Below are 49,679 nucleotides of genomic sequence, written 5' to 3'. Positions count from 1 at the left end.
GTATGGGGGCACGCCTCTTACCTGAAATACCCGAACCCCCCCCCGGAATACATTGCAGCTTTCTGGGATGTGGTGAACTGGAATGAGGTTGAAAAGCAATATGACCTTGCTATAAAATAAAAATGATAGTGGTTAGTGATCATAATAAATATAATGACCGTATTGATTATAGATTACTAACCACTTCTTTTAGAAAATGAGCTTCGGCACAAAATGCAAAGCGGCAACGGCTATAAAGATCAGGGAGCCTATGAACAGGCATAACAACCCCTCCTGGTACTTTCTCCGGAACAGGAACACTACGCTACAGCTTACCAGCAGTATATAGCCCAGGCCATACAGGGTTTCCCACCAGCTCCAGCTTGTGGGTGATTGTAAAAATGCACGGGCCGCCGGCAGCTGCACATAAGGCAGCAGCGTGGTCTTATACACGCCGGCCAGTACTATAGCCGCTAATCCCAGCCCTAATCCCAGCCCTGTTAATAATAACAGCACCACATGCCAGGCACGCAGGCGCTGCCGCCCCGCGCTGATCCGGTACACCTGCCAGGCAGCCAGGAAGGAGAGTGGTACCATGTAAAGTGACGATGGGCATAACAACAGCAGCACCCAGAAAAAAAGCCACATCCATACCTTAAATTCTTTCAGATCCAGGGGCTCACCGGTGTTATAAATAGAACGGCGTTTTGCATAAAAGTAACAGAGCAGGAGCAAGACTGCCGGAAAACAGCCAGGCAGCAATACCATATAATAAACAAGGTTGCTTTGCGGCCAGGGATTTGCCAGCAACCCTGCCACAAAATGTGCGTACTGTTGTACTACCAGCCATCCATATACGATGCCGGTATAGCTGAGCCATACGGCAGCCGGTATAAGTGCAAACAGCAGCCACAATACCAGCTGTGCCGGTTTAACACAGGTTTTACCCTTGCTGGTTATCCAGTAACCCAGTAATAACAGCAGGGCCAGTATAATGGCCGCCGGGCCTTTCACCAATACAGCCAGCCCCATGCATATGCCGCTTAAGATAACCAGGCGCAGAGGTTTTACGGTATAGGCTATACGATATATGAAATAGATGCTCAGGAAGAATAGATAATTGAACAGCGGGTCCGGCAGGGCAGATCTGAAGAACAGGAATGGCAGCCAGCAGCCGGCATAGATCAGCGCCCACCAGGTTCCCAGCCTGTCATCCGCGTGTTTTTTACCAATGGCATAAAAAGTAAGTAAGGTAATAATACCAATAAGGGCATTGGGAAGGCGCAGGGCAAAGGGGGTATTGCCTAGAAAATATACGCTGCCGGATTGCAGCCAGCCCCATAAAGGAAATGGAGCAAAACTACCGTTACCCGGCTCGGTAACCGGGGCTGTTGCAGCATTATAAAGTGCTAATGGATCCTGCAGTGGCACACTTCCCAAAAAGGGAATGAATAGTAGTCCTGCTGCTATGGCAATCAGAAGGTACTTCATCCGGGTAAGTTAAGTGGTTATTGGTAAAACAGTTAAATCGCTTATTGGTTGTCCGTTATGAGGTTAACGGTAAGATAGCAGATTTATTTAAATCCGTCCCAATAAACTATTCAACTAACAGTACCTGTTACCGTTACTTACCCGGCAATAGTTATCCCAGGGAGGCTTCTGCCAGTAAGGCTGCCTCCGCTGCTTTGGGACAAAGCACGGGCGTTTTGGTCAGGTTCTTAAACTCAAAAAGGCTGTATACCACAAAGCTGCAGCTGGCGCCAATAATGCTGCCAATATAAATATCAGCAAAGAAATGCTGCGCCAGGTAAATACGGGAATAGGCTGCAATTAAAGCCAGGGATACAAATAAAAGGCCGCGGAGCTTATTATTATCGATCAGCGCCAGAAAGCTGAACAAGGCAAAAGCACCTGCAGAGTGGCCGGAAGGAAAGCTGTTATTATAATGCACAGATACCCATTTTACCACATGCACAAAAGAAGCATTCTGGAAATATAATAAGGGCCGGGGTGCTTCTATAGCATGTTTGGCTATTTGCACAATAAGCGCTACCGTTAGTATGCTTACCAGGCCAATTAAGAACAGCTTGTACTTGCGGGCTATTAACATGCACAGCAGCACTACTGCAAAAGAACAGCCATCTCCCAGATAAGTGATCCCCGTCATCAGCACATCGGCAACGGAATTGTGGGTTTGATTAATACCCATAAAAAGCTCCTCCGGTGAGAAGATACTTTGCATTAATCCGCCTGCCAATACCCATAAGAGCAGCGGAAGAAAGAAGTAGGTATTCTTTCTGAACAGTGTAACGAACGTTTTCAAGGTGTGCGTTTTTTATGTTGTAGGTTGTTGTTCTCGCTTACGTTCTCTAATTCTTTGTATGAACTTCTTGACTATTTCAAAAGCTCTAAAATAAAATTCTTTGTTGAATAATTGTGAATCATTCATGGCCTTGTAGATCAGGAATGCCGCAATGGGCAACAGCACAATATTCGATAGCCACATACCCCCAAAGGTGGTCAGCACATCTTTACGCGCCATTTTCTCGCCCACCATGAAGAAGATGTTAAATATAACAAAAAATATCACTGCAAATACCAGGGGAGTTCCCAAACCGCCTTTGCGGATAATGGAGCCCAGGGGGGCGCCTATCAGGAACATCACCACACAGGCGGCCGCCAGGGTGAACTTGCGCTGCCATTCCACCTTATGCAGGATCATAATGGTATTTTTATCACCATATTCCTTGGCTGGCGCTTCCAGGTTACTTTGCGTTTCACGCAGGGCCTGTTCCGCACGGTCTAATACATAACGGTAATTCTTCTTCGGTATTATATCCTTAAACTGCTGTACGCCCAGGGAAGGGGCGGAGGGCAGCCAGGCGCTGTCTTTCCATTTATAAAAAGGATAGCGGGAGGTTACGTATGCGCTCACAGTTTTGCTTACATTGGCCGCTTCCCGGTTCAGGGAATCAATCGCTTTATCCAGCTGCCGTATGTTCAGCATTTGCTGGTTAGAGGCAAACAGGCCCATATCCAGGCGGCTAAAAGTAAAGGAGCTAAGGTCAAATGCTTTTTTATATTCTTTAAAACCCATGCGGATCAGCTCACCGGGTGTGTTGGAGCCACGCAGGTTACGTTCCTCATACCGCCAGCCATCGTTCAGTACAAAGTACAGGAAACGTTTGTTGCTGGAAAGCTCCATGGTGCCTTTGTTAGCCAGTATCAGCTTATCAGCCGCAGCACCGCCGCCACCGTTTGACTGATCAAAGATCATTACCTGGTGAATGGTCCTGTTATCTTTTTCCTTGCGCGCTACTTTGATTGTATAGCCGGGAATATCACCGTAAAACACGCCTGCCTTAATATTAAAGGCCGGCTTGGAATTGGTAATATCGTATAACAGTGATTTTGCGCGCAGGTTAGCAACCGGTATCACGTAGTTGGCAAACAAAAAAGCAAGTACGCCAATAACAATACAAACAAACAGTAACGGACGTATGAAACGCAGCAGGGAAATACCGGATGATTTTAAGGCCACCAGCTCAAAGCTCTCGCCCAGGTTGCCAAAGGTCATTATAGAAGAAAGCAATACTGCCAGTGGCAGGGCCAGGGTAATTAAGCTGGCGCTGGTATAGGAAATAAGCTCCAGTATTACCGGAAGGTCCAGCCCTTTGCCCACCAGGTCGTCAATGTATTTCCAGAGGAACTGCATCAGCAATACGAACCAGGTAACAAAAAAAGTGGCTATAAAGGGCCCCAGAAATGTTTTAATAATGAGCTTATCGAGTTTTTTCACTTCGTAATAATAGTTATTATTTACGATTTTTACCATGTTATCAGGCCGCAAAAAATTGCCGGAGCAACAGGCGCCTGATCCTGTATGAGCCGCAAATTTACTTCGATTTTCCGTAGCAGCGGCCACGCGGGTATGATGATAGCGTTAATTATATGAGAAATTTTTTGCTTACACCAGCGGAGCGGCAGGTAGCTTTTGACGCCGCCTGGATCTACCATAAGAACAGTGTGATAACCAAGGTAATGGAGCTGTTTGGCGCAGTACACCGGGAGCTGGAAAAACAGGTGCCTGCAGCTGCCTTCCCGGTGCCCTGCCTGCAGCAGGGTGGTAAAATATCAAAGGGAGAGCGGTATAAAGAGCTGCCCTATGTAATACTGGATTACCCGCGTTACTTTAGCCAGGAGGCGGTATTGGCCTTCCGTACCATGTTCTGGTGGGGGCATTATTTCAGCTGCACCTTACACCTGGCCGGTACGGTGAAAATACATTATGTGTCCGCGTTAAAAGCCGGTTACGGAACGCTGGTAGCACAGGGCTTCCAGGTATATGTACAGAACGATCCCTGGATGCACGATTTTGAAAATGGAAATTACCGGGCAGTAGCCGCTTTTACGCCACAGGAGTGGGATGCGTGGGTTGAACAAAAAGATTTTATAAAGCTGGCCAAACCGTTTGCACTGGAAATTTGGGAAAAAATAATCCCTGAAGCAGTAGCCTGTTATACAACCTTACTGGCAATAATAAATGGGTAATGAAGGTAGTGAGTGACTGGTAAATAAGGGGTATTACAAAGTCAATTACTAGCTACCGTAACGGGTATTAATTCCCGATACGGTGAAAAAGGTCCTTTACCTGGTAGTCCCAAAGCTGGCTCTGGTCGGCTATTTCCTTCTTCTCTGCAAAGTCTTTCACTACCAGTATCGTTTCATTGGTAACTTCTGATATCTGGATACGGAATTCAAAAAATTCTCCGTTAGGGGCATGTAACCAATGCAAACGAATAAATTCTTCTTCCTCCTGCTCCAGCACTTCGGCTTCTTCAGTAGCGCCATTCCAGGAAAATGAGAAAACATTATCCCTGAAATCTACTTTATCGGCAAACCACTCCTGCAAACCAGCGGGGGTGGAAAGGAATTCGTATAAGATACTGGGTGAGCACCGTACCGGGTATTCCAACTCATATTGCACTTTCTTAGACATCGCTCAATGTAATTAGTAAATCAATATCATCCGGCTGCAATTATAGAAAAATATTTATTCTGTCAAAATAATTTGCTGTTTTTTTTTAATCAATTCCGGCATTTATTTGATGGTTTATAAATTTTATTATTATTAAAATAATATTTAATATATTTATGTTGATTAAGAGTCTATTAGACACTTTTTCCAATTGGATCACGTTGTAACACCTACCATCAGACAGAAATAAATAATCAATCGATTTTGCTTGAAAACGGTTTAACAACTAAACATTTTTTTTGGGTGGTGTCTAAAAAAACTTATTTTTGTCTGGTATTCGTCAAAAATTAACTTTTTATTAATAACCTGTAACTGTTCCGACTCTATGTCAATGCGCCAACTCAAGATCACGAAGTCGATTACGAACAGGGAGTCACAATCCCTGGAGAAGTACTTGCAGGAAATTGGAAAAGTAGATCTGATTACGCCGGAGGAAGAAGTGAACCTGGCCATCCGAATCAAGCAGGGTGACCAGCGGGCACTGGAAAAACTGACCAAAGCCAATTTACGCTTTGTGGTTTCCGTGGCTAAGCAGTATCAGAACCAGGGCCTGTCGCTCAGTGATCTCATTAATGAAGGTAATCTGGGCCTCATAAAAGCGGCCCAGCGTTTTGATGAAACCAGAGGTTTCAAATTCATTTCGTATGCCGTATGGTGGATCCGTCAATCCATTCTGCAGGCATTGGCAGAGCAGTCCCGTATTGTACGCCTGCCTTTGAACAAAGTGGGTTTAAGCAATAAGATCAGTAAAGCATATTCCCAGCTGGAGCAGGAATTTGAGAGAGAACCCTCTCCCGACGAACTGGCTACCATCCTGGAAATTAATACAGAAGAGGTAGAGGCCACCTTAGGTGTAGCTGCCCGCCACGTATCTATGGACGCTCCGTTCATTGATGGTGAGGACAACTCCCTGCTGGATGTGCTGGAAAACCCGAATGCAGTAAGCGCCGATGAAGAGCTGGATCACCATGATTCACTGCGCCGGGAAATAGAACGTTCCCTGTCTACCTTAACCGACCGTCAGAAAGATGTGATCATGCTGTACTTCGGCATAGCCGTTGAACATCCCATGTCACTGGAAGATATTGGTGAAAAATTTGGTCTTACCCGCGAACGCGTGCGCCAGATCAAGGATAAAGCCATCACAAAACTGCGTACAACCTCTCGAAGCAAGCTGCTCCGGAACTATTTAGGTAGCTGAGTTTGCTAAATGGTTTTAGTGGTGCAGTAAAGCGTTGCTGGTATTTTTGTAATCTATGCTAGTTTTGTAATCAGACCGTAAAAACATAATTTCGCAAAAAAAATGGTGAATATGTTAGCATATTCACCATTTTTTTTTGCCGTTACGGAAAGCCCGGCCGCAGATTGCGGTCCGGCAATCACGAACGATTAACGTAACTTTGATCCGTAAAAACAACTAATAGATCTACTAATGTTTGAATCATTATCAGAAAGGCTGGATTCCGCGTTCAAACTCTTGAAAGGAGAGGGCCGTATCTCTGAAATCAACGTAGCCAGCACCGTGAAGGAAATACGCCGTGCGCTGGTGGATGCGGACGTGAACTATAAGATAGCCAAAGACTTTACCGACCGGGTAAAGGATAAGGCGCAGGGGGAAAAGGTGCTTACCGCCATCTCTCCCGGGCAGCTGATGGTAAAGATCGTGAAGGATGAGCTGGCTGAACTGATGGGGGGCGAAGCGGCAGAGCTGGAGCTCAAAGCCAATCCCACCATTATACTCATAGCCGGTTTGCAGGGTTCGGGTAAAACCACCTTCTCCGGCAAGCTGGCCAACTTCCTGAAAACCAAGAAGGGTAAGAAACCTTTGCTGGTGGCGGCGGATATTTACCGCCCGGCGGCTATTGACCAGCTAAAAGTGCTGGGCGGGCAGATAGAAGTGCCCGTGTACAGCGAGCCGGAAAATAAGAATGCCGTGCAGATAGCTGAAAACGCTATTAAGGAAGCCAAACAGAACGGACATAACGTAATTATTATAGATACTGCCGGCCGTTTGGCCGTGGATGAGGCTATGATGACCGAAGTGGCTGACATCCGCAAAGCGGTGCAGCCACAGGAGATCCTGTTCGTAGTGGATTCCATGACCGGCCAGGATGCGGTGAACACCGCTAAGGCCTTTAACGACCGCCTTGACTTCAGCGGTGTAGTGCTTACCAAGCTGGATGGCGATACCCGCGGTGGTGCGGCCTTAACCATCAAGTACACGGTGGAAAAGCCCATCAAGTTCGTGAGCATGGGCGAAAAGCTGGATACGCTGGATGTGTTTTACCCCGAGCGTATGGCGCAGCGTATCCTGGGCATGGGTGATATTACCACCCTGGTAGAAAGGGCGCAGGCGCAGTTCAATGAAGAACAGGCTAAAAAGCTGGAAAAGAAGATCCGTCAGAACCAGTTTGATTTTGATGACTTCCGGGAGCAGCTGCAGCAGATCAAGAAAATGGGTAACCTGAAAGACCTGATGGGTATGATACCCGGGGTAGGTAAGGCTATCAAGGATATTGACATCAGTGACGATGCCTTTAAAGGCATTGAAGCCATGATAGGCTCCATGACCCCGCAGGAGCGGGGTAACCCGGATCTGATTGACGGCAGCCGCCGTAAGCGCATTGCCAAAGGCGCCGGTAAAGAGATCCAGGATGTGAACCAGTTCATGAAGCAGTTTGAGCAAATGCGGCAAATGATGAAGATGATGAATAAAATGGGTGCAGGAGGCAAAGGACTAAAAGCGCTGGGAAGATAGTTTTAGCGTTCGTGGTCCATAGCCAATGGTCCATAGCCTATAGTATGGATGCTGGTTTTCAGGCATATGCAATGGACTATGGACCGTGAACTATGAGCCCGGCGGGAAATTATTTTGAGATTCACAATTATTCTGTTATTTTTGCACCCCTATATATTTTTTTTATAACTCGCAAAAAAATAACTCGATTTATTTATGCCAGTAAAGATCAGATTACAACGTCATGGCGCGAAGAAAAGACCTTTCTATTTTATTGTAGTAGCCGATGCGCGCGCGCCCAGAGATGGTAAATTCATCCAGAAGATCGGTACTTACAATCCCTTAACCGTTCCGGCATCTATTAACATTGATACCGAAAAAGCACTGCGCTGGTTACAAAAAGGTGCCCAGCCCACTGATACGGTAAGGAGAATTCTTTCTTTCAAAGGTGTGCTGTATTTGAAACACCTGTTGAGAGGGGTTAAATTAGGTCTGTTTGATGAGCCTACTGCTTACAAGAAATTTGAGCAATGGCAGGCAGAACATGAGCAGAAAGTAGCGGCCCGCCGCGATTCCCACAAGAAAGCACGTGCTATTACACCCATCGTTAAGAGGGTAGAAGATGCACCGGCTGAAGGTGGTAACGCAGAAGCATAAGCTATTTGCTTGATCATACTTAAAAGGGAAATATTTGTCCGCAAATATTTCCTTTTTTTATTTTGAACCGCTTCCCAAATATGAATAATTACTTCAGCATAGGCAGACTGGTAGCCGCTTTTGGCCTGCAGGGTGAGTTAATACTCCGGCATAGCCTGGGTAAAAGAACCGCTCTTAAAGGGGTAGAGGTGCTTTTCCTGGAACAGCGGAAGAATAGCTTTATCCCTTATTTTTTGCAAAAGGCCAGCATTAAAGATCATGAGCATGCCTTTGTAAAGCTGGAAGGGATTGACAGTAAAGAGGCTGCGCAAAAGCTGGTGCAAACGCCGGTATATATGCAGGAAACGGATTTTAAGCAACAGACCGCTGCCGCTGCGCCTTTGTCCCTGCTGGGTTTTACCGTGCACGATGCTGCGCAGGGCGTATTGGGCGTTATTGAAGAAGTGATTGAAATGCCCATGCAGGTGCTGGCCAAAGTGACCATTCAGGGTAAGGAAGCCCTGCTGCCGCTTAACGAGCAGTCGCTGGTAAAAATTGATAAAAAGAACCAGGTAGTACACCTGCAGCTGCCGGATGGCCTGCTGGATATTTACTTGGGGTAGTTCATGGTCCATGGACCCAAAACTTAACTCATGCGCATCGACATTATCACCGTACAACCGGGCCTGCTGGAAAGCCCCTTTTCCCATTCCATCCTGAAACGGGCGCAGGCAAAGGGGCTGCTGGAAATACAGGTGCATAACCTGCGGGATTACTCTACCTTCAAACATAACCAGGTGGACGACTACCAGTTTGGGGGCGGCGCCGGTATGGTAATGATGATGGAGCCGGTGGTCAACGCTATTGAGCTGTTACAGGCCAAAACCACCTATGATGAGGTGATTTACCTGACCCCGGATGGCGCTACCCTGAACCAGTCTATGGCTAATCAATTGTCGTTAAAAGGTAACCTGCTGTTATTATGCGGCCATTACAAAGGCATCGACGAGCGGATCCGGGAACACTTCATTACCATGGAGATCTCCATTGGCGATTATGTGCTGTCCGGCGGGGAGCTGGCAGCTGCCGTGCTGGTAGATGCTATTGGCCGCCTGATACCCGGGGTGCTGAATGATGAAACTTCCGCCCTTTTCGACTCATTCCAGGACCATTTGCTGGCGCCGCCGGTTTATACCCGGCCGGAGGAGTTCCGGGGCTGGAAGGTGCCGGAGGTGCTGCTCAGCGGCGACCACCGTAAAATTGAGGACTGGCGGCATACGCAGGCGCTGGAACGCACGCAACAGCGCCGCCCGGATCTTTTGAAATAGGCTATTAGCTGTTGGCTTTTAGCTTTTAGCAGTTGGCTATTAGCTGATTGTCCCGGAGCTAGCAGCTAACTGCTAAAAGCTAATAGCTGCCAGTTAGCCTCTGTCAATATTTTTCCGCAATAATTTGGAACTTCTCATTTGTATACTTACCTTTGCCGTCCCATAAATAATTGTAAAGATGAACGCTATTTCTTTTGTTCACGAGCAACTGACAGGAAAAAAAGAATTTCCGAAATTTAAAGCCGGTGACAATGTTACCGTTAACTATAAAATCGTGGAAGGTACCAAGGAAAGGATCCAGTCCTTTAAAGGGGATGTGATGAAGATCCAGGGTACTGGTTTTACTGCTTCTTTTACCGTGCGTAAGATCTCTGATGGTATAGGTGTTGAAAGGGTTTTCCCCCTGTTCTCTCCTAACATTGATTCCATCCTGTTGCATAAAGTAGGTAAGGTAAGAAGGGCAAAACTGTATTACCTGCGTCAACGCGCTGGTAAAGCAGCCCGTATCAAAGAAAAAAGGGTTTAGTACACAATACAGGGAAATTAGTGAAAACGGGAACCGTTCCTGACGGTTTCCGTTTTCTATTTTTATGAACCCTATTGCTCAGAATGCTTGCCCGGCGCGAGGTTAAAATCTACTTAAACTAATAGCCTGCGTCAGAAAATACCAATTATAAGGTCTATCTTTGTACACTGAACTTTTAAAACTGAGAAAATGACTGCCGTTATTGTAAAATCACCACTTTTACTGTTCCAAGATCTTGGTATGACTGAATTACTGTTAATAGCACTGGTTGTATTATTACTGTTTGGTGGAAGAAAAATTCCCGAATTAATGCGTGGTCTTGGTAAAGGTATCCGTGAGTTTAATGATGCCAAGAATAATGTGCGTCAGGAAATAGAGGATGGTATGAAAGAACAGCCTTCCACGTCTGACGTTAAGAAGTAATTCCCGTTACGCCGCCCGGCTACCGGAAATTGTTACGGAGCTTTATGTTAAATTGCCGGAATAGATCAGCCTATTTGCCAATTTAACCATATCACCAATTTAACATTAAAGAATTTAACTGGTTTAGCATTGTCTGAATTCAGCAGTATATCGTCTTTTCACAAAGCCTTATACGCCGGCAGCACTACCTGTACGGAGGTGGTACGCTATTACCTGCAGCGCATAGCCCAATCTTCACATCTGAATGCCTTCCTGGAAGTATATGAAAAGGAAGCCCTTGAAAAAGCCGCTGAGCTGGACGCCCGCATCCGTAAAGGAGAGCCGGTAGGCCCGCTGGCAGGGGTAGTGGTAGGCAATAAGGATGTGATCTGCTACAAAGGGCATAAAGTAAGCGCCGCTTCCCGCATTTTAGAAGGATTTACCTCTTTGTATTCCGCTACCGCAGTTGAAAGATTGCTGGCAGCGGATGCTATTATTATAGGCAGCCTGAACTGCGATGAGTTTGCCATGGGATCTACCAATGAAAACTCATCTTACGGGCCGGTGCTGAATGCGCTGGATAACACCCGGGTGCCTGGCGGTTCTTCCGGCGGCTCTGCAGTAGCCGTGCAGGCTGGTTTATGCCAGGTGAGCCTGGGTAGCGATACCGGCGGTTCCGTACGGCAGCCGGCCGATTTTTGCGGTATAGTAGGGTTAAAGCCCACCTATGGCCGCGTTTCCCGTTACGGGTTGATTGCGTATGCTTCTTCTTTTGACCAGATAGGAGTTTTTGGCAGGAATATTGCAGATGTGGCTTCGGTTTTACAAGTTATTGCCGGGCCCGATGAGTATGACAGTACAGTAGCGCAAAAGGAAGTTCCTGATTATCAGGCTGCCCTGGCGCACAATAAAACATACAAATTCGCGTATTTAAAAGACGCGCTGCATCACGAGGGACTGGATGCTGAAATGCGGGATGGATTTTCCGGCTTCTTTGAAGAGTTAGAAGCAGCCGGAAACACAGTAACCGCCACAGATTTTGCCTACCTTGATTATATAGTACCCGCGTATTATGTGCTCACCACGGCAGAAGCTTCCTCAAACCTCTCGCGATTTGATGGAGTAAAATATGGCCACAGAACCGCCCAAAAGGACCTGGATCTGACCGATTTCTACAAAAAAAGCCGGTCGGAAGGTTTTGGTAAGGAAGTAAAACGTCGTATATTGCTGGGAACCTTTGTGCTAAGTGCAGGTTATTATGATGCCTATTACACGAAAGCACAGCAGGTTCGAAGATTGGTGGTAGACAAACTATCACAGATATTATCCGAGTATGATGCCATTTTAATGCCAACTGTTCCCAGTACAGCTTTTAAAATTGGAGAAAAAACCGAAGATCCTATTGCCATGTACCTTGCCGACATTTATACGGTACTGGCGAACCTAGCAGGGGTACCGGCCATATCCGTGCCACTGCGCCGGCATTCAAACGGAATGCCCTTTGGTGTGCAGATCATCACAAAGCAATTTGACGAAGCGAGCTTGTTAAACATTGCAGATCACGTTATGCAAATGATTTCAGTGAGACAGGTTACTATTGTTTAAAATAAATATGTGTATGAGGAAAATCTTTTTACTACTGCTGTTGCCAGCGATGAGTGCAATGAGTGTGTTTGCGGCAGATGGCGATGTGGTATCTAAAGAGATGGTTGCTCCCCATCTGGCAGCACCTGACACGGCGATCCTTATGAGTAAGGTAAAACTGCCGAAAGATACCACTACTACACCTTTTGGAACAGCTGCCGCTACTGCGGCGGTAAGAAGGGGCGCAGAAAGCCTGCCCTCCAGTGTTCGCAGCCCCAAGGTGTATGAACAGATCAACAACAACCTGGTAGCAGGTTATATTAACACCTATGCTACCCGTTACAGCCAGCATTTGCAGATCATGCTTGAAAGGGGCGAGCCCTATTTCGTAATGATCGAGAAAATTTTCAGGGAACATGGTATTCCTGAAGAAATGAAGTACCTGGCCGTAATTGAATCCAGCTTTAATACCAACGCCCGTTCCAGGGTAGGAGCCGTAGGCGCCTGGCAGTTTATGTCCGGTACCGCCCGCATCTTTGGCCTGAGCGTAGGTAAAAAAGTGGATGAAAGAAAAGACTTCTACAAATCTACCCTGGCAGCAGCCAAATACCTGAACGAGCTGTATGAGCAGTTTGGCGACTGGTTGCTGGTAGTAGCCGCTTATAACTGCGGTGGCGGCGGGGTGCAGCGTGCTATGAAAGCCAGCGGCCGTGAAGACTTCTGGGGCATGCAGTACTTTTTACCGGCAGAATCCCGTAACCATGTGTACAAGTTCATTGCTACCGGTTATATACTGGATAGGTTCAATAACTTCTTTGGTGTAGGCGATGATGCAGGCAGCAGCAGCCTGGTAGCTTCCGTGGAAAAACCGGCTACTTTCACTACAGCAGCACCCGCTGAGCTTACGGAAGATGATATGTTCAACACCGTAGAGTTCAATATTTCCGGCAAATACCGCATAGAGGCCATTGCCAAAAAGCTGAACATAGAGGTAGCTGAAATGAACCGCCTGAACCCTGGCTTTGCGCAGGCACTGGCCGGCCCGGAGAACAGCTACGACCTGCGGGTACCTAAAGACAAAATGAGAGTGTTCATGAACGAGAAGGATGAGATCCTGAAAGAATCCGTTCAAATGACACTGGATGATAAGGCAGCAGCTTCCACCAGGGCTAAATTCCCGCCCCCGGCTAAGATACCGGTACGGGATTCCAGCAGCGCCAGAAAAGCGGTAGGTACTGCCAAAGTATACAAGGCTAAGGCTAAAACCTCCGGCAAAAAACACAGCACTGCCAGGAAAAGCACCGCTAAAAAGCGGACCACCACCAGCACTGCTGCTAAGAAAAAGAAATAGACCATTACAGGATATACAGAAAGGACCGCCCAGGCGGTCCTTTTTTATGAATACCATTGTCATGTTCATACAGGAGCAGATCAACGAATTTTTACGCAACAAGCTGTATGCAGCAAGCTGCACTGGCGGCCGGCTGGAGTGCCAGGTAACTTCGGGCACGCTGCTTACGCTGCGTGGGCAAACGGCAGATGGGAAGAACATTTTTTTCTGGGACCTGGAAATGCCGCTGCAGCGGCTCATTCATCAATACCTGACGCTGGAGGCGCCGCAGGCCGCTGCTTTTACCATTGATATAGATATTGAGCAGAATAATTTTGTGTACCGGCTTACCTCACCGGCGGAAATGAAGGCCATGGAAAAAGCAAATGCGCTGCAGGAAAAAGCAGACACAGATCAGCGCCTGCAGGACATGAAAGCCGCTCTGCTGGCTAATAACACGCCCTACGGCCAGGCATTAGCCACCAAGGTTGCGCAGGCGCTTAACCGTTGCGCCCTTATGAACAGCCACCGGGATTACTGCGGCATGGGACTGGGAAAAGATGCTAAAGGGCAGTACCTGTACGGAGAAGTTTGGGATGGCGGTTTTGCACCCGGCGCCCGCACCTTTGCGGATAAGGCCAGCTTTGTACAATGGCTGGCCGCGCAGTCAGATGCCAGCATGGCTAACCTGCAAAGCCAGGATACCTGGGTATGGAATAACCAGGTTATTAACCGGCAAAGGCTGGAAGCGTTTATACAGGGAGGGGCCTTATAAGGCAAATGTTTTCCAGGATCTTTTTATATTCAAAGTGTTTAACCAGGTCCAGCAGGCGGCCGGTCATAAAAGTGGTGGCGCCCATCGCTATAGAATCAGTTCAGGATTGCCCATTAACCGCGCTGCCATATTCCATCATTACAACTGACAAGCTAGCTGAAAATGACGTATATCCGTAAACGTTAGTGACCTGACTGCGACTGTACGGATGAGTACGACAGCACCAACCGCAACACCGCATTAGGCGTTGACCGGGGAAGTCACTAAAAATTATTGGTGAAAAAATGTCCGGGATAATAAGCCTCTCGTGATCTGCTGTCCGTTCTTGTAACTGGAATGTTGGATAGTTGTGCTTATGCTATTCTCTTAATATAATCCTCAAACTCTTTTACGGTATGAAAAACATTTTGCGGTAATCCCGCGCCACCAGCACGTTTCGTGTCAGGCACCACGGATACGCCAATGTAAGATTCGCCATCATACTGGATAGCCACTACATCCCCTGACCTGAACACGTCTATCACGATCACGCCTGAATTAAATGCAGTTATATCTACCTTATAAGAGGGGAAGGATGTATTAATAAAGTCTGTAAGTGTGGTTTTATCTACCTTCATATCATTGTTTTTGTCCTGGTTTAGGGATGGCCTTACCCGGTGCATAGGAACGCCGGCGCCTGTTGGAATAGTGTGATTTATGACTAAGATAATATTATTGATCATTTTCATAACAATTTTTTTGTTATTGCGACGTTATCCGGCTCCCCTCTCTCTTACTAATTGTTTACCAATACTAAAAATGCTTTAGGGTTATTTTAACTTTTTATGCAGGTTACTTTTAATGGACCAGGGATATAAAGTGAAAACTACACCCTATGCGTTCTTCATTTTCTTACCTCATGTTGCCGCTCCTGGTATTAGCTGCCTGTCAGTCAGCACCGCATAATGGAGAGCCCTCCCAAACTGCCGCTGCTTATGAAGTGCAGGCCGATTCCACCAAATTTGCAAATGACATTTCTGCGCTCAATTCCCCCTCGCGGAAAAGAGTGCGCACCGCTGATGTGCGATGCCGCGTGAATAATGTATTCAAGGCAGCATCTGCCCTGGAGCAGGTAGTTACAGGCCTGAACGGTATTGTAGTGGAAAGCAACCTGCAGAACGAGTTTGGGAGGTTAAAAGAGGTATCCTACACCACGGATTCACTGAAATGCATTCAGCTGTACACGCCTACGGCTAATCTTACACTGCGCGTACCTGCTGCCAGCCTGGATTCTGTAGTGCATGCCCTTACCAGCATGGCAGCGTTTATTGATTACCGTACGCTGAAAGAGCAGGACAAAACCTGGGACTACCTGACCAATGCATTGAAGAACAAAGAGATGAACGCATCCCCGGTTAAACCTGGCAAAGACAGTACCCCGCTGAATGTAATGGCTTACCAGGACAGGAAAAAAGGGTATGCCGTTGACCGTAAGATCATGAACCTGGCCATCCTGGATGATGTGAACTATGCCACTTTCACCGTGCAGCTGTTCCAGCCGCAGGTAGCAGATATACAGGTGGTGGTGAACCCGGAGCAGGTAACCCGCGCCGGTTTTGGTACGGAGCTGTTAACAGCGTTGCGTAATGGAGCGGATGCTTTCCGTAGTGTAGTGCTGTTCCTGCTGCAGCTATGGCCTTTCCTGATACTTTTGGGAGTAGGCTGGTATGGTTACCGGAAAATGCAGGCCCGGTATGTGGTGAAGCGTGTGAAGTAATAACAAGGAAGCAGGCAATAATTAAGAGGAAGCACCAGGATGCTTCCTCTTACTTTTGTGGGACAGTATAGGATACTTTTACAGGGGCGTGTAGGATATTTGTAAATACGTCCATAATATTATAACTGCATGAAAAAGATCCACGTTTTTGCCGCCATAACAGGCGCCGCATTACTCTTTTCCTATACCGGCTTTTCACAGGTTAAAGTGCAGGAGCTGCGCTGTGAAAATCTGAACAATCCTGTTGGCCTGGATGTACTGCAGCCACGCTTCAGCTGGCAATTAGCTACCACCCAGCGGAATGTATTACAAACCGCTTATGAATTAAAGATCTCCAAAAACAATACGGTGGTATGGAGCAGCGGAAAAGTGAACAGCGATTCTTCCGTACACGTAGCGTACAAAGGCCAGGCCCTGGAGCCGGATACCCGCTACAGCTGGCAGGTACGGGTATGGGATAATAAAGGTAAAACCTCCGGTTGGAGTGCACCTGCCTACTGGCAAACCGGGTTGCTGAATGCCGGTAGCTGGAAAGCACAATGGATCACTTCCGGTTTGCCGGGCGACAGTGCCGGCGGCATTGCTCCTTTTTTTCGCAAAACGTTTAGTACCGCTAAAAAAGTACAGTCGGCCATTGCTTATATAACTGCGCACGGATTATATGAAGCGCAGCTGAATGGCAAGCGGGTGGGAGATGCTTTCCTGACCCCGGGCTGGACCAGCTATAACAAGCATCTTACTTATCAAACCTATGATGTTACCCCGCTGCTGCAAAGCGGCAAAAATACTATTGGGGTAATACTCGGCAGCGGCTGGTACCGTGGCCCGCTTACCTGGAGTAAGCTGAAAAATTATTATGGTAAGGATGCGGCTTTGTTGTTCCAGCTGAATATTCATTACACAGATGGTACTACGGAAACCGTAGTATCTGATAACTCCTGGAAAGCAGCTACGGGTGGCATTGTATCATCTGAGATCTATGATGGGGAAGTGTTTGATGCCCGCCTGCAAAAAACAGGCTGGGCCGGCGCGGACTTTGACGACAGCCAATGGGCAGCAGTTAAGATCAAAGATGCACCGCTTAATAATCTTTCCGCTTCCTATAATGAGCTGATAAAAAAACATGAAACCTTTGCACCCGTCAAAGTTATTACCACACCCAAAGGCGACCAGGTGCTGGATTTTGGGCAAAACCTGGTAGTCTGGGTGCAGGTAAAAGTAAAAGGCAAAGCAGGCGACACGGTTAAGGTAGCGCATATAGAAGTACTGGATAAAAAAGGGGAGCCTTATTATGAAAACCTCCGTTCCGCCAGGGCGGAAGATATGTTCATACTGAAAGGTGATGGCACGGAAGTGTTTGAGCCGCATTTTACGTTCCATGGTTTCCGTTATATCCGTGTAAAAGGCATTAACGGACCTTTGAACCCGGCTGATTTTACTGCCGTGGCATTGTATTCTGACATGCCTTTAACCGGGGAGTTCAGCTGTTCTGATCCGCTGGTGAACCAGCTGCAGCACAACATCCGCTGGGGCCAGCAGGGCAACTTCCTGGATGTGCCTACGGATTGCCCTCAGCGTGATGAACGTTTGGGCTGGACCGGCGATGCAGCCATGTTTTCCCGCACCGCCACCTTTAACCGCCAGGTGAATAACTTTTTTGCCAAATGGTTAAAAGACGTGGCTTTTGACCAGGCATCCAACGGGGCTGTGCCGTTTGTTATACCTAACCTAACATCGGTGTTCCCGGATCCCGTGGGCGCTACCGGCTGGTCTGATGCTGCTACCATTGTTCCCTGGAACACTTATTTAGCGTACGGGGATGCCCGTTTGATCGAAGAACAATATCCCAGCATGAAAGCCTGGGTAGGTTATATTGAAAAGGCCGCCAAAAATGACCTGTGGAATACCGGCTTCCAGTTTGGCGACTGGCTCTCTTACCGCGCAGAGGAGAATGATGCTTTTAACGCGGTATCGGCCATAACAGACAGCCGCCTGGTGGCGCAGTGTTTCTGGGCCAACTCCACGCAGATCATGATCAATGCTGCTAAGCTATTGGGTAAAACAGAGGATGTAAACCATTACACAGAACAGCTGCGCCGCATTAAAGCTGCTTTTCTAAAGGAGTATGTAACACCCAACGGCAGGCTGGTATCCAGCACGCAAACCGCCTATGTGCTAACCTTATATTTTGATATGCTGCCTGAAGCCATGCGCCCGCGTATTGTAGATGAGCTGGTGGAGAATATTAAACATTATCATAACCACCTCACCACCGGCTTTTTGGGTACGCCTTTCCTGTGTCATGTATTAAGCCGTTTCGGGCAAACAGAGGTAGCATATAAGCTGCTGCTGCAAAAAACATATCCGTCGTGGTTATACCCGGTAAAAATGGGCGCTACCACCATCTGGGAGCGTTGGGATTCCATGAAACCCGACAGCACTTTCCAGGATCCCGGCATGACCTCCTTTAACCACTACGCCTACGGCGCTATTGGCGACTGGATGTACCGTACCATGGCAGGCCTGGATACGTATGAAGATGCGCCGGGTTACAAACATATTAAAGTACAGCCGCACCCTGGTGGTGGTATTACCAGCGCCAATGCAAGCTTAAAAACCTATTACGGCGCAGCAGCTGCCGGCTGGAAAATAAGCGATGGGAAAATTTTACTGAATGTAGAGGTACCGGCCAACACTACCGCTACCATTTACATACCGGGCAGCAGCGCGGAAAACATCCAGGAAGGCGGGCAAGCTCTTTCATCCCAGAAAGATATAAAGGTAAGCGGCACGGAAGCGGGGTATGTGGTGGTAAATGTAGGCTCCGGCAAATATGCGTTCACGGGCGCTTTTTGATCTGTATAAATGTTTTGATATTTTAATAAAAAGGGCTGTACCGGTAAATGGTACAGCCCTTGAAATTATAACAACTAAAACCAGATCTTTTTATCGTTGCTGTTGCTGTGCATCATGTTTCTGGCGCTTAATGGCGCGGCTGTTGCGGTTTTCCCCGCGTTTCAGCTGGCGCTTTTCCTGGCCGGTTACAACACCGTCTGCCTTAGCTTCTTTTTTATTCTGCTGTAATTTAGCTTCCCTTGTTTCCAGGTGTTTTGTTTCCCTTGCAGTTAGCTCGCCGGACTTAACGCCGCCGGCTATACGTTCCTGTTGATTTACCTGGCGTTTGGTAACGCGGGGTGTGGCGGTTTGCGCATTGGATATATAACTGATGGCCATGCAGGCTACAAAAGCGCTAGTAAAAATAATACGTTTCATACGCATATAGTTTTTAAGGTGTATGTAGAATAGACTGCGTATAATGCCCATGGTTTAACAGATACTGAAAATGAAATTGCGCTCAGCGTATAACCGCCTGATCCTAAATAATTCGTAAATTTGAATTATGTCAATTACATCCAATACAGAGCTTGAAGGCATTAAGAAGGTAAGTGAAGCCGTGGGCACGGTGCTGCGGCAAATGCGGGAATACGCGCAACCGGGTATGACTACCAGCGCGTTAGATGAATATGGCGGGCAGCTGCTGCAGGCTGCAGGTGTAAAGTCTGCTCCTAAATTAACCTATGGCTTTCCCGGCTGGACCTGCATTAGTGTGAACAACGAGGTAGCGCACGGCATACCCTCCAACCGCATACTGCAGGAGGGCGACCTGGTGAATGTGGATGTTTCCGGTGAGCTGGATGGTTACTGGGCAGATAATGGCGGCTCTTTTATATTAGGTGAGGACCTGCACAGCCATGCTCCATTGGTAAATGCTTCCAAACAAATATTACATAAAGCCATTCAGCATATTAAAGGCGGCGTTAAGATCGCTGAAATTGGCAGGTTAATAGAAACAGAAGCCAAGAAAGCGGGATACCGTGTAATTAAAAACCTGGTAGGCCATGGCGTGGGCAGAAGCCTGCATGAAGCGCCTAAGGAAATTCCCTGTTTTTACGACCGCTTTAACCTGGACCGTTTCAGGAAGAATGGTATTGTAGCTATTGAAACTTTCATCTCCACCCGCGCTACCTACGCATATAACAAAGGTGATGGCTGGACGCTGGTTACCAACGACGGCAGTTTTGTGGCCCAGCATGAACACACCATTATGATCACAGATGGCCAGCCGGTTATTTTAACGCAGGCTAACGGGATCTGAGTGAAAGATAAATGCTTAGGGGCAATCTTGCATTCATTACCGCTTCATAGGTTATAGGCGCACCTGTTAGCGCCATGGCTTTATACTCCGAAAAAAGATATTGCAGTGCAGTAGCCGCTAAGAACACAGTAAAATGGTTGGCTATGCACGCATGTGCCCCGCTGCCAAAGGTGAGATAGCTGTTATTGTTTGCTCTCAGGGGATTGAATGTACAGGGGTCTGAAAACTGCTGTGGATCCCGGTTAGCAGCAGCTAACACCACCAACACGGTTTGCCCTTTTTGCAGGGTACAGTTTTCCAGCGTCAGATCTTCCTGTAATATTCTCCGGGTGGTATGAATGGGTGTATCCAGCCGCAGTGCTTCTGTTACCAATGCGGGGAATGGCAGGTGTAACCATTGTTTGTTATGGAGTAATTGTAATAAGGCATTACTTAACACCCCGCGGCCTGCATCATAGGCCTGTATCAATAATCCAATCAGATTGCTTATCATACCTGCCCCGGGCGGTACATATTTAGCCGCTATTTCATAGATATGGTTAATCACCGAGGGCTGTGTAAGGGTATCATGAGGCAGCATCAGCTGTGTAAGCAGGGGCATATTATCCAGGATGAAAACACCGTCATCATCTGTAACCCCCAATCCCTTTAATAAATAAAGCACCGGTAATTTTTTACAAACCGCCTGCACCCAGTCTGTTTCTGTTTTATTATCCAGCAGCATTTGCATTAATGCAGGGATGTTTACGGGGTACAATTGCCGGTACAGCTGTAAGGCAGCTTCCCGTGCAGATGTATGTTGCGGTGTATTGCTTAAGCGTGCCAGCTGGCTGCGGATAAGGTTTGCCACCGGCGCATTGCTTACAACAGGCAGGGGCGGTATCCAGGCGCTGCTGCTGTCTAATATTGTTTTGCAGGCAGCGTAGCTGTATACCGCCCAAATGCCGTTGTGTGCATCCCAATAAACAGGATTATTGGTTTGCTGTTGTGTATAGATGGCGAAAGGATCGGCAATTTCAGATTGCAGGAACAACGCGTGTTTCATATTGCAAGGTTACAACCTGCTGCAAAAAAATACTTCAGCGTACAATGAAATATGGTTGCAGCTGTTATTGTGCTATGAATTTTTGGGGATACTACCCTATATTAGTGAACCACTTTATCAACGATCTAATAATAAGCATATGAAATACGCCCTCATAACTGTTTTACTGGCAGTAAGCGCTGGTGCTGCAAAAGCACAATCACCGGTTATTATACAACAAGACCCTGAAATAGCGCAAATGGTGCAGGAAGTGTCTGCGGATTCCCTGCAGGCGTATGTACAGGCCATGGTATCCTATGATACCCGCAGCACGCTGAGCACGCAGAAAGAGGTTAAACGCGGTATAGGCGCAGCCAGGAACTGGGTGTTAAGTAAGTTCAACCAGTTTGCCACGCAATCCGGCGGGCGTTTAACAGCCTATATAGATACCATTACGTATATGCCTGACGGTAAGCGGGTGGATGCGCCGATAAACCTGGGTAATGTAATGGGTGTTTTAAAAGGAACAGATCCAAATGATAAACGTATATTCCTTATCAGCGGTCACCTGGACAGCCGCCGTACAGATGTAATGGACCGTACAGGCACTGCGCCAGGCGCCAATGATGATGCCAGCGGTTGTGCCGCCGTAATAGAATGTGCGCGGGTAATGAGCCGCCATGCTTTTCCAGCCACGGTGATCTTTGTAACCGTAAGTGGCGAAGAGCAGGGGCTGCTGGGCGCACACTTTTTAGCGGACAAGGCCCGCAAACAACACTGGGATATTGAGGCTATGCTGAATAATGATATTGTAGGCAGCAATAACAGCAACGAAACCAACATTATTAATAATACGCAGATCCGCGTGTTCAGCGAAGGGCTGCCTTATAAAACAGATTCCGCTACTGCTGCCGCCATCCGGCAAATGGGCCTGGAAAATGATGGTAAGGCCCGGCAGCTGGCCCGCTATGTAAAAGAAACCGGCGAGCGGTATGTGGCTAACCTGGAGGTAGTGCTGATCTACCGTAACGACCGTTTTCTGCGCGGCGGGGATCATTCCCCTTTTGTAGAGAATGGATATGCTGCCGTACGGTTTACAGAAATGAATGAGAACTTTTACCATCAGCACCAGGACCTGCGCACTGAAAATGGTATTGAGTATGGCGACCTGGTAAAGTTCATGGACTTTGAATACCTGCGCAAGAATGCCGCCATGAACCTGTCGAACCTTGCAAACCTGGCCAAGGCGCCGTCTATGCCGGAAGAGGTATTGGTAGATGTAGCGGGCTTGGGTAATGCTACCACGCTACATTGGAAAGCGCCGTTGAATGGAAAAGTAAAAGGTTACTATGTAATGATGCGGGAATCCAGCAGCGCAGTATGGCAAAAGAAATTTTTTACTGCTGATACGAACATTAAGCTCCCTTACTCAAAAGATAATTACTTTTTTGCCGTACAATCTGTAGGCGAAGCGGGGAATGAAAGCCTGCCCGTAGTACCCAAAGTGGCCGGCCGCCGGAGTGTACCGGTAAAACCGGCTAAGTAGTATAACGCTAATTCGTAATTGAAAGATTCATATACACCGCGTGTGCAGAATCTATCTTGTCCTCATAATTAGGTATGGGAACGGAATCTTTCTCCATTGTTACACTCCAGTAATCTGCTATTCTTACCTTTTTAAGCAGCGGATACGCTTTAACATACAGCTCCTGGTCATTTTTGCGCCGGGTGCCTATCACAACCCCATAGATCCTGAAATCAAAAGTGCCTTTTCTTTCTCCTATACCATCTGATTTGCGGGAGGCGTAGCGTGTAACCGTTGCATATGGAGCCATCTCAGAATAAACCTCCCTTTCAATTCCCTTGTCGTCGCGGGTATAGTGGGGAAGAATACCGTTACTAAACTGCCAGCCGTAACCTTTATCAATATCAGTATAGTAAAAGGGATGATGAAATTGCATGGTATCCAGGCCATATAATTTTATAGAATCCTGCGGCATATAGGCGGCCTTCATTATTAATGTTTCCTTTTTTTCAGGCAGCAGGTCTATGTTTTCTGCAGTATCCACTGTGTTAACAGGTACATATTTATCGGGCAGCGCTGTTAATACAGGCACATCCGGCACTTTATATACTTCTTCTTCCTTTTTATTATTTACACACGAGCAAAGTACAAACAACGATAACAGATATACGTTTTTTTTAATTACTGACATACGCTACGCTTTATGGTTTCCCTGTCTGATAAAGATATTAAATCTGCCGGTATCTTATTATAAGATAACAGTCATTTAATGCGCGTATCAATTTCCTCTTTGCGTAAATTGTTTTCCGCTTTCGATCAAAAGCCTACATCCGGAAGCTGCACATTTGCATTAACCTAATGATACAGCATATAGCTGTACACACAAACATTATCTTTTTTAAAACCAGAAAACCCGAAGTAACCAGACCTCATAGTTTACCTAAAAAATTTTTAGTACCATGGAACCCAGGATAGAGACGCTTCCCAGGATTGGCACCAGTATGCAGGCATATTCAGCAACAACGTATCCTGCTATTTCTCCACCTATGCAACCGTTAATTATTGATGTTACCGATGAAGAAAGAATGGAGATCACTTACATTGGTAAAAAGCTAAAACGGAAATACCAGGACTACGAGAACCCTGAATTTATTTCCACTTTACATTTGAACGCATTTAAATTATTACCGGAACGTATTGCACGTATTTTAAGCAGTTTTGGAACCGATTTTACTGCGCAGCAATACGGCGCTATTGTGCTAAGAGGGCTAATAGAAATTGGACAGGAAGAGCTGGGTCCAACGCCGCCTTCCTGGCAGGAAACAGACTATAATAAGATAGTGGAGTATGGGTTTATTTCTTCTTTATTACATGGTGCGGTTCCCTCTAAACCGGTGGAATATTTTGCGCAGCGTAAAGGCGGTGGTTTAATGCATGCCATTATTCCAGATGAAAAAATGATGCACACACAAACCGGCTCCGGTTCCAGGACCGATCTGTTTGTACATACGGAAGATGCTTTTCTGTACAATGCGGCCGACTTTTTAAGCTTTCTGTTCTTGCGCAATGAGGAACGGGTACCCTCTATGTTATACTCTATCCGCTCCCATGGCAAGCCTAATGATGTTATGAAAGAGCTGTTCAGGCCCATCTACAAATGCCCCAAGGATGCTAATTATGACCAGGATGACGCTACCGGCGAAGAAACCCGCACAGCAGTATTATATGGTAATGAGGACGCGCCTTTTATGCGTTTTGATGCAGCAGAGCAGATCTATAATGTAAATGCAGACCAGGCGCCGGAAGCCCTGGAGAATTTAAAACGTTTCTGGGAAGAAGCAAAGGGATTGATCTATAATGAATTTATTCCCGAAGCAGGCGACCTGATATTTGTAAATAACCATTTATGCGCACATGGCCGTAATGCTTTCCTGGCGGGGTTCCGAGAGGAGTACGGCCAGATGGTGAAATGTGAGCGCAGGCTCATGCTGCGTATGATGAGTAAAACCAGCTTAATTAATATCCGGTCTGTTACGCACCCGGAAAATCCCTACCTCATTATGGAAGAACATTATGGTAAAGTGTATCATTCCGCATTAGCGAATATGTAATAATACACACACGCCATACTACCCCTTTCCAGGACCGTGATACACGGCCCTGAGCCCAACGTTTTTTTAAATGGAACCATTATAAAAATTAATGCATTATATGAGCAACACAATGTATGCTGAACTCCCGCAATCCGGACCGGATATTTTAACCAGGGAAAAGGAAACCTATCCTGATATTTTTCATGAAGGCGCAGCTGCTGAATACAGCAAAGCCATTACCGGTGCACATGACCTGGTAGTGAATTTCCTGCACAGGAACCGCAAACCTTTCAGCGGTATACCTGCTGCAGAGCTGAAGGCCGCTTTTGCAGCCATTGATTTTGATACGCCCCTGCCTGATTATGTAAGCCTGCTGCAGGAAGTGCAGGAGCTGTATGTAAAACATGCTACGGCCTTTCACCTGCCGGAATATATTGCGCACCTGAACTGCCCCGTGGTAATACCAGCCATAGGTGCAGAGGTATTGATTGCCGCCATTAACTCCTCACAGGATACCTGGGATCAGAGCGCAGGCGGCACGCTCATGGAGCAAAAGCTCATCAGCTGGACCTGTAATGAAATAGGGTTCGGGAAAGAGGCTGATGGGGTGTTCACTGCCGGTGGTTCGCAAAGTAACCTCATGGGCCTTTTGCTGGCAAGGGATTATTACGCTACCGAATACACGCAGCATAATATTAAAAAAGCGGGGTTACCGGCTGAGGCCTCCCGCTACCGCATTTTTGTCTCGGAAAAAGCGCATTTCAGCAATCATAAAAATGCCGCTTTACTGGGCCTGGGAGAACAATCGCTGGTGGAAATAAAAACAGATGAACGTTTCCGCATGAATGCCCTGCTGCTGCAGGATGCCATTGAACGGGAGATCAGCCAGGGCAACATACCCATTGCTATTGTAGCTACTGCCGGCACTACGGATTTCGGTAACCTGGATCCGCTGGCAGAAATTGGCCGTATAGCCACCAGATACAGGCTCTGGTATCATATAGATGCTGCTTATGGCTGCGGGCTGCTGCTTACGGAAAAATACCGTTCCCTGCTGAATGGTATGGAGCTGGCGCATTCTGTTACTATTGATTATCATAAATCATTTTTTCAGCCCATTAGCAGCAGCGCATTTATTGTAAGGGATAAAAAGTACCTGCAGTTACTGCGTATGCACGTGGATTATTTAAATCCCAAGGATGAGGATTATGATGATCTGAACCAGATCAATAAATCCGTAACCCAAAGCACCCGCCGTTTTGATGCGTTGAAATTGTGGTTCACCCTGCGTTTGATGGGCAAGCAAAAGTTGGGCGCTTATACAGAAACTATTATTGAAACAGCAGAAAAGGCTGCAGAAGTAATTTCGCTGGATACTGACCTGGAGCTGCTAAGCTATTCAGACATTGGTGTGATCCTGTTCCGTTATGCACCGGAAAATTATAAGGGCAGTGACCTGAGTGAGCTCAATCAATACATTAAAAAGGCGCTGTTTAACAGCGGTGAAGTATTGGTAGCCAGCACGCGGGTGAATGGCGACTTTTACCTGAAGTTCACTATGCTGAATCCCCTTACCACGCTGGATCATATCCGCCACATCCTGAAGCTGATCAAACAACATGGCGCAGCCTCTCACCAAAAAAACTAATTGCACATGCTACAGGAATCATTGAAAATAGCTGCGGAGGATGCAGTAGCGCACCTGGATCCGGCCACCTGGGCCCAGGTGAACCGCTTACATCTGAAAAAGATCATTGCGGAATTTGCACACGAGCTGCTGATAGAACCGCAGCTGGAATATATTCATAAAGGCTGGCAGTATTATGTTCTGTCGCCAGCAAAGGCCATCAGTTACCGCTTTCGTGCAAAGATCCTAAGCCTGGATCATTGGTATATAGATACTAACTCCATTGAAAAGTATGTGGATAGTAAACCCGCACCGCTGGAAGCCGTAAGCTTTATTATAGAGTATAGTGAAAAGCTGGGTTTTGATCCGGAGCTGCTGCCTACTTATTTGGAAGAGATCATCAGCACCTTGTATGGCAGCGCCTACATGCACACTTACAACACGCTTACAGCAGAAGCGCTTACACGGGCAGATTACCAGGAAGTGGAACATTCCATGATGGCCGGTCACCCCTGTTTTGTAGCCAATAACGGGCGCATAGGATATGACACGGTTGATTACCGCCGTTACGCGCCGGAAGCAGCCAGCCCCTTTGCGGTGATATGGCTGGCCGGACATATAAGCAGAACAGAATTCACCGCTATAGCGCCGCTGGATTACCAGCAGGTAATGGAACGGGAGCTGGATAGAGCTACCCGTGCGGTCTTCAGCCAAATACTGACAGCAAAAGGCCTGGACCCTGCACAGTATTTATTCTTTCCCACGCACCCCTGGCAATGGTATAACAAGCTGGCCAGCATTTTTGCACCGGACATAGCTGCCAATTACCTGGTATGCCTGGGATATGGAGCAGATACGTATTTGCCCCAGCAATCTGTTCGTACGCTCTTTAACGTGAGTACGCCTGAACGGTTTTATGTAAAATCGGCGCTGTCTATCCTGAACATGGGTTTCATGCGTGGCTTATCGCCTTATTACATGCGCACTACACCTGCCATTAATGAATGGGTGAGCGACCTGGTAAATGGTGACGCTTACCTGCAGGAAAAAGGTTTTACCATGTTAAGAGAGGCAGCCACCATGGGTTACACCAACCGGTATTTTGAGACGGCTATTAAAACAGAAAGCGCGTATAAGAAAATGCTGGCTACCCTTTGGCGGGAAAGCCCCATGACCAAGCTGCAGCCCGGCCAGCGCTTAATGACCATGGCGGCATTGCTACATATTGATGCGCAGGGGCAGGCTTTACTGCCGGTGCTCATTCAATCATCCGGGCTGGATATTACTACCTGGCTGCAGCATTACCTGCAATGTTACCTGAGCCCTCTGCTGCATTGCTTTTACTATTATGATCTGCGCTTTATGCCGCATGGGGAGAATGTGATACTGGTGCTGGAGAACAATGTACCGGTAAGCGCCATCATGAAGGATATAGCAGAAGAAGTAGCCATTGTGAACAGTAACCTGGAGCTGCCGGACCATGTAAAACGCATTGTAATACCGGTACCGGAAGAGCTGAAGATCCTGTCCATCTTTACACAGATCTTCGATTGTTTTTTCCGCTTTGTATCACACGTACTGGTGGAGCATGCAGATTACCCGGAAGAAAAATTCTGGGAGCTGGCAGCAGACTGTATCCTGGACTACCAGCAGCGGCACCCGGAGCTGGAAGAAAAGTTCCGGCGTAGCGATCTGTTTGCGGACGAGATCATTAAAACCTGCCTGAACCGCCTGCAGATCCGCAATAACCAGCGGATGATACAGCCGAACAACCCGTTCAAAAGCCAGCAGTTTGCAGGGACATTTAAAAACCCTTTGGCAGTATTTAAAACAAGTGTGCTTTAAACTAAACATCAATATCATGTCTTATTCAATAGATCCCCGGGAAGCAGTGGCCCACCTGCAACCGGCTGTCTGGGAAAAGGTGAACCGCCTGCAGCTCCGGAAAATGATCGCGGAGTTTGCCCATGAGCAGATCATTCAGCCTGCATTTGAGTATGCAAAAGAAGGGTGGAATTATTATGCGCTGGCTGCAGAAAGTATAAAAGTGGTATATCATTTCCGCGCAAAAATTTTGCAGCTCCGGCATTGGTATATTGATATGCCCTCTATAAAAAAATTGATCGATGGCGCGCCTGCACCTTTGGATGCGCTGGCTTTCATAGTGGAATTTAATGAACAGATGAACATGGACCCGGCACTGCTGCCGGTGTATATGGAAGAAGTAAGCGCTACGCTGTATGGCAGCGCTTACATCCATACACAGGAGGGGCCTTCCGCTGAATACCTTGCCACGGCGGGTTACCAGGAAGTAGAGCATGCCATGACGGGGCATCCCCGTTTTGTAGCTAACAATGGGCGTATAGGTTTTGATGCTACAGACTATAAAAGTTTTGCGCCGGAAGCAGCTACGCCATTTCCTTTAATATGGCTGGCCGGCCGCCGGGATTGTACGGAATTTACCAGCATAGACCCGCTTACCTATGAGCAGGTGCAGCAGCAGGAGCTGGGCGCTGAAAAAGTAGCCGCCTTTAATGTTATACTTACCGGGAAAGCATTGGATCCGGCGCAATATATTTTTATGCCGGTGCATCCCTGGCAATGGTTTAATAAGCTGGCCGGCATTTTTGCACCGGATATTGCCGCCCATAAGCTGGTGTATCTGGGTTACGGGGATGATGAGTATTTGCCCCAGCAGTCTATCCGCACTTTTTTTAACGTAGATCAGCCACAGAAGTTCTATGTAAAAACCGCGCTGTCTATTTTAAACATGGGTTATGTACGGGGATTGTCGCCCTACTTTATGCGTACCACGCCGGTAATTAATGAATGGGTGCATACGCTGGTAGAAGGAGATGCCTATTTGCAGGAAACAGGTTTTTGTACCCTGCGGGAAATAGCCACCACGGGTTATTCCAACCATATTTATGAGCAGGCCACCAAAACAGATAACCCCTATAAAAAAATGCTGGCGGCCTTGTGGCGTGAAAGCCCTCTGCCGAAAGTGCAGCCGGGCCAGCGCCTGATGACCATGGCCGCGCTGCTGCATGCGGATGTAAATGGCAATGCCTTACTCCCGGAACTGATCCGCAGCTCCGGTAAGGATACAGATACCTGGCTGCGCCAATATTTCTATTGTTATATGAGCCCCTTGCTGCATTGCTTTTATAAGTACGATATGGTATTTATGCCACATGGGGAAAACCTTATACTGGTGCTGGAAAATAATGTACCGGTAAGGACCATCATGAAAGACATTGGAGAGGAAGTATCTGTTATGAATGCAGATACCGTACTACCGGAAGCGGCTAAACGCCTGCTGGTACCGGTGGCTGAAGAAGCGCGCACACTGCCAATTTTTACCCAGGTATTTGATTCCATTTTCCGTTTCATCTCCGCCATTTTGGTAGAGCATGCAGATTACCCGGAAGCCCGTTTCTGGGAGCTGGTTGCGGAAACAATATTACAGTACCAGCAGGCGCACCCGGAACTGGCGGCAAAGTTTAAACGCGACGATCTGTTTGTGCCGCAGTTTAGCCCGGATGCGCTGAATAAAATGCAGATCAGCAATAACCGGCAGCTGCGCAACCGCGCTAATCCTTTTGAGGTGCATGCTGTGGGCGTTTTACAAAACCCGGTGGCTGCTTTTAAAACCAAACTGCGCCCGCAACTGGAAATAATATGAGAAAGCTAATCAGTTTTTGCCTGCTGGCCGTATTAGTGTGCAGCCGGCTGCATGCGCAGCAGCAGCAGCTGTTTATAGAAGATCTGACCTCGCGGGAACTGGCCGCAAAGATCCGTGCCGGTGCACAAACGGTATTGATCTTCAGCGGAGGCACAGAGGCATCCGGCCCGCACCTGGTATTGGGCAAGCATAATTACCGGGTGCGCCGGTATGCCGCGCAGATTGCAGATAGTTTAGGGAATACGCTGATAGCGCCTATACTGCCCTTTGCGCCTAATCACCCGGTGCTGGAACGTTTCCCGGGAACTATTTCCCTGAGCGATCAAACATTTACCAGCGTGCATGAAGACCTGGTGCGCAGCATGGTAATGGCCGGTTTCCGGCACATAGTATTGCTCAGCGATCATTTCAACAGCCAGCAGCCTTTAAAAATACTGGCTGCCCGCTTAGACAGCATGCTGCAGCCAACAGGTGTACGCGTATTTTTTTCCAGTGATGGTTATGCAAAAGCAAGAACGCAAATAGAAGCCATGATTGCCGCCAAGGGCCAGGTGCCCGGCGGGCATGGAGGTTTGTGGGATGCTGCAGAAACCTGGGCCGCCACACCTGCAGCTGTCAGAACCGCTTACTTCGCCAGCGGTGATACTACCAAAGGTGGTAATGGGCCCCTGGATGCTGCCGGTGTTTCCGGCGATCCCTGTATGGCTACACCTGAGCAGGGACAGCTATTTGGCAAGCTGCGTGTGCAGCTGGCAGTAGCTGAAATACGTGCATGGTTAATTAAAATAAAAAATTAAAATGGAGATACAGGTTATTAGTCCGCCAATAACGCAAACACCAAGTGAAAAAATTTCAGCGCTGCTTCATTACTGCTGCCTGGAGCTCAATAACAGTAGCTGTTATGGCGGTATGCCAAAGTATGATGCACCGCTGGCTGCATTCTATAAAACTACCGGTTATGCATTACACCTGCGTCTGGACTTTTCATCCATTGGGCTGGAAGTGTTTGTACCCCTGCAATATTTTTCAGAAAGCGGGTATCATGTTTTTGATCTTCCTGCGGCAGAAAGAGAGATAGCTACAGGGATAATAAAAGTGATAGATGCAGATGGCCTGGCTGCTATTATTGAACGTTATGCACCGGCTTTGAATGCAATGCACATAGATCCGTTGCCGGATGTGCCCCGGGGGATGCCTGATCCTATAGCCTGGTTTGAAAGCTATTTGCAGCAAAACCTGCCATTGCTAACAGCACAGGCAGAAGAATTTATACTGCATCAGCTAATGCCGGTAATAGGCACGCTGGGTTATCATTACCAGGCAGATGAAATTTATTTAATTCAGCTGGCGTATAGATTTTTTGAAGCAGAGGGCACTGATGTAATTAAACAGCTGTTATCCAATAATAAGCTGGGAAATACGCCTAACCCTTTACACAAACACTTTTTTTCCAGGGCGCTCATTAACCCAACAGGAACAGGCACGGTATACAGCCGCTATTTTCCCAAAGAAAATATAACGGTAAGCATACGCCCGTTTGATGTAGACCGTGACCTGGAAATGGTACACGAGTGGTTTAACCGGGAGCATGCTAAAAAGATCTGGAAAATGGACTGGTCCTTACAGCAGCTGGAAACCTACTACCGTACTATGTTGCCGGGCAATGCCGCCCATAGCTACATTGGTGAAATAAATGGCGAGCCAACGTACAATTTTGAAGTGTACTGGGTTGTGCGCGATATGCTGGCTGACTACTATCCCGCATTGCCTACTGATTATGGCACGCACCAGTTTATTGCGCCTACTGATCCCAGGAAAAAATTTGCTTCCCCATCCACGCAATCCATGCTGGATTTTGTATTTGCACAACCACAGGTAGGCAAAATGGTGGGTGAAGGATCGGTTGAATCCCTGGCAGCTATTATGAACAAAGCGCATGTAGGATTCAGGATAGAGAAAGTGATTGAGCTGCCGCATAAAAAAGCTAACCTGAATTTCTGCTACCGGGAATGGTATTGGGCCAAATTCCCCGAGGCGCAGCACATTACCCCACAAACTGAAAAACAAATCTAAAATGAATAAACAACAGGTATATCATCTCATCGGCATTGGCATTGGTCCTTTTAACCTTGGGCTGGCTGCATTGTTACACCCCGTTAAAAGCGTGCATGCTGTTTTCTTTGACCAGGGCGATGTGTTTGACTGGCATCCCGGTTTAATGTTAGACAATGCTACATTGCAAACCCCGTTCATGGGCACAGACCTGGTTACCATGGCCGATCCTACCAGCCATTTCAGCTGGCTGAATTTCCTGAAGCAAACAAACCGGCTGTACCCCTTCTTTATCCGGGAAAGTTTTTACATGCTGCGTAAGGAGTATAACCAGTATTGCAAGTGGGTTATTGAGCAATTACCCTCCTGCCGGTTTTCGCATAAAGTAGTATCAGTAACTTATAACAATGAGCTGTATGAAGTAAGTGTGCAAAACACTAAAACCGGCCAGGCAGCTACTTATTATGCGGAAAGGCTGGTGCTGGGCACCGGTACCCAGCCTTATGTACCGGCATTTGTGAACAGGACGGTGTTGCCGAACGTGATCCACACATCGGAATATTTATCCAACAAAGCCAATATTTTAAAACAAGGGGCGCTTACTGTTATTGGTTCCGGACAAAGCGCTGCGGAAATTTTTCACGACCTGCTGCCGGAAACCAGGAACGGTTTTCAGCTGGACTGGATCACCCGGGCAGAAAGATTTTACCCGATGGAGTACTCCAAGCTCACACTGGAGCTGACCTCCCCGGAGTATGTGGATTATTTTTACAACATGCCGCCGGAAAAACGCCGCAAGATCTTATCGGCACAGAACCCATTGTTTAAAGGCATTAATTATGACCTCATCAACGAAATTTTTGATACCCTGTATGAAATGAGTGTGGGCGGGCAAACCTTAAATGTGCAGCTGAAAACCTGCAGTGAGCTAAACAGCATTACAGCCGGTACCGGGTCACATGCTTACGCGTTACAATTTACACAGATACAGCAGCAGCTGCCCTTTACACACCATACCAATGCGGTGGTGCTGGCTACCGGTTATAAGTACAATGAGCCCGCATTTATACAGGGCATTCATGAGCGCATACGCCGTATGCCGGATAACTTGCCGGATGTGCATCGTAACTATACCATTGATATTAATAACAGCGAGATCTTTGTTCAGAACGTGGAGCTGCACACTCATGGCTTTGTAACGCCCGACCTGGGTATGGGCGCTTACCGCAATTCCCGCATCATTAATACCATAACCGGTAAAGAGATCTACAAGGTAGAGGAACGTATTGCTTACCAGGAATTTGGCGTGGCTGCTGCAAAAGCGCCTGTAGAACAGCTGGTGCAGGAACATTTTTAACGTTAAACAATCACTCATGAACGCCGTGCTTTTCAGAGCCCGCTCTATATTTAACTTATTGAAACATGCCATTGCCGGCACTGAAAAAGATTTTACTTCCGGTAGTGTGAACCGCGCTACGTTTTTATTATCCGTGCCTACTATGCTGGAGCTGGCCATGGAATCACTGTTTGTGATGGTGGACCTGCTGTTTGTAAGCAGCCTGGGAGAAAGGGCTATTACTATTGTAGGCATTACCAATTCTGTGATTATCATTTTCCATTCTGTAGCAATGGGTTTAAGCATTGCAGCTACGGCCATTATATCCAGGCGGGTAGGAGAAAAGAAACCGCAAACCGCTGGCTTGGCCGCTATGCAGGCTATTTACATGGGCATAACACTTTCCGTATTATTTAGTGTGCTGGCTATGTGCTTTAACAAAGGCATCCTGCAGCTGGCAGGCGCTTCACCGGCGCTGGTGGTGGAAGGCGACCTGTTTTCCCGTATTATGTTTGGCTGTATCATTTTTGTGGTGATGCGTGTATTGCTGAACGGCGTGTTCCGCGGGGCCGGTAATGCGGCCATGGCTATGCGCACGCTGATGTTGTCCAATGCGGTGAATGCCGTGTTATGCGCTATCCTGATCTTAGGAGCAGGGCCTATACCTGCTTTCGGTTTGCTGGGCGCCGCTATGGCCACCGGTATTGCCAACTGCATAGGTGTGGGCTACCAATGCTGGTATTTTGCCACGCAGGAAAAAAGGATTGTGATCGGCAAAAAACAATTGATGCTGGTGCCGGACATTATTAAACGGCTGTTAAAGCTGGCAGCTTCCGGTACGGTACAATACCTGGTGCCTTCATCCAGCCGTTTTCTGATGATCATTATTGTAGCAAAGCTGGGGGAGAGTGTGCTGGCCGGTTACATTGTGGCTAACCGTATTATTATGTTCACCGTATTACCGGCATGGGGTATTGCCAATGCAGCTGGTGTGCTAACCGGGCAAAACCTGGGTGCAGGCCAGCCGGAAAGGGCAGAGCAATCTGTGTGGAAAACCGGCACTTTTAACATGTTCTTCCTGGGCGCCATTGCCCTGGTATTATTACTGGCCGGGGAAAACATTGTGCATTTATTTACCCGGGAAACCATTGTTGCACAAAATGCAGCGCTGTACCTGCGTTATATGGCCATTGCCTATTTTTTCTTTGGGTATACCATGGTCATTTCCCGCTCCCTGAACGCAGCCGGTTCCGTGCACATAGTAACCTTACTGTATGTGCTGATGTTCTACATCACACAGCTGCCGCTGGCTTACTTGCTGGGCCTGCATTACAGCTGGGGTGCACAAGGCATTTTTATTGCCATCCTGGTTTCAGAGCTGGTATTGGCCGCCGCCTGTATCACTGTTTTTAAAAGAGGTAACTGGAAAAAAGTAAAAATATAATTCAACATGAACGCAACGCAACAACTGCAGGATATATTCGCTGCCGCCTTATCCATCCCGGCAGCGCAGGTCACCAATGAGCTGAGCTATCAAAGCATCCCCGAATGGGATTCCGTATCACACATTTACCTGATCACTGAGCTGGAAGCTGCTTTTAATATTTCTATTGATACGGAAGAAGTATTGGAAATGAGCAGCGTGGAAAAAGTAAAGGAAACACTGCGCAAACATCAAATAGCTATTGACTGATGATGAGATTGTATGACCTGATAGCTGCCAACCCGCAGCTGGTATATGTAGATCCCGCTACTGGCCAGCATTTCCGGGTAACTGATCTTACACATACCCTGGATATTGAGCCGCGGCGTGGCCTGGCATTCTTATATATTGATAACAGCATTGCGGCTATTGAAGCTTTATTAAACTTCCTGGATAGCCCGTTCACCATTGCTTTACTAAGCCCTAAGCTAAACATAACCTACAAGCAGCAGCTGGAGCAGCTGTACAGGCCTTGTTATATTTATGATCCATCCCGCACAACCGTGGAAGGATTTGAAGCTACCACCCGCCTGTTCAGAAATAGTACGCAATCTGACTACTCCATTCACCCGGATATTAAAGTATTGTTAAGCACTTCCGGTACCACCGGCTCGCCCAAGTTTGTAAAGCTGTCGGAAGATAACCTGGTGCAGAATGCCTTATCTATTATTGATTATTTACCAATACAGCACCATGATGTAACCCCGCTTACCCTGCCGGTATTTTACTCATACGGGTTATCTGTTCTCACCACTAATAGCATGGCTGGCGGGCAGGTGGTATGTACCAGCCGGGATGTGGTGCAAAAAGAGTTCTGGGAAGATTTTACCCGGTATGGCTACACGTCAATAGCAGGCGTGCCCTATGTATATGAAATGCTGCACCGCATTGGGTTCTGTAAAAAAGAATACGCATCCCTGCGGTATATGACGCAGGCCGGCGGCAGGCTTAGCCCGGTGTTGGCCAAAACATTCGGGGAATATACGGCTGCCCGGGATAAACAATTCTTCATTATGTACGGACAAACGGAAGCCACGGCGCGTATGGCCTACCTGCCGCCGGAGGCGCTGCTCAGCAAGGCCGGCTCCATTGGTTTACCCATTAAGAACGGCCGTTTTGATATAAGCCCTGACACGCAGGAGCTGGTATACACGGGCCCTAATGTGTTTGGCGGTTATGCTACCGGCCTGGCTGGTCTGCAAACCTTTGATCACAACCCTGTTTTGCATACCGGTGATATGGCCGAAAAAGATGCGGAGGGTTACTATTACATTACCGGCCGTATGAAACGGTTTGTAAAACTATTTGGTACCCGCGTGAACCTGGATGAGGTAGAGGCCATCCTGAAAAATGCGCTGAATGGAGGAACGGTGGCATGCATAGGCGTGGAAGATAAGTACCTGCTGGTGCAGCACCTGGGAACGCTGGACGGAAGCGCCATCAAACAATTACTAAGCGAAAAGCTGCAGCTGCATGTTAGCGCCTTCCGGATACAGCAGGTTGATGAGATATTATTAACGCCCAACGGAAAAGTGGATTATACTGCCATGCAGCAGGTGGGGCTGGCAGAAAAGGTATAAAACAAAAAAGACCTGAACGCTCAGGTCTTTTTTTGTTTTAATGGAAAAGGCTATCAGAACTTAAATGCTACACTAGCCAGAAAATTCAGCTGTTTCTGCGGTGTACCATTGGTATTCCAGTATTGTTTATTTAACAGGTTGTTGCCTTTTACAGACAGGCGGAACTTAGGCTGGTCGTAAAAGATAGTGGCATTCAGTAAGGTATACCCCGGCAGCACAAATGTGTTGGTAGCTTCAAACCACGAATCGCTTACATAGTTGCCGCCCACGCCAAAACCCAGGCCTTTCACTTTGCCTTGCGGAATAGCATAACTTACCCACAGGTTGGCTACATCTTTAGGTGCAAAAGTTACATATTTACCTTCCAGTGCAGAAGATGCTTTCGTGTATTTGTTCTCGTTATGCGCATAACCCGCTATAATATTTACGCCGGTAGCGGGGTTGCCGATCACTTCTACCTCATAGCCTTTGCTGTGCTGGGTGCCGTCCTGCACGGTGAAATTTTGCCCGTCAATTACTTCTATACGGGTGGAGTTGGTAACCGAAATGTCATAATAGCTAACAGAGCCGCTTAATTTACCGCTGATCACATCAAACTTCACCCCACCTTCCCACTGGTTGCCATATTGAGGTTTTAGCTCCAGGATGGTATTGTCCGGCTGTGGAGCTGGCGCCAGGTTCACAAAGCCATTCATGTAGTTACCAAATACAGATACTTTTTCCGGTATCACCTGGTACACCAACCCGAATTTAGGCGACAGGGAGGTTTGGCTGTATTCGCCGGCATACTTACCCGTAGCAGGGGTGTACGTGCCTTTTGTGGTGAACCGGTCTACCCGTAAGCTTAACATGGCCATCAGGTTAGGCGTAATGTTCAATACATCGGAAGCATATGCGCTGTAGCTGTAAGCTTTAGTGGTAGTGCTGGCAAAACCTTTCTGAACAGAAAGTGCATTCAGCTTTTCAGCACTAACGTCTTTTACAGGCTGGCGGATGTTTACCGTATCCACATTTAAAGTAACACGGTATAAGTCGTTATAGTTATAATTATAATCCAACCCGATCACCATACGGTTGCGCAGTGATCCTATGTTAAAGTCACCGATGAAATTCTGCTGCAGCTCTGTATTACCAAAGGTTTCCGGGGTTTGGTTCCTTACAGAACGGCCCATGGTAGAATCCGTGAGCATTGTAAGGGTGGTCCAGTAAAAATGCTTGTAAAAGCCGTCTGAATACAGGTAGTTGGTTTGTGACTTCCATTTATCGGATATTTTATATTCTACCAGCGCCTGTACATTATTAATACCGTTACTAACATCTACACCATTATTAATGTAAGAAGCTTTATAATTCAGCTGCAGATCTTTAAAGTTATGGGCGGTTACATTTTTCAGTGATCCAATGGCCAGGGAGGCAGTAGTATAGTTAGCGCGGGTAAGCTCCGCTTCTACCGTAAGCTTCAGCCGCTCATTTACCTGGTACGAGAAGCTGGGCGCAACTGTATAGTTCTTTGCATATCCCTGGTCCTGGAATGAGCCTTCTGATTGTGCAGCGGCGTTCATGCGGAACAGTAAGGTTTTATCTTTATTCAGCGGGGCATTTACATCTGCAGCAACCCGGCTTAGCTCGTAGCTGCCGCCGGTATAGCTGATCATACCGCCAAAATCTTCATACGGTTTTTTAGTCACGTAATTAAAAACACCGCCAAAAGTAATGTTGCGGTTACTGCCGAATAAAGTACCGGCAGGCCCTTTAATAGCTTCTACCCGCTCCAGGATGATGGGGTTTAATGGAACTACGGCGCTGGTAACCAAACCATTCCGCATGCCCACGGTATTGGAAAAGCCGCGCATGGTCATACCCTGTGAGCCGCCGGCTATAAAGTTAGGTACGGCGCCGGGAATGTTCCGGTAAATATCCGTACGTTCAGTGGCTACCTGTTCATCCATCAGCGCTTTACCCACCACCTGGTACACCTGCGGGTTTTCCAGGTTTTTGATAGGCAGGCGTGCAATCTGCTCACTTTCCTTTTTTGCAAATTTATTTTTGGTATGGGTAATAATGATCTCCTGCAGCTGTGTGCTGGATACCTGCAGCTGTAAGTTAACAGTGGCGGTTTTATTCCTTTCTACGGTTACACTCTCCGTGAGTGTTTCATAGCCTACCAGCGATACTTCCAGCTCATAGCTGCCGGGCGCCAGGTGATGAATGCTGAAAGTACCATCATCATTACTCAGTGTATTTTTAGCAGTTCCTTTTACTACAATGCTTACCGCTGCTGCGGCCTTGTTATCATTGGTGGTGATTTTCCCTTTAATGGATCCGAAGTCCGTTTCATTTTCATCGTTCATGGCAAAACCAAAGAGAGGGAGTAGGAGGAGTATAAATTGTATAACCCGCTTCATGACAATATCAGATTTCCGCAAAGGTGCGGGCAGAAATGGGAAGACATTTTAACAATCCGGAAAAGTTTTTACGGAAAAGGGAAAAATTGAGGCTAACTGCGAAGAATATATGATAGGACCGAATTGGAAGCTTACCCCAGGTTCTGTAAAAAAACATTCAGGTCTTCCTCTTTCCCTAATCCCAGCTTTTGTTTGATCCGGTACCGGCTCATGCGCACACTCTTAGGCTCAATATGCAGGATCTGGGCAATTTTCTTCGTATCCATCTTAAGGTGCAGGTAAGCGCACAGCTTCAGGTCAAGAGGGGTGAGCTTTTGCTGGGTTCTTTCATTTAACAGGTAAAAGAAATCGGGGTGTACCTGCTGGATCTGCAATTTCACATCTTCAAAATCATTATCCAGCAGCTGTTCCTCATTCCAGATCTTATTGATGTTTAACAGGTCATTATCGTTAATTTTTTCTTTGATCTGCAATAACATCTCTTTTTTATGCTCCAATTGCAGCAGGTTGGCCATGGCTTCTTTTTGCAGCTGTTGTTGCTGGGCTTCCAGCAGCTGCTGTTCGGCCTTTAACCGGGATTGTTCCTCTTTTTCCAGCTTCATCTGCAATTCAGCTTCCTGCTTTTCCAGCTGCAGCTGTTTTTCCCGTTGCAGTGAATACCGCAGCCTGAAATGGTAGGAGCGGAACATAAAGATCAGCCCCAGGAGGGAAACGGCGGCAATGCCAATATAGAAGTAGTTCTGCATGCGGCTATATTGCTCCCGTTGTTTTAGCATTAGTACTTCGTTATTTTTTTTTTCGGTCTCGTACTGTATTTCCAGCTTTTGGGCATTCAGCGCCTGCTGCCGGTCAAAGAGTTTGGCTTTATATTCGGTTATTTTTTTCTGAAATTCCAGGGCTTTTGTGTAATTCCCGTTTTTCTCATAAAGGTTGGCCAGCGCCGTTACTACGTTAATAAGGGTGTAATAGTAAGGATCCTTCTGGTCTTGCATTACGGTGTAAGCCTCCAGCAAATAATTTTCTTCCAGTGCTGTTTTTTTATCCCGCTTAGCATATTCGCTTAAGATACCCAGGCTGCTGGCCATAATTTCCTGCCCGTATAAAGTACTTTTTGCCGCTGTTTTAGCCATGTTGGCATATTGAATGGCGTTTGCCTTCGCCTTTTCGTCTGTTGCCGGAAAATTTCTTAAATAATAATCAGCACTATTTATACAGGCTATAGCATAGGTTTTTTGTGCTACTTCCTTAGGGTGTTGCTGGTGCAGGTCCTCAACTTTTCTTAAATAATAAATAATAAGATCCCGCTGGTCTGTGCTCTGGGATTTTTGGTAGTTATAATCAGCAGCGGTTGATTGCGCTATGTAACAGTTGCTTAGCAGGTTATAATCACCGGTTTGCAGGGCATTTTCAGTAGCTTTCTGTGCATAGGTATTCACTTTCTGTACATCATCCCACAGGGTGTTCAGGGCATACATCAGGTAATATATTTTAGCGGAAATATAAGGTTCCGGGTTTTGCCCCTGTGCCTTAAGGCCCAATTGGGCGTAGTTGGTTACGGAATCGGCATTGTCGAGCGCATTATATAATAAGGCCTGGGTGTAATAACCATAAGCCATGGCAATAGGGGTACGCGCCTTTTGGGCAATGGACAGCGCGGTGTCGCTTGTTTTTTTCAGGATGGCAAACTGTTTGGTATTGGCGTAAATATTAACCAGCACCGTATAGGCCCTGGTGGCTGCGGTAAGATCCTTCAGCTGCAGGGCAATGCCCGCGCCCTGTTGTGCTGTTGCTATAGCGGATGGATAATTTTCGTTTATACGGTAAGCTTCTGCCAGGTGGGTAAGGTGGGCGGCTTGCTCCCTCTGGCCTGACCCGGCAGCCGGTTGTGAATGGTCCGGTGAAGAAGTTTGCGCAGTAGCTATGAAACAACATAAGCTTATACCTATCAAAAAGAATACACCTTTTACCCCTATATATTTCATACCGCAAAAGTAGTATAAAGATTAAAAGACCCGCCCGCCCGGGCAAAAAAGTCTACATCTACAGGAGTTGTAATGATTTGATAAACAAGTATTTAAAATAATTGTAGACGCATTGTAGATGGTATTTCAGCCCGGTGTAGATGGTCTGTAGCAGGCTGATATTTGGAAAGGCCTCTGACTAAACCCAGTTTTGTGCAGGCAACTTAAAACCTAAAAAACTAAGCCTTATGAACAACAAAACATTATCTGTGATCTCCTACATTACTCTTATCGGCTGGGCAATCGCCTATTTTAGTGGAAAAGAAAAGGCGGATCCCCTGCTGAAATATCACCTGCGGCAGGCATTAGGATTGGCCATTGTAAGTATTATATTAAATGTAATATTAAGTGTTATCGCCACTATAGTACCCTCCCTGTCTTTTCTGAGCATGATAGGCCTGGTTATTTTCGTGCTTTGGGTAATGGGTATTATTAATGCCGCCAATGGTGCGCAAAAACCTATCCCGGTAATTGGTAAAATGTTCGAATATAAGTTCTCTTTCATTGGGTAGTCGCCGCCGGCCTTTATATCCATCACCCCTTAATTAAAACCCATCCGGCTGACAATGAAACGTGGCTTTTTATTATTCGCAATAATTAACGCGGTGTTTTTTGCGATTGTCCTTCCCATGCTTTTGTATTACAACATCAAAAGTGAATACCCACCCAACCTCCGGGAAAGGGATCCCTGGTTTGCGCTGAGCGTTGCAGCAGCTTCTGTGGTGATCTGGGGGGTAGTGTTAGCCGGATATTTCCGTAAATGGATCATAAATATTTTTATTGCCAAACGGAATATAACCTACCTGAGAGAGAAAGGGATACGACGGGAAGCTAAGATCATGGCGGTCACAAAAACATCAAAGCCCAATGCAGGTTACGATGCTTATGATCTTAACCTGTCATTTAAAAACCTGGTGGGTGCTGAAATTTTACAAAAGGCAAGTATAAATGACGCCAAGCCTTATGAACGCCGTTTTGAAGTAGGAAAAAAGATTGAGCTGTTACTTGATAAAGAAGTAAAGCATGAGCCCTATTTTATTTTTGCAACTTCAGAGGCCACTATTAAAAAAGCAGCTATTGCGCTAATCAGCTTCGGCTGGTTAGCGCTTACTGCGCTGGTAATTGCTTATTACGGCTACGCCTATTTATCAGAAAGTGAAGGTATGGGATGGCGTTTTATGAGTTTGGGCCACCCGCTTATTGTTTGCCCGGCCATCCTCTTATTTTTCCGGATTATCATCACACTTATTTACCATAAGCTGGCTAAGCCCGGTGATGCAGTATCTATTAAGTTTAAAGGCATACAAACCGATGCCCGGCTGCTTAAGGCCAGCCAAACCGGTACCTACATTAATGAGCAGCCACAGGTAAAATTTGACCTTGAATATACTGATCACCTGAAAAAGACCCACCACGCAAGCCTGAAGAAAATTGTAGGCCTGCTGGAATTAGATACCCTTAAGCAGGAGCATATCTCTATTTATTACCTCAAAGAGAAACCGGAAAAAATAGCATTTGCAAGCGATCTAAACGAATTAAGCTGAATCATCTATGAAGGCATTACGCTCCGTTATTATTGTGCTGGTCCTGTGCAGTTCCGGCTGCAAGCAGGTATTAAAAAGTGTGGAGGAAACTTTTAAACCGGATAGTGCTGCCGTAAGCAGGGAAATTCAAAAGCAGGCTGCTGCTGATAGTTCGGCTAAACCGGTGGCAACACAACAGGAAAGCCTTAGTATAAAAATAGAAGCACATATATCAACGGAAACACATACTTCAACTTCCACCACCACCCATACTCATGCTCCCACCAGGGAAAGCAAAAAATTCTTAACAGACACTACCCGTTTAAAAAAGGCGGAGAAGGCTTTAAGAGCCCTGCCACAATTTGCCGGTAAGGAGATCTTCATTTACCGCTCCGTTCATTTTTATGGGGATGGAAATATTATGCTTATGCTCCGGCATCCTGAAAACCCTAAGTACGTAGACAATTACACGTACAGTGATGGCAAATGGTCTGCGCCCACACCTGCACAAATATTCTTACATGATGATGTAGACAGCAAGCTGGTTTCTTTAGACAGGATCAGCTTTGCCAATGCAGCCAGGGTGGCCCGGGTTTATAATGGGAAGGCTGCAGAAGTGGAGGGTGCAAAACAGGCGACCACTGTTTATGTATCCATCTGGGATAAAAGGATGCGCTGGTTCCCGGGAACTATTAATGGTACCCGTGAGCGTTATGATATACAGTTTAATGAAGATGGAAGCTTAAAAAGCTTCCGGCAGGAATGACATCCGGAAGCCCCTGCCAGGTCTTTAGCTGGATTAGGATGATCAGGAGTTAATTAATAACTTCGGTTCATGAAAGCTGAAACTATTCTGAAGGACCATTTATTAAAAATAATTGATCTTAACGACGAACAGTTTAGTTATGTATTCTCCCATTTCAAACCCATGTCCTTTAAAAAGGGCCAGGCCATTATTGCAGAGGGAGATAAAGTGAGCTGCGAGTACTTTGTAACAGCCGGTTGCCTGAAATCATTCTATATTAACGACGATCTGAAAATGTTCATCCTCCAGTTTGCAATGCCTGGCTGGTGGGCATCAGACTATAATGCTTTATACAATGGTATTAAAGCTACCATTGGTGTAGATTGTATTACGGATGCCGAAGTCCTTTGCCTGTCCAATGCCGACCGCGAAAAGCTGTGCAGCGAGCTGCATGCGGTTGAACACTTCTTTCGCTGGCGTACCAATAAAGGTTATGTAGCGGCGCAGAAACGGCTTTTGTCATTCATGAACAACGATGCAAAACACCGGTACGAAGAGCTGCTTAATACCTATCCACAGTTATATAATATCGTTTCCAAACAACTTATTGCCGCTTACCTGGGCGTTTCCCGCGAAACGCTAAGCCGCCTCTACCATGGTTAAAATTTGATGTAGATCACATAAAACGGGCACTATTATAAATGTGATGCAGGTCACATGCTTTCCTCGTCATTCCACTCCACCTTTGTGTTGTCATTAAAAACATAAAGAAAATGGAAACTAAAAAATTTAATATCGTAAGCACCCAAAGCAATATTGATTGGGTGGGCCGTAAAGTAACCGGTGCACATAATGGCACCATCGGCATCAAAGAAGGTTCATTATTATTTGATAATGATCGTTTGACCGGCGGCAGGTTTGTTGCTGATACCACCTCCATCAAAATACTGGACATAATGGACCCCGCCACCAATGCGCAGTTTGCGGGGCACCTGGCTTCGGATGATTTCTTCAGCTCAGCGCAATATCCCGAAGCAATATTTAACATCACTTCAGTAAGCGGCGCCCATATTGAAGGTGATCTCACCATAAAAAACAGCACGCATCCTATCAGTTTTGATGCACAGATCAATCTTTCCGGCGATGTGGTAACCGCATCAGGCACTATCGTGGTGGACCGCACCCAATACGGTATGAAGTTCCGTTCTGGAAGTTTCTTCAAAGACCTGGGCGATATCCTGATCTATAATGATTTTGAGCTGCAGGTGAATATCACTGCTACAGCTGCTAAAGAAAATGTTTTAGCTTAAAACCACAGCCATGCCATATGTAAAAATAGAGGTGACCCGTGAAGGCGTTACCCGTGAACAAAAACAGCAGTTAATAAAAGGTATTACAGACCTCATTACCAGCACGCTGAATAAGGACCCTCATCTTACCCACGTGGTGATCCAGGAAATTCACCTGGATGACTGGGGTTATGCAGGGGAGCAGGTATCTGTTTTAAGAGAAAAGGGCATAACGGCGGAAAAGAAATAATACCATGGAACCATTATGAGGATACTCATAATGGCTTCATGCTCACTTAAAAGAATTATTCCAATGAAAAAGCAAACAATAATCGTTACCGGTGCATCATCCGGTATAGGGAAAGAAGTGGCCCGTTATTTTTTAGAACGGGGCGATAATGTGATCATTAACTCCTCCACCCCCGAAAAGCTGGAGCAGGTTTACCAGGAGCTTGGCGCTGGCCCCAACCTGGCTATGATTGCGGGTAATGTGAGTGATAAACGTACCGGCGAAAAGCTGGTAACCACCGCCGTTGAAAAATTTGGTTCGGCAGATGTGCTGGTGAATAATGCCGGGATCTTTGGCACCAAACCTTTCCTGGAAGTGGATGAAGCTTACCTCGACAAATTTTTAAACACCAACCTGAAGGGAACCTATTTCACCACCCAGGCAGTCATTCCGCAAATGTTAAAACAGCAGAACGGTGTGGTGATCAACCTTGGTACGCCCATGGTTAACCATGCTTTTGGCGGGGTGCCTGCCAGTGCGGCGGTGTCCAGCAAAGGCGCCATCCATGCGCTTACCCTTCAGCTGGCAGCGGAGTTTGGCAAACATAATATAAGGATTAATACCGTGGCCCCGGGCGTAATACGCACACCCATGCACAATGGCCAGGACGATAAAAGCGCTCACCTGCATCTTCTCAATCGCGTGGGTGAAGTAGAAGATGTAGCTCAAATGGTGTATACCGTAGCTAAGAGCACGTTTATCAATGGCGCCATTATTAATGTGGATGGTGGCATGGCCGCCGGACATAATTTAAACTGATATGAAAGCAATTTTGTCAACAGCTTTCCTGCTGGGCATCGTACCGGGTTTGAAAGCACAACAGCTAAAGAAAATGCAAACCGATCAGCAAGACAAAGCCGCCATTACACAGGCGCTGGAGAACATTTACTTCAAAGGGATCTATGAAGGGAACGTTAGCCTGTTAGCACAGGTGTATCATCCCGGCACCTTATTATTCGGTGACGTAAAGGGGCAGCCCTATGCCAAAACCCTGGAGCAGTACCTGGATGGGGTGGCGCATCGCCAAAGCCCCAAAGATTCGGGCAAACCATTTAAGGGCGATATTTTAGCCGTGGATGTGATCAATTCTATCGCTGTAGCTAAAGTGCATGTAAAAATGTATGAGTTTAATTATGACGAGTTCCTGTCGTTCCATAAAATTGACGGCAAATGGCTCATCGTAAATAAAATGATCAGCGACGTTAATCTTTAAAATAGAAAGGCATGTGGTACAACACAAAAGCAAGTGAAATTTTAGGCATTCAGTATCCCATTATGCAGGGACCCTTTGGCGGTGGATTGTCGTCCGTTGAGCTGGTAGCAACAGTATCCAATGCCGGCGGGCTGGGAGGCTATGGCGCTTACACTATGAGCCCGCAGGAGATCTACGCGTTGGACCAGCAGTTGAAAGCTGCTACGGATAAGCCCTACAACATTAACCTGTGGGTTTCAGATACCGATGCGGTGAATGGTACTGTTAGCGCTGAACAATATCAAAAGGTAACACAGCTGTTCAAGCCCTATTTTGACGAAGCCGGCATACCCCTGCCACCACAGCCCGCGCCCTTCAGATCAAGATTTGAGAACCAGGTGGAAGTTATACTAAGCATTAAGCCTAAAGTATTCAGCTTTATGTTTGGCATACCCACAGCAGATATCCTGGAGCAGTGCCGCAGGCTGGGTATTAAAACCGTGGGGGCGGCTACCACGCTGGATGAAGCAATTGCGCTGGAAAATGCCGGTGTGGATATGATCATTGCCTCGGGTTTTGAATCGGGTGGTCACCGGCCCTCGTTCCTGGCCCCGGCTGAACAGTCAACTACAGGTACTTTTGTATTGCTGCAGCTGATCCGGGAAAAAGTAAAGCTGCCTATCATTGCCGCAGGAGGCATTGCTACCGGCCGTGGAATAGCCGCAGCCCTTACCCTGGGCGCCGATGCAGCGCAGATAGGTACTGCTTTCCTGGCCTGTGACGAATCGGGTGCGCTGCCCATTCACCGGGAAATGTTATTCTCTGATGCTGCAAAATATACTATGCTGTCAAGAGCTTTTACCGGCCGTTTAGGCAGGGGCATCACTACGCGTATTGCCAAAGACTTGATAGGAAAGGAAAACCAGATACTACCATTCCCCCTGCAAACCACCTTCATGTCATCCTTGCGCAAGGCTTCGCTGGAGCAGCAGAAACATGATATGATACTTTTCTGGGGCGGCCAGATAGCGCCGGTATTACGCCACAAAAAAGCGGCCGCGCTGATGCAGTCGCTCATTGAAGAAACCACCTCCCTAACCGGAACATATACACGCTAAAAAGTTAAAGCCATGAACACATCAAAAGTATGGTACGTAACCGGGGCGCGGCATATGCAGCTACCAAAGCCGCTGTGGCGGCGTTTTCAGAGGTGCTGGCTTTGGATGTAAAAGAGTTCGGCATCAAGGTTACCGTGGTTGAACCATCCGGTTTCCGTACCGGCTTTCTCACCCAAAACTCGCTGGCTTATACGGAGAGCAGGATCGATGGTTACCAGGCGGTGAAAGATACACAGACCCGTTACCTGGCCCGTAACGGCAAACAACCCGGTGATCCTGACCGTGCGGCTGAAATACTGATCCAATTATCTGAAAGTGAACAACCGCCGCTGCACCTTTACTTAGGGAAAGATGCCTATAACCGGGCGTTGGAAAAGCTTAAAGTTATGACGCAGGAGATAGAGGATTGGAAAGCGGTAACTATTTCGGCAGATTTTGAAGTATAGATATTTAGCAGGGAATTGCTTAATGCTTCATTCCCGACAGTGTAAAAACGATCAATAATAAACCAATGGCGATCAATCCCCAATAAACATATTTGAAGAATGAGCCATCCCGTAGCTTACGGTTGAAATACCTGCCCAGGAAAATAGCCGGCACTATAGCAGGCAGGCAAAACAAAAAATACCTGATCACTTCCAACCCCAGCAATCCTTGTATAGCATAACCAACAATACCAATAAAGCTGGCCGGCAGGAAGTAAGCCTGGAGGGTGGCCCTGAAATGTTTTGCACTCCATTTTCTCATATTGCCGTACACTACCAGCGGCGGGCCATTAAGACCGTAAGCCCCGCCAAGCACACCTGATAAAAAGCCGCAGGCAAACAGCCAGAAGCGGCTGTCATGTTCAAGCCGCGGAGGGTTTTTTAGCAGCAAGGTATAAGCACTATAGCCTATAATAAGTAATCCCAAAACTATTTTTACCCAGTATTCGTTCCCGTATGTAAGGATCAGCAGTCCCAATGGTATGCCCAGTATGGCATATATGATCAGCCACTTAGCGCTGTTAAAATGGATCTCCCTGTGATCCTGGATAACAACTACAGATGCCACGAAAACGGACATCAGTACAGATAAGGGAACCGCTACGTTAAGCGGGAGAAAAAGCACAAATAAGGGAACTGCGATCAGAGATTCCCCGAACCCGAAAGTAGAGCGCACCAGCGTTGCCAGGAAACTGATGCCTATTATGCATATAAGCGTTAAAAACATAAACTGATCAAAAATGTCCGGCCGGAAAAGTAAGCCATGAAGACCCCTGAATTTCCATTCCACCCGCGCTTAAATTTGTCAAAATACCTATTATAACGGCAGCGCTGTATTTTTTTATTTGGGAAGTAAAATGTAAGGTTATTCATATGATGGGTTGGGAGATGGCGTTAAAACCCCTTTTTTTGTCGCGGAATACCCTCATAATATTTAATGCCCTCCCTTAGTTTTAGCTTATAGTCTTAAAAACAAAAACTGATAAAATGAGAACTGTAACGTTCGGTATGAACATTAGTATAGACGGCTACTGCGATCATACTATTTTTAATCCAGATGAAGAGCTGATGGATTATTTTACAGGAATGATGGACGATGTTGACCTGTTATTTTTTGGCCGTGTCATGTACCAGCTCATGTTTCCCTATTGGAGCGATGTTGCGAAAAGTCAATCCGGCACAGCAGCTGAAAATAGATTTGCCAAAAGGCTTAGCGCTATCGATAGTGTTGTTGTTTCAAGATCATTGGACAGCGGCGATGCAAATACGCGGATTGTCCGCAGCAATCCTGCGGCAGAACTCCTGGAACTGAAACAGCAACCCGGTAAAAAAATTTCAGTAGACAGTGTAAGCCTGCTTCCGGAGTTGATTGCAGCAGGCCTTATCGATGAATTTAACCTGGTTGTTCATCCGGTGATCGCAGGAAAGGGGAGACCATTGCTGGATGCCGGAAGCCTTCAGGAAAAACTTGATCTAAAGCTGGCCAATACCATACATTTCAAATCGGGGTGTGTGGCACTTCATTATTTGAAAGCATAACAAAAGAAAGTAAAAAGGACCAGCTTTAGACACGCTTTATCGAGGGCGATTTGAGATCGATGGCAACTTATATGAATACTCAGATCAAAACAAAGCTTATTATTACATAGATTTTTATGAGGAAAACCATGCTGTCGGGATGTTTGCGAACAGTCTTAAGGTGTTAGTTTATGATAAGGAAAACTTCCGGTTCTCCATTTGCAAGATCAATAGATACCAGCCTGAGACCGTTTATTAAAAACCTGGATGATCTGTTTGAAACCTTATCGCAAAAATCATAAGAAGAAAATTGCCAATTATACTAATAGCCGAAAGGAAAAAAACTTAACAATTTAAAAACTAAAATTATGAGAGCAATTTATCCCTGGGTCAACTTCCATGGCCATGGCGAAGAAGCATTCACCCTTTTCAAATCAGTTTT

General features: G+C 46.8%; 48 protein-coding genes. 37 read left to right on the top strand and 11 right to left on the bottom strand.

Annotation, left to right across the window (positions count from 1 at the left end):
- On the top strand, window positions 1-120 hold a 120-nt coding region (locus tag KVT36_RS28610; RefSeq protein ID WP_305858842.1), incomplete at its 5' end, for a Fe-Mn family superoxide dismutase.
- 69 nt (window positions 121-189) lie between these two features.
- On the opposite strand, the gene KVT36_RS28605 is transcribed toward KVT36_RS28610, so the two are convergent.
- The 3 genes from KVT36_RS28605 to KVT36_RS28595 all read right to left on the bottom strand — a co-directional run bounded on the left by KVT36_RS28605 (window position 190) and on the right by KVT36_RS28595 (window position 3,814).
- On the bottom strand, window positions 190-1,470 hold the full coding sequence (locus KVT36_RS28605; RefSeq protein WP_217606858.1) for a glycosyltransferase family 39 protein: 1,281 nt from the start codon (window positions 1,468-1,470) through the stop codon (window positions 190-192).
- 151 nt (window positions 1,471-1,621) lie between these two features.
- Entirely contained in the window at window positions 1,622-2,302 is a 681-nt protein-coding gene (locus tag KVT36_RS28600; RefSeq protein WP_217606857.1) for a phosphatase PAP2 family protein, read from the bottom strand.
- 12 nt (window positions 2,303-2,314) lie between these two features.
- A complete protein-coding gene (locus KVT36_RS28595) occupies window positions 2,315-3,814 on the bottom strand; it encodes an LptF/LptG family permease (RefSeq protein WP_254640237.1) in 1,500 nt (499 codons plus the stop codon).
- Window positions 3,815-3,930: 116 nt separating this feature from the next.
- Here KVT36_RS28595 and KVT36_RS28590 point away from each other — a divergent pair, with 116 nt between their 5' ends.
- Entirely contained in the window at window positions 3,931-4,530 is a 600-nt protein-coding gene (locus KVT36_RS28590; RefSeq protein WP_217606856.1) for a hypothetical protein, read from the top strand.
- Between the two features lie 67 nt (window positions 4,531-4,597).
- Here the strand turns inward: KVT36_RS28590 and KVT36_RS28585 are convergent, their stop codons facing one another.
- Window positions 4,598-4,978: an START-like domain-containing protein gene (locus KVT36_RS28585; RefSeq protein WP_217606855.1), complete on the bottom strand. Its 381-nt coding sequence runs from the start codon at window positions 4,976-4,978 to the stop codon at window positions 4,598-4,600.
- Window positions 4,979-5,342: 364 nt separating this feature from the next.
- Here KVT36_RS28585 and KVT36_RS28580 point away from each other — a divergent pair, with 364 nt between their 5' ends.
- The 10 genes from KVT36_RS28580 (at window position 5,343) to KVT36_RS28535 (ending at window position 14,335) form a co-directional block, all read left to right on the top strand.
- The gene (locus KVT36_RS28580) at window positions 5,343-6,218 is read left to right on the top strand and encodes an RNA polymerase sigma factor RpoD/SigA (RefSeq protein ID WP_213086907.1); all 876 of its coding nucleotides are present in this window, start codon (window positions 5,343-5,345) and stop codon (window positions 6,216-6,218) included.
- Window positions 6,219-6,449: 231 nt separating this feature from the next.
- Window positions 6,450-7,775, top strand: coding sequence for a signal recognition particle protein (ffh, locus tag KVT36_RS28575; protein ID WP_217606854.1), 1,326 nt, complete (start codon window positions 6,450-6,452; stop codon window positions 7,773-7,775).
- Between the two features lie 195 nt (window positions 7,776-7,970).
- Window positions 7,971-8,411, top strand: a complete 441-nt coding sequence (gene rpsP / locus KVT36_RS33075; RefSeq protein WP_217606853.1) for a 30S ribosomal protein S16 — start codon at window positions 7,971-7,973, stop codon at window positions 8,409-8,411.
- A gap of 80 nt (window positions 8,412-8,491) precedes the next feature.
- Complete coding sequence (gene rimM / locus KVT36_RS28565; protein ID WP_217606852.1) at window positions 8,492-9,013, top strand: ribosome maturation factor RimM; 522 nt, start codon at window positions 8,492-8,494, stop codon at window positions 9,011-9,013.
- 30 nt (window positions 9,014-9,043) lie between these two features.
- On the top strand, window positions 9,044-9,718 hold the full coding sequence (trmD, locus tag KVT36_RS28560) for a tRNA (guanosine(37)-N1)-methyltransferase TrmD (RefSeq protein ID WP_217606851.1): 675 nt from the start codon (window positions 9,044-9,046) through the stop codon (window positions 9,716-9,718).
- 178 nt (window positions 9,719-9,896) lie between these two features.
- Window positions 9,897-10,244 (top strand): 50S ribosomal protein L19, encoded by a 348-nt coding sequence (gene rplS, locus KVT36_RS28555; protein WP_217606850.1) that lies wholly within the window; start codon window positions 9,897-9,899, stop codon window positions 10,242-10,244.
- Window positions 10,245-10,433: 189 nt separating this feature from the next.
- Window positions 10,434-10,667, top strand: coding sequence for a twin-arginine translocase TatA/TatE family subunit (locus KVT36_RS28550; RefSeq protein ID WP_089920189.1), 234 nt, complete (start codon window positions 10,434-10,436; stop codon window positions 10,665-10,667).
- A gap of 129 nt (window positions 10,668-10,796) precedes the next feature.
- A complete protein-coding gene (gene gatA, locus KVT36_RS28545) occupies window positions 10,797-12,251 on the top strand; it encodes an Asp-tRNA(Asn)/Glu-tRNA(Gln) amidotransferase subunit GatA (RefSeq protein ID WP_217606849.1) in 1,455 nt (484 codons plus the stop codon).
- 13 nt (window positions 12,252-12,264) lie between these two features.
- Complete coding sequence (locus tag KVT36_RS28540) at window positions 12,265-13,581, top strand: lytic transglycosylase domain-containing protein (protein WP_217606848.1); 1,317 nt, start codon at window positions 12,265-12,267, stop codon at window positions 13,579-13,581.
- Between the two features lie 61 nt (window positions 13,582-13,642).
- Entirely contained in the window at window positions 13,643-14,335 is a 693-nt protein-coding gene (locus KVT36_RS28535) for a hypothetical protein (protein WP_217606847.1), read from the top strand.
- Window positions 14,336-14,688: 353 nt separating this feature from the next.
- Here the strand turns inward: KVT36_RS28535 and KVT36_RS28530 are convergent, their stop codons facing one another.
- Entirely contained in the window at window positions 14,689-14,952 is a 264-nt protein-coding gene (locus KVT36_RS28530; protein WP_089920179.1) for a hypothetical protein, read from the bottom strand.
- Window positions 14,953-15,209: 257 nt separating this feature from the next.
- Between KVT36_RS28530 and KVT36_RS28525 the strand changes: the two genes are divergently transcribed.
- Window positions 15,210-16,091 carry a DUF4349 domain-containing protein gene (locus KVT36_RS28525; protein ID WP_217606846.1) on the top strand — a complete coding sequence of 294 codons (882 nt, stop codon included), beginning with the start codon at window positions 15,210-15,212 and terminating at the stop codon, window positions 16,089-16,091.
- Window positions 16,092-16,220: 129 nt separating this feature from the next.
- A complete protein-coding gene (locus KVT36_RS28520; protein WP_217606845.1) occupies window positions 16,221-18,947 on the top strand; it encodes a glycoside hydrolase family 78 protein in 2,727 nt (908 codons plus the stop codon).
- A gap of 90 nt (window positions 18,948-19,037) precedes the next feature.
- Here the strand turns inward: KVT36_RS28520 and KVT36_RS28515 are convergent, their stop codons facing one another.
- Window positions 19,038-19,364, bottom strand: a complete 327-nt coding sequence (locus KVT36_RS28515; protein ID WP_217606844.1) for a hypothetical protein — start codon at window positions 19,362-19,364, stop codon at window positions 19,038-19,040.
- Window positions 19,365-19,491: 127 nt separating this feature from the next.
- Here KVT36_RS28515 and map point away from each other — a divergent pair, with 127 nt between their 5' ends.
- Window positions 19,492-20,247 carry a type I methionyl aminopeptidase gene (map, locus tag KVT36_RS28510; RefSeq protein ID WP_217606843.1) on the top strand — a complete coding sequence of 252 codons (756 nt, stop codon included), beginning with the start codon at window positions 19,492-19,494 and terminating at the stop codon, window positions 20,245-20,247.
- Here the strand turns inward: map and KVT36_RS28505 are convergent.
- A complete protein-coding gene (locus KVT36_RS28505; protein ID WP_217606842.1) occupies window positions 20,234-21,292 on the bottom strand; it encodes a cytochrome P450 in 1,059 nt (352 codons plus the stop codon). The genes map and KVT36_RS28505 overlap by 14 nt on opposite strands.
- A gap of 139 nt (window positions 21,293-21,431) precedes the next feature.
- Between KVT36_RS28505 and KVT36_RS28500 the strand changes: the two genes are divergently transcribed.
- Complete coding sequence (locus KVT36_RS28500) at window positions 21,432-22,817, top strand: M20/M25/M40 family metallo-hydrolase (RefSeq protein ID WP_217606841.1); 1,386 nt, start codon at window positions 21,432-21,434, stop codon at window positions 22,815-22,817.
- 7 nt (window positions 22,818-22,824) lie between these two features.
- Here KVT36_RS28500 and KVT36_RS28495 read toward each other — a convergent pair whose 3' ends face one another.
- The gene (locus tag KVT36_RS28495) at window positions 22,825-23,487 is read right to left on the bottom strand and encodes a hypothetical protein (protein ID WP_217606840.1); all 663 of its coding nucleotides are present in this window, start codon (window positions 23,485-23,487) and stop codon (window positions 22,825-22,827) included.
- Between the two features lie 355 nt (window positions 23,488-23,842).
- Between KVT36_RS28495 and KVT36_RS28490 the strand changes: the two genes are divergently transcribed.
- The 10 genes from KVT36_RS28490 (at window position 23,843) to KVT36_RS28445 (ending at window position 36,652) form a co-directional block, all read left to right on the top strand.
- Window positions 23,843-24,907 (top strand): taurine catabolism dioxygenase TauD, encoded by a 1,065-nt coding sequence (locus tag KVT36_RS28490; protein ID WP_254640236.1) that lies wholly within the window; start codon window positions 23,843-23,845, stop codon window positions 24,905-24,907.
- Between the two features lie 100 nt (window positions 24,908-25,007).
- Window positions 25,008-26,537: an aspartate aminotransferase family protein gene (locus tag KVT36_RS28485; RefSeq protein WP_217606838.1), complete on the top strand. Its 1,530-nt coding sequence runs from the start codon at window positions 25,008-25,010 to the stop codon at window positions 26,535-26,537.
- A gap of 6 nt (window positions 26,538-26,543) precedes the next feature.
- Window positions 26,544-28,361: an IucA/IucC family siderophore biosynthesis protein gene (locus tag KVT36_RS28480; RefSeq protein ID WP_217606837.1), complete on the top strand. Its 1,818-nt coding sequence runs from the start codon at window positions 26,544-26,546 to the stop codon at window positions 28,359-28,361.
- 16 nt (window positions 28,362-28,377) lie between these two features.
- Window positions 28,378-30,201 (top strand): IucA/IucC family siderophore biosynthesis protein, encoded by a 1,824-nt coding sequence (locus KVT36_RS28475; protein WP_217606836.1) that lies wholly within the window; start codon window positions 28,378-28,380, stop codon window positions 30,199-30,201.
- Window positions 30,198-30,998, top strand: coding sequence for a creatininase family protein (locus KVT36_RS28470; protein ID WP_217606835.1), 801 nt, complete (start codon window positions 30,198-30,200; stop codon window positions 30,996-30,998). The genes KVT36_RS28475 and KVT36_RS28470 overlap by 4 nt, the downstream gene beginning before the upstream one ends.
- A 1-nt stretch (window position 30,999) precedes the next feature.
- Window positions 31,000-32,274, top strand: coding sequence for a GNAT family N-acetyltransferase (locus KVT36_RS28465; RefSeq protein WP_217606834.1), 1,275 nt, complete (start codon window positions 31,000-31,002; stop codon window positions 32,272-32,274).
- Between the two features lies 1 nt (window position 32,275).
- Complete coding sequence (locus KVT36_RS28460) at window positions 32,276-33,610, top strand: lysine N(6)-hydroxylase/L-ornithine N(5)-oxygenase family protein (protein ID WP_217606833.1); 1,335 nt, start codon at window positions 32,276-32,278, stop codon at window positions 33,608-33,610.
- Window positions 33,611-33,626: 16 nt separating this feature from the next.
- On the top strand, window positions 33,627-35,033 hold the full coding sequence (locus tag KVT36_RS28455; RefSeq protein WP_217606832.1) for an MATE family efflux transporter: 1,407 nt from the start codon (window positions 33,627-33,629) through the stop codon (window positions 35,031-35,033).
- Window positions 35,034-35,039: 6 nt separating this feature from the next.
- On the top strand, window positions 35,040-35,282 hold the full coding sequence (locus KVT36_RS28450; protein WP_089920150.1) for an acyl carrier protein: 243 nt from the start codon (window positions 35,040-35,042) through the stop codon (window positions 35,280-35,282).
- Entirely contained in the window at window positions 35,282-36,652 is a 1,371-nt protein-coding gene (locus KVT36_RS28445) for an AMP-binding protein (RefSeq protein ID WP_254640235.1), read from the top strand. The genes KVT36_RS28450 and KVT36_RS28445 overlap by 1 nt, the downstream gene beginning before the upstream one ends.
- A gap of 53 nt (window positions 36,653-36,705) precedes the next feature.
- Here KVT36_RS28445 and KVT36_RS28440 read toward each other — a convergent pair whose 3' ends face one another.
- The gene (locus tag KVT36_RS28440) at window positions 36,706-39,057 is read right to left on the bottom strand and encodes a TonB-dependent receptor (RefSeq protein ID WP_217606831.1); all 2,352 of its coding nucleotides are present in this window, start codon (window positions 39,055-39,057) and stop codon (window positions 36,706-36,708) included.
- Between the two features lie 131 nt (window positions 39,058-39,188).
- Window positions 39,189-41,039: a hypothetical protein gene (locus KVT36_RS28435; protein WP_217606830.1), complete on the bottom strand. Its 1,851-nt coding sequence runs from the start codon at window positions 41,037-41,039 to the stop codon at window positions 39,189-39,191.
- Window positions 41,040-41,266: 227 nt separating this feature from the next.
- Between KVT36_RS28435 and KVT36_RS28430 the strand changes: the two genes are divergently transcribed.
- The 10 genes from KVT36_RS28430 (at window position 41,267) to KVT36_RS28385 (ending at window position 47,680) form a co-directional block, all read left to right on the top strand.
- Window positions 41,267-41,590, top strand: a complete 324-nt coding sequence (locus KVT36_RS28430) for a DUF4870 domain-containing protein (RefSeq protein ID WP_217606829.1) — start codon at window positions 41,267-41,269, stop codon at window positions 41,588-41,590.
- Between the two features lie 54 nt (window positions 41,591-41,644).
- Window positions 41,645-42,622: a hypothetical protein gene (locus KVT36_RS28425; RefSeq protein ID WP_217606828.1), complete on the top strand. Its 978-nt coding sequence runs from the start codon at window positions 41,645-41,647 to the stop codon at window positions 42,620-42,622.
- Window positions 42,623-42,629: 7 nt separating this feature from the next.
- A complete protein-coding gene (locus KVT36_RS28420; RefSeq protein ID WP_217606827.1) occupies window positions 42,630-43,367 on the top strand; it encodes a hypothetical protein in 738 nt (245 codons plus the stop codon).
- Between the two features lie 69 nt (window positions 43,368-43,436).
- Window positions 43,437-44,009, top strand: a complete 573-nt coding sequence (locus KVT36_RS28415; protein WP_217606826.1) for a Crp/Fnr family transcriptional regulator — start codon at window positions 43,437-43,439, stop codon at window positions 44,007-44,009.
- A 110-nt stretch (window positions 44,010-44,119) separates the two neighbouring features.
- A complete protein-coding gene (locus KVT36_RS28410; RefSeq protein ID WP_217606825.1) occupies window positions 44,120-44,656 on the top strand; it encodes a YceI family protein in 537 nt (178 codons plus the stop codon).
- 10 nt (window positions 44,657-44,666) lie between these two features.
- A complete protein-coding gene (locus tag KVT36_RS28405) occupies window positions 44,667-44,885 on the top strand; it encodes a 4-oxalocrotonate tautomerase family protein (protein WP_217606824.1) in 219 nt (72 codons plus the stop codon).
- Window positions 44,886-44,948: 63 nt separating this feature from the next.
- Window positions 44,949-45,683: an SDR family NAD(P)-dependent oxidoreductase gene (locus KVT36_RS28400; protein ID WP_217606823.1), complete on the top strand. Its 735-nt coding sequence runs from the start codon at window positions 44,949-44,951 to the stop codon at window positions 45,681-45,683.
- 1 nt (window position 45,684) lies between these two features.
- Window positions 45,685-46,137 carry a nuclear transport factor 2 family protein gene (locus tag KVT36_RS28395; protein WP_217606822.1) on the top strand — a complete coding sequence of 151 codons (453 nt, stop codon included), beginning with the start codon at window positions 45,685-45,687 and terminating at the stop codon, window positions 46,135-46,137.
- A gap of 11 nt (window positions 46,138-46,148) precedes the next feature.
- Window positions 46,149-47,234, top strand: a complete 1,086-nt coding sequence (locus KVT36_RS28390; RefSeq protein ID WP_217606821.1) for a nitronate monooxygenase family protein — start codon at window positions 46,149-46,151, stop codon at window positions 47,232-47,234.
- Between the two features lie 29 nt (window positions 47,235-47,263).
- Entirely contained in the window at window positions 47,264-47,680 is a 417-nt protein-coding gene (locus KVT36_RS28385; protein WP_217606820.1) for an SDR family NAD(P)-dependent oxidoreductase, read from the top strand.
- A 19-nt stretch (window positions 47,681-47,699) separates the two neighbouring features.
- On the opposite strand, the gene KVT36_RS28380 is transcribed toward KVT36_RS28385, so the two are convergent.
- Window positions 47,700-48,446, bottom strand: a complete 747-nt coding sequence (locus KVT36_RS28380; RefSeq protein ID WP_217606819.1) for a sulfite exporter TauE/SafE family protein — start codon at window positions 48,444-48,446, stop codon at window positions 47,700-47,702.
- A gap of 260 nt (window positions 48,447-48,706) precedes the next feature.
- Here KVT36_RS28380 and KVT36_RS28375 point away from each other — a divergent pair, with 260 nt between their 5' ends.
- On the top strand, window positions 48,707-49,258 hold the full coding sequence (locus KVT36_RS28375) for a dihydrofolate reductase family protein (RefSeq protein WP_217606818.1): 552 nt from the start codon (window positions 48,707-48,709) through the stop codon (window positions 49,256-49,258).
- Window positions 49,259-49,679: the final 421 nt, after the last annotated feature.

Source organism: Chitinophaga sp. GbtcB8 (assembly GCF_019091455.1).
Lineage (GTDB): Bacteria > Bacteroidota > Bacteroidia > Chitinophagales > Chitinophagaceae > Chitinophaga.
Note: the sequence above shows the minus strand (reverse complement) of the source record. Positions and strands in the feature narration are given on the sequence as shown.

What these genes read in the sequence shown, in the direction of transcription:
- KVT36_RS28605 (WP_217606858.1), bottom strand. Translation starts at nt 1,470, where the DNA reads ATGAAGTACCTTCTGATTGCCATAGCAGCAGGACTACTATTCATTCCC.
- KVT36_RS28595 (WP_254640237.1), bottom strand. Translation starts at nt 3,814, where the DNA reads ATGGTAAAAATCGTAAATAATAACTATTATTACGAAGTGAAAAAACTC.
- KVT36_RS28590 (WP_217606856.1), top strand. Translation starts at nt 3,931, where the DNA reads ATGAGAAATTTTTTGCTTACACCAGCGGAGCGGCAGGTAGCTTTTGAC.
- KVT36_RS28585 (WP_217606855.1), bottom strand. Translation starts at nt 4,978, where the DNA reads ATGTCTAAGAAAGTGCAATATGAGTTGGAATACCCGGTACGGTGCTCA.
- KVT36_RS28580 (WP_213086907.1), top strand. Translation starts at nt 5,343, where the DNA reads ATGTCAATGCGCCAACTCAAGATCACGAAGTCGATTACGAACAGGGAG.
- ffh (WP_217606854.1), top strand. Translation starts at nt 6,450, where the DNA reads ATGTTTGAATCATTATCAGAAAGGCTGGATTCCGCGTTCAAACTCTTG.
- rpsP (WP_217606853.1), top strand. Translation starts at nt 7,971, where the DNA reads ATGCCAGTAAAGATCAGATTACAACGTCATGGCGCGAAGAAAAGACCT.
- rimM (WP_217606852.1), top strand. Translation starts at nt 8,492, where the DNA reads ATGAATAATTACTTCAGCATAGGCAGACTGGTAGCCGCTTTTGGCCTG.
- trmD (WP_217606851.1), top strand. Translation starts at nt 9,044, where the DNA reads ATGCGCATCGACATTATCACCGTACAACCGGGCCTGCTGGAAAGCCCC.
- rplS (WP_217606850.1), top strand. Translation starts at nt 9,897, where the DNA reads ATGAACGCTATTTCTTTTGTTCACGAGCAACTGACAGGAAAAAAAGAA.
- KVT36_RS28550 (WP_089920189.1), top strand. Translation starts at nt 10,434, where the DNA reads ATGACTGCCGTTATTGTAAAATCACCACTTTTACTGTTCCAAGATCTT.
- KVT36_RS28540 (WP_217606848.1), top strand. Translation starts at nt 12,265, where the DNA reads ATGAGGAAAATCTTTTTACTACTGCTGTTGCCAGCGATGAGTGCAATG.
- KVT36_RS28535 (WP_217606847.1), top strand. Translation starts at nt 13,643, where the DNA reads ATGTTCATACAGGAGCAGATCAACGAATTTTTACGCAACAAGCTGTAT.
- KVT36_RS28530 (WP_089920179.1), bottom strand. Translation starts at nt 14,952, where the DNA reads ATGAAGGTAGATAAAACCACACTTACAGACTTTATTAATACATCCTTC.
- KVT36_RS28525 (WP_217606846.1), top strand. Translation starts at nt 15,210, where the DNA reads ATGCGTTCTTCATTTTCTTACCTCATGTTGCCGCTCCTGGTATTAGCT.
- KVT36_RS28520 (WP_217606845.1), top strand. Translation starts at nt 16,221, where the DNA reads ATGAAAAAGATCCACGTTTTTGCCGCCATAACAGGCGCCGCATTACTC.
- KVT36_RS28515 (WP_217606844.1), bottom strand. Translation starts at nt 19,364, where the DNA reads ATGAAACGTATTATTTTTACTAGCGCTTTTGTAGCCTGCATGGCCATC.
- map (WP_217606843.1), top strand. Translation starts at nt 19,492, where the DNA reads ATGTCAATTACATCCAATACAGAGCTTGAAGGCATTAAGAAGGTAAGT.
- KVT36_RS28505 (WP_217606842.1), bottom strand. Translation starts at nt 21,292, where the DNA reads ATGAAACACGCGTTGTTCCTGCAATCTGAAATTGCCGATCCTTTCGCC.
- KVT36_RS28500 (WP_217606841.1), top strand. Translation starts at nt 21,432, where the DNA reads ATGAAATACGCCCTCATAACTGTTTTACTGGCAGTAAGCGCTGGTGCT.
- KVT36_RS28495 (WP_217606840.1), bottom strand. Translation starts at nt 23,487, where the DNA reads ATGTCAGTAATTAAAAAAAACGTATATCTGTTATCGTTGTTTGTACTT.
- KVT36_RS28490 (WP_254640236.1), top strand. Translation starts at nt 23,843, where the DNA reads ATGCAACCGTTAATTATTGATGTTACCGATGAAGAAAGAATGGAGATC.
- KVT36_RS28485 (WP_217606838.1), top strand. Translation starts at nt 25,008, where the DNA reads ATGAGCAACACAATGTATGCTGAACTCCCGCAATCCGGACCGGATATT.
- KVT36_RS28480 (WP_217606837.1), top strand. Translation starts at nt 26,544, where the DNA reads ATGCTACAGGAATCATTGAAAATAGCTGCGGAGGATGCAGTAGCGCAC.
- KVT36_RS28475 (WP_217606836.1), top strand. Translation starts at nt 28,378, where the DNA reads ATGTCTTATTCAATAGATCCCCGGGAAGCAGTGGCCCACCTGCAACCG.
- KVT36_RS28470 (WP_217606835.1), top strand. Translation starts at nt 30,198, where the DNA reads ATGAGAAAGCTAATCAGTTTTTGCCTGCTGGCCGTATTAGTGTGCAGC.
- KVT36_RS28465 (WP_217606834.1), top strand. Translation starts at nt 31,000, where the DNA reads ATGGAGATACAGGTTATTAGTCCGCCAATAACGCAAACACCAAGTGAA.
- KVT36_RS28460 (WP_217606833.1), top strand. Translation starts at nt 32,276, where the DNA reads ATGAATAAACAACAGGTATATCATCTCATCGGCATTGGCATTGGTCCT.
- KVT36_RS28455 (WP_217606832.1), top strand. Translation starts at nt 33,627, where the DNA reads ATGAACGCCGTGCTTTTCAGAGCCCGCTCTATATTTAACTTATTGAAA.
- KVT36_RS28450 (WP_089920150.1), top strand. Translation starts at nt 35,040, where the DNA reads ATGAACGCAACGCAACAACTGCAGGATATATTCGCTGCCGCCTTATCC.
- KVT36_RS28445 (WP_254640235.1), top strand. Translation starts at nt 35,282, where the DNA reads ATGATGAGATTGTATGACCTGATAGCTGCCAACCCGCAGCTGGTATAT.
- KVT36_RS28440 (WP_217606831.1), bottom strand. Translation starts at nt 39,057, where the DNA reads ATGAAGCGGGTTATACAATTTATACTCCTCCTACTCCCTCTCTTTGGT.
- KVT36_RS28435 (WP_217606830.1), bottom strand. Translation starts at nt 41,039, where the DNA reads ATGAAATATATAGGGGTAAAAGGTGTATTCTTTTTGATAGGTATAAGC.
- KVT36_RS28430 (WP_217606829.1), top strand. Translation starts at nt 41,267, where the DNA reads ATGAACAACAAAACATTATCTGTGATCTCCTACATTACTCTTATCGGC.
- KVT36_RS28425 (WP_217606828.1), top strand. Translation starts at nt 41,645, where the DNA reads ATGAAACGTGGCTTTTTATTATTCGCAATAATTAACGCGGTGTTTTTT.
- KVT36_RS28420 (WP_217606827.1), top strand. Translation starts at nt 42,630, where the DNA reads ATGAAGGCATTACGCTCCGTTATTATTGTGCTGGTCCTGTGCAGTTCC.
- KVT36_RS28415 (WP_217606826.1), top strand. Translation starts at nt 43,437, where the DNA reads ATGAAAGCTGAAACTATTCTGAAGGACCATTTATTAAAAATAATTGAT.
- KVT36_RS28410 (WP_217606825.1), top strand. Translation starts at nt 44,120, where the DNA reads ATGGAAACTAAAAAATTTAATATCGTAAGCACCCAAAGCAATATTGAT.
- KVT36_RS28405 (WP_217606824.1), top strand. Translation starts at nt 44,667, where the DNA reads ATGCCATATGTAAAAATAGAGGTGACCCGTGAAGGCGTTACCCGTGAA.
- KVT36_RS28400 (WP_217606823.1), top strand. Translation starts at nt 44,949, where the DNA reads ATGAAAAAGCAAACAATAATCGTTACCGGTGCATCATCCGGTATAGGG.
- KVT36_RS28395 (WP_217606822.1), top strand. Translation starts at nt 45,685, where the DNA reads ATGAAAGCAATTTTGTCAACAGCTTTCCTGCTGGGCATCGTACCGGGT.
- KVT36_RS28390 (WP_217606821.1), top strand. Translation starts at nt 46,149, where the DNA reads ATGTGGTACAACACAAAAGCAAGTGAAATTTTAGGCATTCAGTATCCC.
- KVT36_RS28385 (WP_217606820.1), top strand. Translation starts at nt 47,264, where the DNA reads ATGGTACGTAACCGGGGCGCGGCATATGCAGCTACCAAAGCCGCTGTG.
- KVT36_RS28380 (WP_217606819.1), bottom strand. Translation starts at nt 48,446, where the DNA reads ATGTTTTTAACGCTTATATGCATAATAGGCATCAGTTTCCTGGCAACG.
- KVT36_RS28375 (WP_217606818.1), top strand. Translation starts at nt 48,707, where the DNA reads ATGAGAACTGTAACGTTCGGTATGAACATTAGTATAGACGGCTACTGC.